This is a genomic window from Microcoleus sp. N9_A1 (genome assembly GCF_036701795.1).
Taxonomy (GTDB): domain Bacteria; phylum Cyanobacteriota; class Cyanobacteriia; order Cyanobacteriales; family Microcoleaceae; genus Microcoleus.
Window position 1 is genome coordinate 49,328 of sequence record NZ_JAUBRI010000012.1, and the last position, 57,671, is coordinate 106,998.

Consider the following 57,671-nt stretch of genomic DNA (forward strand, 5'->3'; position numbering starts at 1 on the left):
TTTCTGGTGGAACAGGCATCTTGCCTGTTGGTTCCACAACAGATGAATTTTCTGGTGGAACAGGCATCTTGCCTGTTGGTTCCACAACAGATGAATTTTCTGGTGGAACAGGCATCTTGCCTGTTCCCAAACAAGTAATTGAGAATGGTGCAAGATATCAGTTTAAACAAAAGTCGGAAGTTGAAAGATACTCTGAATATTTCCAGCAGTTAATAAAGTACGTCGCTGCTAATATCGCCCGTTTTCCAGATTCAGAAGTTTGGCGTTATTTGGCGGCTTTTATTGCGAAAAATGTTAGTTTCCCAGCTTTGTATTTGAGCGAGGTTAATCTGCTCAATATATTGATTCAGCGAGCTGATATTGTGGAATTTCATTTGAAAAATATCGGCTGTCAAATAGAATGGAATTTTTCTCAGAGAGAACCTGAAAGAACTAAAATCAGAGTTGGCTTTTTGCTTGATAAAATTAGTGATGAATCCGAGACTCGTGCTGCAATTCCGAGTTTTGAATATTTAGACAGAAGCAAATTTGAAATTATCGTGTACTATTTCCAGGTACAAGACGAGCGACTGGGGAAATATTGCGAAAATTGCGCCGACAAACTGGTGCAACTGTCAGAAGATTTGCCAACTCAAGTCCGAGAAATTCGATCGCACGATTTAGATATTCTGCTAATCTGCACCAATACTACCGACACTTCTCAACCAAGCGCGCTGCTGTGCCTGCACCGACTAGCGCGGGTGCAAATAGCTACCGGTGCATCAACCCCCGCAACCACCGGCGCCCGAAATATCGATTATTTCATTGCCGGAGATTTGACATTGCCCGCAGGTGCAGCAGCAGAGTATCGCGAAAAATTAATTACTTTAAAAGGATCGGGAGTTTGTTTAAGCTATAGTGTAGGATCATCACCGGCCACAGTTGAACCGACTCGCAGCAGTTGGGGAGCCACCGACGAATCTGTAGTGTTCATGTCCGGCGCTCCAGCTTTTACAATTATCCCAGAATTGAGAGAAACTTGGGCAAAAATTATTGCGGCGGTACCAAATTCTCTTTTAGTTTTGTATCCCTTTAGTTCCCGCAATGAAAACTATCCGACGGTGCCTTTCTACAAAGAAATTCGATCGCTCTTTGCCGAATTGGGTATTGACAAAAAGCGCGTAGTTGTGATTAAAGCGCTGCCATCTCGCGCAGATTGCATAAAATGTCTGGAATTGGCTGATATATATTTAGACTCCTATCCATACAGCAGTGCCTGCTCCTTAGCAGAACCCCTGTTGGTGGGGTTGCCTGTAGTGGTAAGAAAAGGGCAAACAAGTCGATCGCGACAATCAGCCGCCGTGCTCGAAGAACTGCTACTTCCGGAACTGGTAGCAAACAGCCAGAACTCTTATTTAGAGATCTGCACAGCACTGGGAACCCACCCAGAACTGCGCCGACACTACCGCGATCGAATCCAGCAAAAAATGGCGGCAAACCCCAAATATCTCGACAGTCGCGCTTGCTCGACCCAACTGGGAACGCTCTTTGAAAGACTATTCCGAGAGTGAAGGAAGAAGGAAGTTCAGCAACTAAGGAGTGTACGGGATTTAACGGATGGATGTTGAGGGAAGAAGGAAGATGGCAGAAGTAAAGATTTTCCCACTCTCCCACTCTCGCATCCCGCTACCATGTATGAGACCCGCGGGGAACCCCTCGCTAGGCAGAGCGTCAATAAATAGACAGCAATAGCGCTAGCCCACTGACGGTCTGCTATCATCGGGGAATCGAGGGGTTAGTGGTTGTCGCTCTTTTCCTGCCACAGCTAAATTAAAAGGGGAAGCGCAAGTCAGTTGGAGATAAAAAAATGACAGGACTTTTTCAAATAGGCGATAAATTACTGCAAGCTCAGGATATGCCATCGCTCCTGAAGCGATACCAGTTAATGCCGCAATTCTTGCGCGGTGTAATAGTAGACCAAGCGATCGCATCCTTTAGTTGCAGCGACGAAGAACGCCAATCCGCCACCCTTGACTTTCTGGCACAACACCAACTGACAGCCCCCGAAGCTAAAGAAGCTTGGCTGCGCGGCCAAAACATGACGGAAGAAGAACTTCAAGAGATGGCCGTCAGGCCCTTGCTGATCGAAAAATTTAAGCAAGCCACTTGGAGACCTAAAGTAGATAATTATTTTTTAACCCGCAAAGCTAGCCTAGACCACGTAGTCTATTCCCTGGTACGCACCAAAAATCCAGCACTGGCAAACGAACTTTACTTTCGCATCCTGGAAGGGGAACAAAGCTTTGCCGAAGTGGCCCGCGACTTTTCCGAAGGCCCGGAGTCCAAGTCCGGGGGCTTGTTGGGCCCAGTACCGCTTTCGCAGCCTCACCCGGCAATCAGCAAACTTTTGTCCGTCAGCCAGCCAAATCAACTCTGGACGCCACGTCCTCTGGCAGAATGGATGGTAATTATTCGACTAGAAAAGTTCATGCCGGCCCAGCTCGATGAATCGATGCGGCTGCACTTGATTAACGAACTCTTTGAAAGCTGGCTCGCCGAACAGATCTCGCAAATAGGCCCGCTACAGCCCCTCTCCTCCGTGTCTTCAATATCATGACTTCTTCCGCTGTTTCCCTCTCCCAAATTCAGGATTTCCTAGCTAAAACACCTCCCTTTGACCGACTCTCAGAGACGGCTCTGTCAGCCTTGGTGGCTAAATGCCAACTCCTCGGCTACCGGACGGGGCAGCCTCTGTTTGAACGGGAAAAAATGCCGACTCAGGTGGCAATTATCTATCAAGGCCAGGCCCGGCTGCTGGGCTTTGACCAGCGCTCGCAGCGTCACGTAAGTTTGCGGTTGGTGCAGTCGAAGGAAATTCTTGGCTGGGCTGGCTTGCTCAGGGGAGTTCCGTGCGAAACCGCGATCGCCTCTACAGATGTGATTGCGATCGTCATACCTGCCGAAGATTTTCTGAGTGTAGTGGAAAAACAGCCGACCTTTGGAGAAGCCTTTCGCGAACACTGTTCCTTGAGCGAAGTATTTGAACTATTGAGCCTGGAATTGCAGCGCCAAGCGGACGGCACTTCCAATCTCAAGGAACTCACCCTGCAAGCTTGGCAAGACGCGACAGTTGTCAACGTACCAAACGGCAACAAAAAAACTCAAGACATCGCCAAAGAGCTAGATGCCGACCGCATTTGGCTAGTCAGCAGCGGCGTCTTAGGCGACTTTCCCACCGGCAGCCGCTTCTCTGCGGAAAACGCAGCCAAATCGTTAAAAGTAGAAGGCCGCCTCGGCGCGCGATTGGTCGGCTTCCGGGAACCCCCAGAACCCCAACCCGAAACAGAGTCATTAAATGGCACGCCAGATACAGTAGGCCCAGGACAGAATCCGCCCGGCGGAACATCGATCACGGTTATAGAGGCCCCAGATCGCCCCCCAGAACCCGACCAACCAAAGGATGCGGCGAGATACATAGTTTTCCGCGCCAAAGGGCAGATTGAAGCCCCGCTAGCTTGCTTCCAAATGTTGAGCAAGTATTTCGGCCTTAAATTTCGTCGAGATATCATCCGCAAAGTTCTAGAAAATCAGTTAAAAACCGCTGGTTCTATCAGTCTGCAAGCCTGCGGGGCGATCGCCCAAAGCATCGGCCTCACGCCCCAATTGGCGCAAGTGCCAGCAGAAGCCATCAACCGCATCAAAGCCCCCGTAATGATTAAATGGGAAGACAGCTTCGCCATTATTTACAGCATTACCGAACAAGAATTGGTGCTGGCGACACCCGAAAAAGGGTTGATGCGGAAGCGCATACCTCAGTTCAAAGAAATCTGGGGCGAACAGGGAGAAGTCCTGCTGCTGCAAGCTCCGCAAGTCGAGCAAAAAGAGCAGTTCAGCTTCTGGTGGTTTGTGCCGGCGCTGATGGAACACAAGACAGTGTTTTTTGAAGTGTTGCTCGCTTCGTTTTTTGTACAGTTATTTGGTCTTGCCAACCCATTAATCAGCCAAGTAATTATTGATAAAGTCTTAGGTCAGCGCAGCATTGACACCTTGGATATTTTGGGGGCATTTCTATTAGGTGTTGCTCTGTTTGAAGGACTGCTCAACGGTTTGCGTACCTTTTTGTTTATAGATACCTCAAACCGCATCGATGTCAAATTGAGTGCAGAAGTCATCGACCACTTACTCCGGCTGCCCCAAAATTACTTTGACAATCGGCGCGTGGGAGATTTGGTTTACAAATTCAGCATGATGGGCCAGATTCGGGAATTCATGACGAGTACAGCTTTGACAGTTGTTCTCGATGCAGTATTCTCGGTGGTCTACGTCGCCGTTATGCTCTCCTACAGCGTGCAGCTAACGTTTGTATCTTTGGCAGTGGTACCGATACTGGGGCTGATGATTGTTCTAATCAATCCGCTGGTGCTGCGCCTGATCAAACAGAGAAATATGCGTTTTGCTGACTCTCAATCTTATCTAGTGGAAGTAGTCAGCGGGATTCAAACTGTTAAGGCTCAAAATATTGAATTGAAATCCCGATGGGAGTGGTCTAGCCGCTACGCAAAATACATTACAGCCAGTTTTAAAACAATTATCACAGGAACTACAGCCGGTACGATTAGCGCCTTTTTAAATCAGGTGGGTAACTTAGCTCAGTTGTGGGTGGGAGCTTATTTGGTACTGGGAAATGAGATTACTTTGGGTCAGTTGATTGCTTTCCGAATTATTTCCGGGAACGTGACTGGTTCGCTGCTGCGTTTTGTGAGCGTGTGGCAGAGTTTCCAAGAAGTCTCAATGTCGATCGATATGCTTAAGGATGTGGTCGATACGCCGACGGAAACCAGCGAGGAAGACCGCAACAATATCCCGCTGCCCGCAATTCAAGGGCAGGTTACCTATGAGGAGGTTTCCTTCCGATTCCTGGAGAGCGGAGCCCTGCAATTGGCGAATGTGAATTTGGAATTTCCCCCTGGCAGTTTTGTGGGAATTGTGGGGGGAAGCGGTTCTGGTAAAAGTACGGCGATGAAACTGTTGCAGCGTCTTTATCCGCCGCTGTCGGGCAGGATTTTTATTGACGGCTATGACATTGCTAAGGTGGAACTTTACTCGCTCCGCAGCCAACTTGGGGTGGTGCTGCAAGATACTTTGCTGTTTAACTGCTCGGTACAGGAAAATATTGCTCTTAGTAATCCCGATGCGAGTACGGATGAGATTGTGCGAGCTGCAAAATTAGCGGTAGCTCACGATTTTATTATGGGCTTGCCTGCTGGTTACAACACCATAGTCGGAGAGCGGGGATCGTCGCTTTCTGGGGGTCAAAGGCAGCGTTTGGCGATCGCCCGCACGATTTTGCAAAACCCGAAACTGCTGATTTTGGACGAAGCTACAAGCGCCCTCGACTACCATTCCGAACGCCAAGTTTGCAATAACTTAGCAGAAGCTTTCGCCGGCCGCACGGTGTTTTTCATTACTCACCGCCTGACGACAATCCAAAACGCCGACATAATTATTATGATGGATCAAGGTTCGGTAGTCGAGCGGGGAACTCATAAAGAATTAATGGCTCTTAAAGGGCGTTACTACTGCCTCTTCCAACAACAAGAGTCATCGAATACCTGATATCTAACAACTCACAACTGATCACTAACGCTTAACAACTGAGAACTAACAAATGGCTATGAAATCGTTAATACTTTCTGAGCAACCAGTCATTCTCGAAAAACCAGCGATTTGGTCGCACTTGTTTTTGTGGATGATCATGCTGATGACCACTTCTGCTGTAGTTTGGGCTTATTTTGCTAGCGTAGAGCAAGCTGTCCCCGCTGTCGGCCAATTAGAGCTAAAAGATGGTGCTAGAGACATCCAAGCACCTGCTACAGGGGCGGTGGTGAGACTTCACGTTGAAAATGGCGATCGTGTGGAAAAAAACCAGCCTCTGCTCACTTTCAACCCCCTAGCACCCGCTGCCGATTTAACGTCGATCCAGAAAACTAAAGAAGCACTGGAAAAAGAAAATAAATTTTACGAAGATGTTGTAAGCGGCAAAGTTCAAGGCCCTATTCCTTCTAACCTAGAATCCACCATCAAGGACAGACAGAGCCTCGTTGCACAAAATCAAGTGCTGCAAGCTCTGATAGACGAGCTGTACCTCAACAGGGGATCGAGCGGAAATTTTGATTCAGCTCAGCAAGGACTGTATGTTAATTATCGATCGGAATTTCTCTCTCGCGTAGCCGCCGCCCAAGGTCAAGTTCAGGAGTTGGACAAACAACTGAAGCAAGCTGAGAATGCTGAAAAAGCCGCCGGCGCTCAAATGACAGTAGCACAGCAACAATTGGGTTTTGCTCAGAACCAATTAAATTATTCTCAACAGCAGTTAGCTTCTTCTCAAGAGCAAGTCAAATCAGCCCTGGCTCAAAAAGATTTGGCTGACGAACAGTTAGCAAAATCCCAACAAGTCTTGAAGTCTAATCAAGCCATTCTGGGCAGACTAGGCCCTCTGGTAGAGCAAGGAGCGATCGCAGAACTGCAAAAAGAAAAGCAAGAACAAGATGTTTTTAGAGGCCAAAGCGACGTTCTTAAACAGCAAGATCAAATCAAGCAGCGCGAAGGTGAAATCAACTCCCGCAAAGGCGAAATTAACACGCGCCGAGGCGAACTCAATACCCGCCGGGGTGAAATTAACGCCCGTCAAGGTGACATAGAAAAAATTACCGCAGAAGTAGAGCGCCAGCAAGGAGAGCAAGCGCGCATTCAGGAGTCTATCGCCCGCGCCCAAGAACAGTTAAAAAACACTAAGGATGCCTGGGCCAGAGAACTGTACACCAAAATTGCTGACAACGAAAAACAAATCGCCAGCAGCGATTCTCAACTTAGCCGCTTCAAAGTGGAAAACCTGAAAAAATTGTCCGAGGTAAATGCTCAGCTAGAAAAAGCGCAGCAAAACCGCGACACTCAAGTGCTGAAGTCTCCAGTATCGGGGGTAATCTTTGATTTGAAACCTTCTAAGAAGCAGGATGCGAAGTTGGATATAGCCAAAGATCCGATTTGCCAATCCATCATTAACTCAGTAATAAAGCCTGGGGACCCCCGCCCGAAACGCTGCGAAGAAGCTTATTATGAAGCGCAGCAAACTGAGAAGCTGCTCAAGGTTTTGGACGACGAAAACGGTTTGGAAGCAGTTGTTTACCTGGAAAACAGCAATGTCGCTCTGATATTGGATGCCATGAGACAAAAGCGCGATAAATTAGAGCAGTATCACGGCAAACAATTAGATGGAGAAAAGATTGACTGCGAAAAAGGTAAAAGCTGCGTTTGTCCTGAGAAGGAAGTTAATAGAGAGAAATTGGGTTTGACAAAATACCAATGCGTGCCTGTGGATGTGAATGTTGAAGCTTTTCCGGCCTTGGAGTTTGGTACTGCTGAGGGTGAAGTGAAAGAGATTAGCAAGGATGCTGAGCCTCCTACGGAACTGCGGAAATACTACGCTTTCAAAACCAAAATTAAGCTCAAGACTCAAAAGTTTGTTTTGAACAAGGGCAAGCCAAATCAACAGGAGGTTAACTTGCAGTCGGGAATGGCCGTAAGCTCTAATATCAATATCGGCAAGCGGACTGTTTTGCAGATGTTTATCAACCGATTTACTGGCAAACTGGATACGTTCAAGACTGTTAAGTAATGATTTAGGTAGGGTAGCCAGAAACCGGGTTTTTCACCCAGATACACGCCCACAACCATCAATTTACATAAAAACCCGGTTTCTTTAGTCTCAGAGTAGGGGTAGCCAGAAACCGGGTTTTTCACCCAGATACACGCCCACAACTATCAATTTACATAAAAACCCGGTTTCTTTAGTCTCAGAGTACGGAGTATTTAAGACCTATTAATATAAAATGGTGATGGCAATCGGTGCGATCGCACTTCCATGAAAAAATATATTTTATTCACCTTCTATCTAATTCCTCTTCTCCTGTTAATCGGATTTGTAGCGAATTTTAGCATAAACGTTCCCATCGATGACGAGTGGAGGTTAGCCACCCTGTTTGAGAAAATCGCTGCAGGAAATATAACTTTTAACGATTTTTGGGCCTTGCACAGCAATCACCGCATAGTGTTCCCGAAAATAATTATTGCGGTGGTGGCTTTTGCTTCTAGATGGAATATTAATTATCAGTTGTGTCTCAGCATAGGTTTGGCTGCGATAACTTTTATCGCTATGTACAAGTTATCCTCGATGCAAGTTAAGAAGATTTGGGATGATTTGTGGCATTTAGCTAATATTTTAACTTGTATTTTGGTTTTCTCTCTAGTTCAGTACGAAAACTGGCTTTGGGGATTTCAATTAGCGTGGTTTTTGGTAAATTTGTGTTTTGTAGCTGCGGTGTACGCGCTGGTTTCAAATCACAAATTCTTGCCTAATATTAGAATTTATATTGCTGCTGTATTTTGCTTTATTGCTAGTTTTTCGCTGGCTCAAGGCTTGCTATCTTGGTTGGCTGCGATTCCGGCTGTGATGGCTTTGGAGGGAAATGCAGCGCAGAAACGCAAAAGAGCGATCGCATGGACGCTGCTGTTTGGGGCAACTTGTGCTATTTACTCAATAGATTATCATCCTAGCCGGAAAACAAGTATTATTTCATTGTTAAATAAGCCGCTTGTGGTAATTGATTATTTTTTGAGTTTGTTGGGTTCGCCAATTGTGCGACTACCGGGAATTTCTGCATTTGTAGGATTGGTAATATTTGCAATTTTTGTATTTTTTTTATGGCATTTTGGCAAGAAGATTGTATCAACTGATTTAGAATTACGACTGGACGGGCAAGATGCCCGTCCCACAACTGATTTAGAATTGCTACATCTGGCTTTACCTTGGCGGTCAATAGGGTTATTTTCGGTTTTATCGGCTCTGTTTATTACGGCTGGTAGGGCAGAATTTGGGGCAATTCAGGCGATAGAATCGTCGAGATATACGACTAATTCGATTTTCCTGTTAATTGCTATAGTTCAGCTAGGACAATTGTTTGTTAGAGAAACAAAAGCTCTGTTCAAACTTAACTATAAATTTATTTATCGGGGATTTGCAGGGCTATTAATTGCTATAATTATTATTAACTCTCAGCAGGCGATCGCCCAAACTCGCTCGGCACTCCTTTACAAGCAAGGCGCTCAAGATTGTTTGCAGTTAATTAACTATTTGGAACCCTCTGAGTTTTTCAAGAATTCGCCGGAAAGCTGTTTGAGAGTGCTGAGTAAAAAAACTTGGCTGGTGAGAGAAGGTGCTACAATTCTCGATACAATAGGTTGGAGAAAGTTCGCAAAAAATGTAGAGTTTATTACTAATTCAGAGAAAGTTTACGGCTATTTAGACAAACCTCAAACGGGCGATAAATCTTTGACTGTTAAGAAAAAAGCAGCGGGTTGGGCGGTTTTGCCAGAAAATTTGAAACAACCGAATATTGTACTGCTATCTGTCGGCGACAAACAATCTTTTTTTGCTAACGCTTATGTAAATTTGGACAGTCCCGATATTGCTAAGACTTTGAAATCCCAGTTGTACAACAATGCGAGGTGGGCGGTTGATGTGTCGGGTGCCGATTGGGCGATCGCTCCTACAGATATCAAAGCTTGGGTGTATAATCCTGTTGACAACCAGTTTGTCCAGTTGCGCGGAGGATGAGGAGTGAAAATTTCTGTGATTATACCAGCCCACAACGAAGAGGGCTGTTTGTATGGTACTGTGCGGGCGATCGCCCTGACGCTCGATTTAGAAGGCATTCCGCACGAAATTTTGATTGTGAATGACAACAGTGTCGATCGAACAATTGACATTTGCCAGGAATTATCGCGGGAATTTCCCACAGTTAGATACATCAACAATCAGCCTCCCAACGGTTTTGGATTTGCCGTGCGACGGGGATTGGCAGAATTTGAGGGAGATGCGGCAGCAATTGTGATGGCGGATGCTTCCGACGATCCGATGGATTTGGTAGCAGGATACCGCAAGTTGCAAGAAGGATATGATTGCGTTTTCGGTTCCAGATTTATCAAAGGTGGCTTTATAGTTGATTATCCAATTCACAAGTTAGCAATTAACCGCTTAGCAAACTGGTTTGTCAAAAGTATTTTCGGCTTGCGGTACAGCGATGTCACCAATGCTTTTAAGATTTACCGCAGAGAAGTGATTGAAGGCGTGCAACCGATTTTGAGCCATCATTTTAATTTGACAGTGGAACTGCCTTTAAAAGCAATTGTCCGGGGTTTTTCCTATACGGTGATTCCTCTGAAGTGGTACAATCGGACTGCTGGTATTTCTAAGCTGAAAATCAAAGAGATGGGCAGCCGGTATTTATTTATTGTCTTGTATGTCTGGCTGGAAAAACATCTCTCTCGCGGCGACTACCACCGGACTAGAAAGATAGCAAAATTAAAAGTGAATGCCTGAAAGAATTTTAATTGTGGGCGGTGCGGGTTTTATCGGCAGTTGTTTGGCAATTGGCCTGAAGAAACTGCACCCGGAATGGCAAATAATTTGTTTAGATAACCTGCGTCGCCGGGGTTCAGAATTGAATTTGTCTCGGCTTAAAAGTTCCGGGATTCAGTTTGTTTACGGGGATATTCGCACGGCGGCGGATTTAGATCCAGTTGCACTCAATGCTGACTGCATTATAGATTGTGCTGCGGAGCCTTCTGTCCTGGCTGGTTTTAGTTCGCCTCAGTATGTTTTGCAGACGAATTTGCTGGGTACTGTGAATGTTTTGGAGTTGGCGAGACAGACTGGTGCGAGTTTGTTGTTTTTGTCTACGAGTCGGGTTTATCCGATCGCCAGCGTGAAATCTGTTAAGCTGTTGGAGTTGGATGAGAGATTTGCGATCGCCCCTGAGCAAACATTACCCGGTATATCCGAGTTGGGCATATCAGAAGACTTCCCATTAAAAGGACACCGTTCGCTTTACGGAGCAACTAAATTAGCTTCCGAATTACTGATTGAGGAATACAGGGAAGCATACAATTTGCCTGCAATTATTAACCGCTGCGGGTTAATTACTGGTGCTTGGCAAATGGGTAAAGTCGATCAGGGAGTTTGCGGTTTGTGGGTGGCGGCTCACTATTTTCAAAAGTCGCTGAGTTATATCGGTTTTGGTGGCAGTGGGAAGCAGGTTAGGGATTTACTGCACGTTGAAGATTTGTTGAGGTTAGTTAATTATCAGTTAGAACATTTTACTGAATTTGACGGCGAAGTTTTTAATGTAGGCGGCGGTTTGAGCAACAGTCTTTCTTTGGTTGAGACAACTGATTTGTGCCAAAAGATTACTGGAAAATCGATTTCAATTAATCCTGTTTTGGAGGAACGCGCGGGGGATATTCCGATTTTTATTACTGATTCTTCTAGGGTGATGGAGAAAACAGGATGGCGGCCTGTTATTGGGCCGGAGGCAGCTTTGCAGGATATTTATGATTGGATTGCTGCTAATGAGGTGGTTTTAAGTTCGATTTTGTAGGATTTTTTTTACCGCAGATGCAGGGGGATCAACGCGGATCAACGCCGATGTATCTCTCTGCCTGGATATGACTGGGAATGCCTCTCATGAGGATCTGCCTCTATTGTTTTTTTTCGATGCTTTAACAAACATTTGGCCTCCCAAAAGCCGCCACAAAAAAGGCAATTTTAAGTAAAGTTTTAAAAGCCCGGGCGACGTCGGTCTGCCTTTGGTCGAAAATGGCAAAAATCTGGGTATAATTAGGTCTATTTCAAAACCGACGGTTTGTAACAGTTCTTGCAGCGATAAGTGGGTAATTGGTAATTGATGATCGATAAAATCGTAATACTCTTTGAAAGAATATTTAAAATTTGGTTGGACAACTAAGAGAGAACCCCCTGGCTTAAGCGCCTCAAAGCAAAATGAGATAATTTGGATTAGTTCTTCTTTATTGCGGAGATGTTCAAAAAAGTTAGAGATAAATATCCGGTCAAATTCTTCGCTAAAAACAGGTTTATCGCCCAAATTCAAGACATCAATATTAAGTACCTGCACATCAGGATTTGCAAATAACTTTGAATCTGGATTGAGGTCAATCAAACATTTTTTTTCAGCCCGAATTTGATTTATAAACTCGCAGTAACCGCCGCCAATATCTAAAATTGCTGATTCGGGAGGAACATGATTTTGTAAAAAATCGTCAATTAAAACTTTCCAGAGTGCCACCTTCGCTTGTATTTGTCGCGAATCAAAGCGGTTGGCGTACAACTTTTTGAGATATGTGTCAGTTTTCATAGTAAAATAGCCTAGACTGAGTATGAGTTTATCACTTTCACAGCTAACTATGAATGTTATATCTACCGAAATACCGGAAGTTTTGATCATTGAGCCGAAAATTTTCGGAGACGATCGCGGTTTCTTTTTTGAGAGTTTTAATCACAAAGCTTTTGTCGAAAAAACAGGCGTGACTGCCGAATTTGTTCAAGACAATCATTCCAAATCCTCTAAAAATGTGCTGCGCGGTTTGCACTACCAAATGCAGCAGCCTCAAGGCAAATTGCTGCGGGTAGTTGCTGGCGAAATATTTGATGTAGCGGTGGATATTAGACAAAGTTCTCCGACTTTTGGGCAGTGGGTGGGGTGTTTGGTGAGTGCAGAAAATAAACGGCAATTTTGGGTGCCGGCGGGATTTGCTCACGGTTTTTTAGTGGTTTCGGAGACGGCTGAAGTTTTGTACAAAACGACAGATTATTATGCACCGGCACACGAGCGGTGTATCCTGTGGAATGACCCCGATTTGGCGATCGACTGGCCGCTAGATGGTGCCCAACCAATCTTATCAGCTAAAGACCAGGCTGGACAAACATTGAAAACAGCTCAAGTATTTTGATCATGAAAATTTTACTCGCAGGTGGTAGCGGACAGCTAGCTCAAGAATTGCAGCCGATTTTATTATCTTCGGGAGAGGTAATTGCGGTCGATCGCACTCGCCTCGATTTATCCCAACCGGAAAGCATCCGTCAAGCAATGGCTGAAATTAAACCGAATTTAGTCGTCAATGCAGGTGCTTATACTGCGGTAGATAAAGCGGAAAGCGAACCCGAATTAGCACACGCAGTCAACGGCCTTGCCCCGGGAATTTTTGCAGAAGAATGCGATAAACTGGGAGCAAGTTTGATTCACTTTTCCACTGATTACGTATTTGACGGTAGCAGCGGTTCTGCTTATCTGGAAACAGATTCTACGAACCCGCTGGGAACTTACGGCAAGTCCAAATTAGCAGGTGAGGAAGCAATTCGGAAAGCCGGAAACCGACATATTATTATTAGAACCGCGTGGGTTTACGGCAACGGCGGCAAAGGTAATTTTGTCAAAACCATGCTGAGGTTGGGAAAGGAAAGAGAAGAAATTCGAGTAGTAGCAGATCAGATCGGAAGTCCTACTTGGACGGGCGATTTAGCGGAGGCAATTTCCCAAATTATTCCTCTGCTTGGACAAGAAAGTTTTGGAACTTACCACTATACTAACAGCGGTGTTTGTAGTTGGTACGATTTTGCGATCGCCATTTTTGAGGAAGCAGCACAACTCGGCCTTCCCCTAAAAGTTCAGCGCGTAATTCCCATCACCACCGCCGAATATCCAACACCCGCAAAACGTCCGGCTTTTTCTGTCCTCTCTACGGTAAAAATATCAGCACTTCTAGGCACGTATCCTCCCCACTGGCGGCAAGGGCTCAGACAAATGCTGGTGAGAGAATTGAAGTGAAAAATTGAAAAGGCGAGAGGGCGGGTTTTGTTCAGAAATTGTCTGTTATATGCAAGGTTTCTCGGCTAAACTCGCCCCTACGAATAAAAATTATTTGTGTTTACTAATTCATGAAAGTCAAACAAAAATCTATTTTAATTGCCGCATCAGTTCTCGGCATTCTAATACCAGCGTCATATATTTTGTACTTGATATCGCAAGCTGGACACTTGTCTAACTTTGATTATTGGTGGATGACCTGGAATTTTTATTCAGTAGACGGTTTCTCTACAAATCCTTTGAATTGGATATTTCGGGCGAACGAGCATTTTGTCTTGATTCCGGCAATTATTTATGGCTTGAATATAGCTGTCACCCAAGGTTCAAATATTGGTTTGTGTTTAGTGGCCTGGTTCTTGGCTTGGATTCAGTGCCACGTATTAATTTCTCTGCTGCCGTTAAATTTGAGGCGTTTTCCGCTGCAATTTATCTCGCTACTCCTGTGCATTTCTATTTTTAATTTTACTCCGGCGGCGGCTCACAATTGGATGCGGGGATTCAGCGGCGTCCACTGGATCATTGCTAATTTATTTGTGATTTGTTCGATATTTTGTTTGCAATCCTATGTGACACTTTTGTCAAGTAAAAGGGAGGTGGAGCCTATGGATATTCATTCCCAGGCACAGCATGGGAATGAAGAATGGAAACAAAATAAGTGGGTAATTGGCAGCATTATTTTTGGCGTTTTAGGCTGTATTAGTTACAGCACTCCTTTAGCTTTGTGGCCGATATTGTGTGCTGCTGCTGTTGTGCTGCGGTTTCCTAGGCGAATAACTTATTTGTATTTCATTGCTTCGATTGCAGTGATTGGCATTTATTTTTTAACTTATAAAACTCCATCTCATCACCCTTCTTTAACTAAAATCAACCCGCTGAAAACTCTCGAATATATTCCCACTTATCTCGGCGGAATCTTTAGCGAAAATATTATTGTTGCTTCAATTATTGGTATAATTGGTTTGATGGCAGCGACGGGTTTTGTGGGTTATTGGCTATTTGTAAAAAAACTTGTGAAGCGTAGCTATCCCATAGGGAATCGCCTGGATTGGCTGCCTTGGCTATCAATCCAACTTTACACGCTGCAAACGGCGTTAATGGCCGCAGTTAGTCGATCGGGATTTGGAGTCGAACAAGCCACCGCTTCCCGCTACGGCACACTCCCAGCCTTGTTTTGGATGAGCACAATCGTCCTCACAGTGCTTGCTGTACGTGAGTTTCAGCCGACACCGAAAATTCAAGGACGTTGGCTGACACCGCTGTTTGCAGTCGCCACAGTCGCCGTGATTTTAATGTACGGGGTGGGAGGCGAAACTGCAATGGCGATCGCCCGCAGAGCAACCTATCAACCGTTAGTAGCATTATCACTCCAATTAGGCATCACCGACGTAACGCTAATTAAAGACCGCGTAGGCAACAAACCCGCCGCTTTTATCGGGTTAATCGACGCCTTAAAAACTAATAACTTAGTGCCATTTAACCGAGACATCAAAAAACACAATTTCTGTGCAGCATTAGACACAAAAATAGATCCAAATTTACTGTCAGCGCCAAAAGATGGAGTACCCGGATTTTTTGATACAGCCACCAAACTTGCACCAACAGCAGCGAGAGTAATTGGCTGGGTAGGAGACCCAGAAAACAATGTAAAATGTATTGCCCTTCTCAACCAAGAAAATGTCGTTCGAGGTTTTGCCATGTCAGGATTTCCGCGCCCAGATTTAGTTAAATTGTTTGGCCCTTCCTACGAATTCGCAGCTTGGAGAGGATACATTCAAACATCACCAACCGATAAATTATTGACAGCTTATGCCTCCTTTAAAAACCGCAAAGGTTGGGTAGCCTTGCGAAACTCCCAAGTTATCAATAAAAACTAAAAAACCTCTCTTTCTCATCCTCTGCGCCCTCTGCGCCCTCTGCGGTTAATAAAAAAATCTCATTTACAACACAAATGAAATAGAATAGCCCTATGCCAAAACATCTCAGCTTCGTAATCCCCGTTCACAACGAAGAAGCCACCCTCAAAGTGCTGTTTGAAAAAATCCAACTTGTCATGTTTCAAACAGAAATTGACAGTTACGAAGTCATTTTCATAGATGACGGTAGCCGCGATTATTCGTGGCAAGAAATCACCGATTTAGCCAGCCAACATCCCCAACTCATTAAAGCGATTAAAATGCGCCGCAACTTTGGCAAATCCGCCGCACTTTCAGCAGGATTTCGCAATGCAGCAGGGATAATTATCTTTACTCTCGATGCTGACCTTCAGGATGATCCCGCTGAAATTCCCAAATTTTTACATCATTTAGAATCGGGATTTGATTTAGTTTCTGGTTGGCGAAAACAGCGGAACGACCCGCTTTCTAAAACTTTACCTTCCAAGCTGTTTAATGCCGTTGCGTGTTTGCTGACTGGGGTGCAAATGCACGATATGAATTGCGGTTTTAAAGCGTATCGTAGGGAAGTTTTGCAGTCGATTAAATTGTACGGGGAATTGCACCGCTACATTCCAGCTTTAGCAAACAATTTAGGGTTTAAAATTGGCGAAGTTGTTGTGGAACATCATCCGCGCAAGCACGGAAAATCGAATTACGGCTGGGAACGTTATGCGCGGGGTTTTATTGATTTGTTGACGGTGTTAGCCACGACGCAGTATTTGCACAAACCGGGTCATTTGTTTGGGGGTTTGGGGCTGTGTTTTGGGTTGGTGGGAACTGTTTCGCTGAGTTATTTGATAGTTATTTGGTTTCTGAATTGGGCGGGGATGAATTTTGGGCCGATCGGGAATCGACCTTTGTTATTTTTTGGGATTTTGTGTACAATTCTGTCGGTGCAGTTGATTTCTTTGGGGATTTTAGCTGAGTTGATGGCGCGGAATGTGGATGCTGATTATGTGGACAAGCAAATTAGCGAAATTATTGATGATTCTGGTTTTGATATTTAACCGCAGATTAAGGCTGATTAACGCCTATAAATCGGATCTTGAAATTGCTTCTACATAAGCAAAGTCTGTCTCCGCAGACTAAGATAAAAGTCATATTTGGATTTAACAAGTTTTACCCATTACCTATTATCTAATTTTAAACAGTATCCATTTGCCTTCTTGCTCTACTATTTCTCCGTCAATATTTGGATGCCAATCGCTGCGAGTCAGGATATAATCGGCATGATAGTTTCTGGCTACTTTCACTAAATCCGCACTGCTGCGGTGGATAAAAAAGTCATTTCCTCCCCAAATCATTTGCGGGTTTAAGGGAACTCCTAAAACGGTTTCCATGCGAGTTTGCCATTCTTTGATGCCTTTTTCGGTAAAGGGAAAGTTCTTGAAATTCACGACAATCGCCCTTTCGGAGAAAAACTGAAAGTTGGTAACTGAAGGTGGGATTAATACGAGTGAATCGCGGTTGCTACTTTGCGAAAATCGCGCAGCTAATTTGCTTAAGTCGTCTCGGGGAACGGCATTGATATTAACTCTTGTTTGAAATACATTTAATATAGGTTTGGGCAGAATTCCTGCTATTCCAAAAACTAATGTGGCGGTAGTTATTAAGGCTAATGTGTGAGTTAGAGTCTGTTTTATAGATGTAGCTAGGGATGTTTCTTCTAAAATGAATGGGAAGGCGAGGATTGAGAAAAGGACGGGAATGCTAATTAGGCGATCGCCCATTATTTCCCATGAATCAGTCAGCGGATATATCAAGCTGAAAATTACCGTTCCTGCTGCTAAAATCCACAACAATATATTATATGGTTTGGGAAATACGTAATTTTTTGTTTGCCAAACTGATAATCCTAAGAAAATGATGCCCCTAAAAGGCAAAGTTAGTACAGCTAACAGCAACAAGCTAACAGCTATTTGTTTGTCTCTGTAAAGTCGCTCTACCGTCAAAGCAACAGCAATAAATATAATTAATTGAGCAAAAGGTACAGTTCTAGCTAACTGTAGTTTGGCGATAAAAGCCAAAGGGTAAACTTCTACAAATATGTAGTTCAGAAACAGTGCAAAAATCGATGTTCCAACAATTGTATAAAAATTAACTTTGTCTTTTTTTGGCAAAAGATCGGAATTTTTGATGCACAGCAAGCCACCAATTATGAAACATATAAAGTTGAACCAATTCCCGACATCCCAATTTGACGGGAGGATGTGGTGGGGGTTGCGGACTTTCGCGTGAATGTAGACAAACTCGGCGTTGTCGATAGTGTGAGTGCTGGTAGTACCTGTTAATAACATCGGTACGTAAACGATACTTGCCATTGCTGCTAAAAGTGCGATCGCCAAAATTAATGTTTTAAACTTCCGCTGTCTTACAGATTCAATAAATAAAACGGGAACCATCATCAATCCCGGCAACAAACCAACTAAAAATTGCAGCAAACAGCCCAGTCCAAAAAATAAATATCCTGTCAGCCATTTCTGGCACAAACTAAAGTAAATTCCCCAGATTACGAAACCCATTGCGAAGGTACTCGGTACTGATTTAGTGGAAAATATTAGCGTGTTGCCAACATCTGTAAATGAAGCGGCTATACATAAAAAGGCCATCGCTGCTGCAGGCAGTTTGGAATTAGTATAAATATTGATAATTGCGTAGCAAGCTAAGATAAATGAACCCAAGGCTATAAATTGATAAATAAAGTGCGCTAGGGGAATGCTGGTTCCTAAGTTGGCGAGCAAATAGATGATATAATAATAGTAATATCTCGGATTAAACTTAACCATTTCCTGAACGTAATAGTCATTTTTGTACAGTTCATGATTTAACATAAATTGAATGGGCGGCACTTCGGGGAAGTTGCCTCCAATCGGGAAAAGATAGCCTGTAGCCATCAGGGAACCGATGATGACAAAAGTATACAGAGATAGATTAAAATACCAGTGGGATTTTTGATGTTTTTGCATTGACGGTTCAACTTACCTACTGACAGCCAAATTGTTAATCTCTAGTTGGCATTGGTTTGTTAAATCCTGTTTGCTGCTACTCAATACCTCAAGCAGCAGATAAATGGGATTTTTGCCCTCAACTAATAGATTTAAGCCGATCGCACTTTTTTGACTATAAGCCATCTCTGCTGAGTTTACTAATTTACCTTGCTTGTCCCACAAAGTCAAGCGCAGGGCAACTCCCGGACATTGTTTGTTAGGTAAATTGAGTTTGCCAGTAACTTTCACTTTGGCTGAGATGGAACCTAAATACAGGAAAGATGTATCGATTTTCTTGCTGTTTTTAATTGGATGAGTTACAATCTTATATAGGTTATCCGATTCTTGACTGACTGAATAATTAGCACTTGTGTAGATTGATTGATGCAAACTAATCCAATCTAACTGTGTGCCTGGTCGATCGACTATTTGCCGCTGCATCGCGTATAAAGTGCGAACGGCTGTGCCTGTATCAGTCGGCCGCATCCTCCGGTAAACGCTGACAGTCACGCCGTTTTCTAGCTTAAACTGTTCCGGTAGCAATTGGAAATCGCGGGCAATTTCCCAGTTTTGAGTAAAGGCATCGTACACAACTTTAACAACATCTTGTTCGTGCGATCGCAAAACTTGTTCGTCAGTCGGTAACACCTGCTGAAAAGGTACAGCAACCACCGCATATTGTGACTGCAACAACTCGGGTAGCGGGTAAGTATCGCGCGAGTCAATTTGCGGCCTCCCGATTGTATTTAACTTCCACCAACCCTCCGGCGGGTTTAATTTTCGGTTGGCTTGTCTGAGGATGTTAGCATTGAAATTGTTAGAAGCACCGACAATATAAATCGGTTCTTCGTTGGGTGCTAATTTTCGCAGAAACTCTACTAATTTTACAACTTCGCCGTAGTCCGATCGCACTAACGGCGGAAAATTACCCACAAACAGTCTTGACAAATCAATTTTGAGAGGAATTAACCCGACTGCGGCATTGACAACCAGGTACAAACCCGCCGCGCCCAGCATGAAATACCGGACTTTTCCCTTGAGTGTCAGCCAAGTTGTCCAGAAAAATGTGGATAGTCCTAAAAGTGCGATCGGTGTAAGATGAATTGTATAGTGCAAGTAGCCGTAACGCAACACTAACAGCCATTCAATCAGCGACAAAACCCCAAACAACGAAACAAAAATAGCCGCCGCCGGCACCAGCATTCGAGTGAGAATTCCCGCAGAAAAACCAATCAGTACCAGCAGCCAAGTTCCCAAACCGTAAAAATCCGCATAACGAGTTAAAATATCATTTACAGGCAAACTCCAAGCGACATACAAATTGCGGTAGTCAACAGTCAGAGCACTGCGAGTAAAATCTCCCGCTACCAACATTAAAATACTCAAGCTAGTTGCAGCTATCAAACCCAATTTTACACCGGATTCAAACAAGCATCTGTAGAGAAACGGCACTCTCGCGTCCTTGTCTTTTGAAGACGAAAACGCCATTTTTCTACGGTATATTAGTACAATAAACTCGATGAAAGCCTGTAAAGTCGCTGCACCAAAAAATGCGATCGCACTATAAGCAAAATGGCGCCGCAACAGAATCGCCGCCGCCAGCAAAAACCCAATCAACGGGATGTTCCACCAAGATTTCAGCTTAACATCCTGCAAATAAACCAAAATTGCCAAGGCTACAAACACACAGCCGCCAGTATCCAGATATCCCCGCAGAGTCGGTATCCAACTCATCGGAATTAATAAACTCAGCAGCACAGTTGACCAAAACACCCGGCGGGGATAAACTGGGATTAGCTTTGCAGAAATTGCCCCCAGCAACAGGCGAAACGGCAGCACATAAATCAGGGATACGCTGAGAATGTAACTCAGCCGAGACTCGCCAAATAAGAGAATAAACGGCACTAATGGCAAAGATATTAATAGGTTTTTTTCCTTAGATAGCGATTCTATAACTCCGCGCCATGCTTGATCTGGCGAGTCTCGATATAAATTTGCAGTGTTTAGTGTAGCGGTATTGTATCCCGCGTAATCCCACCAATAAAAAGTATGTTCGCTAGATACATAGATTGATGTTACTGCCACTGTGACGAGAACAACTAAAAACAAGAAAAACCCATCAATCAGAAACTTGGGAGGCAATTTAAAAGAAACAACCTCAAATAATCCCATCAGTCTAGCAACCCTAAATAACTCCTAAACTTCCTCTTTATCTCTTGCTTCGCGCCCTAGCGCTTACGCGCAGCTTCGCCTAACGCGGTTCGTTAACTTACTTTAAAACAGTATCTTGCAAAAAAACCTCCAACTTTTCTGCATATTGCCGATTCGCGATCGCACTTGGATGACTGTCATGAGGTAAATTATTATTGCTAGGTATTTTCAAATCAACCGAAATATCCGTCGTAGCAATTCCCTCCTGACTTAACTCCTGCAACATCTTAGCAGAATCGGGATTAATGCCCGCAACAACTAACTTAACACCCTTAGCCTCAGCCACACGGTTAAACTCTTCAATAATTGCCTTAGAAACCTCATGGCTTCTATACAATTTCTTTTCAAATCGATTGTAACTATCATCCAAAAAATTGCTTAATGCAGAAACCCGCATCAGTGGGAACTCGCGATATTCAGCTTTTACCATGCTGTAGGTAAAATTATTTTCTCCATTCAGCCTAGCATCAGGCTGAAACAGAACACCCAGTTTACTCCAACGAGCAAGGTCCTTTATTCTCTCCCTTACTAAAGTATTGCGGAGATCATGAAACCCCGCATAAGCAATCACCGCAATTTTGGGTTTATTTCCTTGTTTTAGTGCTTCTTTGAATTGAATCAACGACTGCAGCGTGCCGTAGCCGCTAACCCCGAAATTCACTATTTCATATTTGGGTAGTTTCTGTTGCAGCAACCAAGGATAAGTTTCGCTGTCATTCAATGACCAACCGTAGGTAAAAGAACAGCCAAATATCCAAATTTCAGGTTTTTTTGAGGATTTATTGTAAGTATTGAGTGGATGTGTTATTCTGAGACTATTATTGAGGTGAGTTGCATTATAGGAGTAATAGCCCTTAATTGTTACCTTGAATTTTCCCGGCAAATGTTTGTAGCCGAGTTCCGAGTCTTTGGTGTAATAGTTACCTTTTGGTTCGACGGCAACCTTAACATCTGTTATTTGCCAGGGTTTGTATCCCGCAACTCGCAAAACGATTTCAGCCGTGGTGGTAGATAAAAAAATTGGAAAAATTAGATATGTTATTAATCTGAAAATAGAGGTTTTCATGATTTTTTTTTCATAATTTATCGTAGGGGCGGGTTTCACCAACGATATCGGCGTAAGACCAACCATATAATAAACCCGCCCCGCCCAAGGAATAATCGGCATCTACATTATTTTTTTGGATGAGCTCGAACCTCAGGTTAATCTAGATTATCGGCTCTGTCGGGGCGGGTTTATATAAATTTTTGTGAACCTCAAATATTGTTTGTAAAACCCGCCCCCCAGGGCCATTGTAGATACTGTCTTGACCTGTCAAGGGGTAGCAGTCAAATAATTGGGGTCGAAAGGCTTTTGGGATTTTAAAATCCCAAAAGCCAAATGCACCAGTTTCCTCATCAGCGCACCAATCACCTGCATTTTGACGCCAGCCACGACCCAATAATCTCTCACTCATGGCTTTCAGCAAGGGATTGTAACGCATCGCCACTACTGCTGGCATATATAATGCTTTTCGCAGTCGGACGTTTCCGGTGCAGGACAAACGAGTTTTGCCTTTAACCGAAGTCCCAGAACTCCGTTCGCTGGGAGTTAGACCAGCATAGGCTGCTAATTGACGAGCATTATCGTAATCGGAAACCTCACCAATTTCAGCTAATAATATAGAAGCTGTTAAATCGCCAATGCCAGGAATTGAGGTCAACAAGTCACGCTGTTGTTTTAAGTGTGGGTGTTGGTCAAAATGGTCACTAATCAGTTTTTTGATTAGCTGTTGCTGCTGTTTAAGATACTCCAAATGTTCGAGGGTAAGGGCAGCAACAGTTGGCGTAGCTGTCTCCAAACGGTTTTGTTCGCTCGTCATCATTTCTGTGACTGATTCTAGCCGTCGCAACAAAGCTTGTAATTCCTTGACTTCGGGCGCGGTTGGTGTCCACAGAGCCGGTTTCATCGCCGCACAAAAACGAGCCATCAGTGCCGCATCTACGGAGTCTGTTTTAGTTCGTAGAAGTTCGCTTTTGGCAAACCCTTTAATCCGAGCTGGATTGACAATACTAACCTGAAAGCCATTCCCATAGAGGAATTCGGCTACAGCCTCCCCGTAGATGCTAGTAGCTTCCATACAAGCATGGAGCTCGACTACACTTTGTTGTTTGAGCCAGTTATGCAAACTCTCAAACCCTTGAATATTGTTAGTAAACTTTTTGGGTTTAGTCGCACGACCTTCTCTCAGTAATGAGACATGAAAGTCTCTTTTACTGATGTCTATGCCTAAGACTGTTGATGTCATTGTTTGCTCCCGATGTACTCCGATTTATGAAAGAACTGACAGGCAATTGAATACTAGCCTTGTTAATGCAGGCTTTCTCGATCGTTCGATCGAGAGCCTAAGATACCGCCTGTGTTTAGTGTGCGCCTGTCATCAGTAATGGGAGCTTATCTACGCAACAGACTTATGCAGTCTAAGGGGCGGGCCAACTTCACCGATTTCTGATGTCCTTGAAGAACACTTTCTGCTATTACAAAACCATTTGTACGAAATTTTCCTGGTTTCTTTAGATTTACTTTGCTTGTCGGTACGATCGCCCACTTGTCGGTACGATCGCCCACTTGTCGGTACGATTGAATCAATGACGTGGCGATCGACTGACTCACTCTTTTAAGACACAAGGGGCGAGTTTGACCAATAATCTATGTGAAAAACTAACAATCTCAAAAACCCGCCCCCACCCAACCACAAATCGGCATCTACATTTGTGAAATACGATCGCATCCTAAAGTTAATCTGGGCGATCGGCTGGGTGGGGGCGGGTTTATCTAGATTGTCTGCTGGTATTAAATATTATTCGCAAAACCCGCCCCTTGCAAAAAACCTTCCAACTTTTCTGCATATTGCCGATTCGCGATCGCACTTGGATGAAGGTCATGAGGTAAATTATTATTGGCAGGTACTTTTAAATCAACCGAAATATCCGCCGTAGCAATTCCCTCCTGACTTAATTCCTCCAACATCTTAGCAGAACCGGCATTAATTCCCGCCACGACTAACTTAACACCATTCACCTCCGCCACACGGTTAAACTCTTGAATAATTGCCTTAGAAACCTCGTGACTTTTGTACAATCCCTCTTCAAACTGATTGTAATTAACCTCCAAAAAATGGCTTAATGCAGAAACCCGCATCAGCGGGAACTCGTGATATTCAAGTTTTGCCATGCTGTAGGTAAAATTATTTTCTCCATTCAGCCTAGCATCAGGCTGGAATAAAATACCCAGTTTATTCCAAGCAGCCATTTGCTTTCTTCTCGCCCTTAACAAAGTATTGCGGCGGTCATGAAATCCCGCATAAGCAATCACCGCAACTTTGGGTTTATGTGCTTGTTTGAGTGCTTCTTTGAATTGAATCAACGAGTGCAGCGTGCCGTAGCCGTTAACGCCAAAATTAACTATTTCATATTTGGGTAATTTCTCTTGCAGCAACCAAGCATAAGTTTCGCTGTCATTCAATGACCAACCGTAGGTAAAAGAACAGCCAAATATCCAAATTTCTGGCTTTTTTGACGATAAATTGTAAGTATTAAGGGGATGTGTTATTCTTAAACTCTTAGTGAGATGAGTTGCATTAAATGAGTAATTACCGTTAAGTATCACCTTGAATTTACCCGGCAAATGCTTGTAGCCGAGTTCCGAGTCTTTGGTAAAAAAGTTACCTTTGGGTTCGACCGCAACATCAACATTTTCTATTTGCCAGGGTTTGTATCCCGCAACTCGCAAGACAATTTTAGCCGTGGTGGTGGATAAAAAAATTGGAAAAATTAGATATGTTATTAATCTGAAAATAGAGGTTTTAATAAAGTCTTTTTTCATAATTTATCGTAGGGGCGGGTTTCACCAACCATATCGGCGTAAGACCAACAATATAATAAACCCGCCCCCGCCCAACGAATAATCGGAATCTACATTTTTTTCCATGATCTCAAACATCAGGTTAATCTAGATTATCGGCTGTGTGGGGGCGGGTTTACGAGATTGTTTGTGAACCTCAAATATTGTTTGTAAAACCCGCCCCTACAGGCAATTGTAGGGGCGGATTTCACCAATTATCTATGTCTAAAACAAACAATCTCGTAAACCCGCTCCCGCCCAACCGATAGATTAATTCCTAATAACCAGGCTCCTCCTCATACTCAGGAGTCTTAGTTTTCTCAGGGATATTCACCCGAGGAGCCAGGTAAGGCTTCGGTGCCTCATCGTCAGCCCAAGCATCAGCCTCCACATCATCCTCGTACTCCACCACCGACTGCTTCGGGCGAGAAATCTCAGCGCGAGTGTATTGCGGCTTCTCCTCGTACTCCTCCTCTTCGTAATCGTCCTCCTCGCCGCCCCAATTATCCTCTTCGTAATCCTCGTAATCCTCGATTGGCTGCTGCTGTGCCTGCACCGCGCGCATCGGCGGCTGGCGAACCGCAGGCCGATTCCACTCTAAATCCTCATCCCAAGGAACTTCCTCCACCGCAGGCGCGGCTACCCGGCTCCGCATTTCCGGTGCAGGTATCCGCACGCCCGGGCCCAATTGATTTCCCGTAGCCACGGGTTTCGGATAATAACCTTGCTCGTCCTCTTCCCGTTCCCAAGGTGCTTGGCCCAAACCAACGCGCTCCAGCAAACCCACACTAAGCTGCCTGAGCCTTTCCTCGGAACCTTCAAACACAATCAAGCGATTCGGGCCACTGCTGACAATTTCTTCAATTCCCAACTCGTAAGTGCTGAGAACTTGGTCGGGGATTTGGGGGATTCCCAGGGAAGCGATAATTATAGAGACTAACTTACCGTCTTCGGGGTCGAACCTAAAGCCCCGCACTCTACCCAAAAGTTCGCCGGTTTCGGTAATAACTTCGCTGTTAATCAAAATGCTGTAGACTTCAACATCAACATCATCTTCGATCGCGCTCTCATCTTCCACCAACAGCACGTCGCCGATTTCGCTGACATTGTTGAGGAACATAAACCTCGGCATTCCAGCGACCGCGAATATATTATCACGCAGACCGATCGCCACAACTTCCCGCCGGTCAATGTCCACCCACAATTGACTAACCACCCCCAAGCGTTTACCTCTGTCGCGGGTGATGACTTGAGTCCCTAGAATATCGGAGCGTTGGCAGATTTGTTCGGATGTCATTCTAACTTTAATCCTGATTTATTAAGTACATATATCACTCAACACGAGCGTTAACATAAACTCCGGGACTACAACTTCAGTCCGATGACTTGAGTATAAGCTCCCCGCGCTTGAGTAACGCCAATTGTACGCTCAGCCGATTGAATCATAGGTCGCCGCAAACTCACAACAATAAACTGGGCTTGTTCAGACTGTCGTTTTATCATTCTAGCTAATCGCTCCACATTTGCCCCATCCAGAAACATATCCACTTCATCAAAAGCGTAGAACGTAGACGGGCGGTAGCGTTGCAGCGCAAAAATAAAACTCAGCGCCGTCAGCGACTTTTCGCCTCCAGACATGGAAGCCAGCCGCTGTACGGGTTTGCCCTTCGGGTGTGCCACCAAATTCAAGCCGCTGCTAAAGGGGTCTTCCTGGTCATCTAGCTGGAGATAGCCATCGCCTTCGGAAAGTTCCGCAAAGATAGTCTGAAAGTTTTCGTTAACCGCGTCGAAAGCTTCTTTAAAAGCGCGCCGCCTGAGTGTGGTAAAATTTTCGATTCTCAACAGCAGTTCAGTGCGTTCTCCTTCCAATGTCGTCAATTTTTGACTCAATTCTTGAAGGCGTTCTTGAGTGCGGTTGTACTCTTCCAAGGCTAGCATATTGACAGGTTCTAAAGCTTGAATGCGTTTCGCGATCGCCTTTACTTCCTGCTGCAATTCCGTCAAATTGGCTTTCTCGACATTTTCAGGAATCGACGGCACGGGGTCGGGCATTTCCGCCCGCTGCGTTTCCAATAGAGTGCGGATTGCGGCCAATTGTTCCCGGCGTTCTTGCTGGGTTTCGTGCAGTTTTTGCAACTGCCATTGTAACTGTTGTTTGGCTAAATGCTGTTCTCGCAATTGAGATTCCGCCCGATCGCGCTCTCCCTTCTGCACGCCCAATTTTTCCTCAATTTCCCCCAAAGCCGCCTTAGCTTCGGCAATTTGCCCGTCGAGTTCTAACTGCTGCGAAACAATGCGATCGAGTGCATCCGCACCCGCATTTTGCTGCACTTGCCATTCCTGCAATTTATCGCTGCCTTCCTTAATTTTGTCTTCCAAACGCCCGAATTGATTTTCCAAGTCTACAAGGCGTTGCTGGACGTTTCTCAGAGCCAATTCTCGCTCTTGGAGCTGCGCTTCCAGAGCGCGCAAACTCGATTGCATTTGCTGCCATTCGCTGTGACTGTTCGACTCTTCCAACTGCGCCAAAGTTTGTCGGTACTGCTGCAATTGAGTTTCCTGTGCGGGCAATTCTCGTTCCAGCAACTGCAATCTCGATCGCGAATTAGTTAATTCCTGTGTATTTTTCGCAATTTGCGATCGCACTTGTTCCTGTTGCGCTTGCAAATTCTTAATTTCTGAATCCAACTGTTCCAAGCGCAACTGATTTTCGCGCAAATTCTGTTTCGCTTCCATCAATTCTTGGCTGCGAGTTTTGACTGCAACAGACGCGCGGTCGATCGCAATTTTGCACCGTTCCAAAATCCGCTCAATTTCCTCCAATCTTTCTTGCAAAGATGCGATCGTCCTGGCTTCACTAGCAGCCTCACTAGCCTCAACCGTGCCAAAATGCAAGGTAGATCTATTAGTAGAACTTCCCCCAGTCATCGCCCCGCTAGTTTCCAAAATTTCCCCGTCCAAAGTGACAATGCGGTACTGTCCCAAATAGCGGCGGGCATCACTGAGGTTGCTAAACACAACCGTACTGCCAAAAACATAAGCAAAAATTTCCTGATACCGCGAATCGCAATCAATCAAATTAACAGCCGCATCCACAAACCCAGCCGCGCGCCGCAAATTTTCATTCACCGAATACCTGCCGCCCCTAATCTTATTCAAAGGCAAAAACGTCATCCTTCCCGCCCGTTTTTGTTTCAGCAATTCGATCGCCGCAGCAGCCACGCTGTCATCTTCCACCACCATATTTCCCATGCGCCCGCCCGCCGCAATTTCCAGCGCCAACTGATAGCGCGGCTCCACCCGGCCCAGTTGAGCCACCAAGCCACAAACTCCGCCAATTCCGCTTTGCGCGACAATTTTTGCAGTAAACGTTCCCGTCGCTTCTTGCAGTGCTTGAAACTGCACTTCGAGTTTGTCTAATTTGCGCTGTCTTTCCCGCTGTTCTTCCAACAAACGAGTTTGAGTTTCCTGTTGCAGTTGCAATTCTTGTTCGGCTTCGACTAAAATCTGATTCAGCGATTCTACTTGCAAAGATGCAATGCCTTTGGTTTCCACAAGGCGAGATTGCTGAGTTTTTTTCGCTGCCATGTCCTGTTCCAATACTTGCAGCGATTGGTTTTGTTCTTGAATTTGACTTTGCAGGCGATCGGCTCTTTCTCCGATAGTAGCTTGTTCTGTACGCTGCGGTTCCAAAGTTTGTTGAATTGTTTCGATTTGGCGGTGCAGTTCCGTTTGCTGCTGTACCCAAACTTCGGCCGTCGAGGCGATCGCATTTGCAACTTCCCGATTTTCATTTAAACTTTGCTGGGCTGCGTCCCGCTGTTCCTGAAAACTCCCCTGCTGAGACTTAACATAAGATATTTCAATCTCAATTTGCTCCAAACTTTGCTTAAATTGCCGAACTTCTTGCTCGGTTTGTGCTATATTAGCAGCCATTTGCCCAGCAGTTTTTTCCAAATCCTGTTTGCGGTTTTGCAGTTGCCGCCGTTCCGCTTCCTGAGTCGCAATCGTCGCTTGCAAAGCCAACAATTCCGACTCTCCCAAAGCTTTAACGCGGGCATTCAGTGCGTCAAGTTCAGCGGTTGCTTCTTGAATTTGGGTGCTAATTGTTTGCAGTTGTTCGGTGAGAGATGCCGAAGTGCGATCGCCCGTTTCGATTTGTTCTCGCAGCTTCCATTCTTGCTGCTGCAATTGCCGGAATTTCAGCACAATTTCCCATTGCGATTTTTCTTGAAGTTCCGCCCGCAATTTTTGATATTTTTCCGCTTTTGTGCGATCGTTCGCGAGTCTATCGCGCTGAGAAATCAGCTCTTTTTCTACAATCCGGCTGCGTTCTTCCACCTCCTTAACTTCATCCAACTTCTGCCTAGCTAAGGTGATTTTGCGATCGAACTGAGCCACGCCAGCTAATTCGTCAATGATTTCTCTGCGTTCCTTAGAATTCATTGAAATAATGCTGGTAACGTCTCCTTGCAGCACGACGTTATAGCCTTCGGGATAAATTCGCAAACGGTTGAGTTGTTCGTGAAGTTGAGTTAGCGTGCAAGGTTGACCGTTAATGTAATAAGTTGAAGTGTAAGTACCTTGGCGAGTTACCCGAAGTTTGCGCGTCACACTCCACTCATCCGATTTTGGATTTTCGATTTTCGATTTTCGATTTGTAGCGAGTAGTTGTCCGTTGTTGTCTTGAGTTGCTGCGATTTCTATCTCTTCTACGTCTTCAACAGATAACTCTTCCGATTTTGGATTTTGGATTTTGGATTTTCGATTGACAGGAAGTGATTGTCCGTTGTTGTCTTGAGTTTCTGTAATTTCGATTGCTTCTACGTCTTCTGCTTCCACAGATAACTCAGCCGATTGTGGATTAGCAGCAGATAGTTGTTCGTTACTCTCTTGAGTTTCTGAGATTTCCTCCTCATCTTCATCCCGGGCGAACCATTCGTCGCCCACATCTTCCAGTGCAAAAGTCGCAGTCACGCTAGCTTCTATAGTACCGCGTTTGTTTTGGGCGCTGTTGACCAAATCCGGCAAACGTTCGGCCCGCATTCCCTTAGAAGTCGAAAGTCCGAGACAAAACAGCAAAGCGTCGAGGATGTTGGACTTCCCAGAACCGTTGGGCCCGGAAACCACAGTAAAACCTGGCAGCACGGGAATCGACGTTGTGCCGCCAAAAGATTTAAAGTTAGTTAGTTCGATCCGCTTAATATGAACCATATGCTAGGAGTAGCTTTGGCTCTAGGGTTTTGTCACAGGGTAGCACAGGCATTGGGGCGATCGACAATATGTTAACTTTCGCTCATTGTCGATCGAACCGATATCTTACACCTTTGTCAACAACCCAGCCGGCTTTTACTTAAAAAGTTCATTGACAAAGGTACAATATCTGTGATCCGAGCGATCGCTACAAATGAACGTAAATTTTGATACAGATAACTCCATGAGACTCGATCGACATTATTTGTGCGATCAAACCTGAAAGCCTTGTCCCTAATGAATTCCAGTCAATATAATTTCCGGAATTCCTCATGTTACCCCTAGACATATAAAAACTTTCCGGTAAAATCGAACCAAAATTAATAATGTATAAAGTAACGAAGCGCATTATGGAGGGCAAACCCATTACACCAGCTCAGAACTCATCAAACCTGCCAGCTTCACCTGAAAGCGACCAACAAGTATTGCAAATTTGGGGTCGCGAGCCCCTTAAAGGACACGTCAAAATCAGCGGCGCCAAAAACTCGGCCTTAGTAGTCATGGCAGGAGCCCTGCTATGCCCAGAGGATTGCCGTCTCCGCAACGTTCCCGGTCTAGTCGATGTCGCCCGCATGGGGCAAATTCTCTCGGCTGTAGGAGTCAAATTACAGCAGAACGGGGACGTTTTAGACATCAACGCCAGCAACCTCATAGACGCTCAAGCCCCCTACGAATTAGTCAGCCAACTGCGGGCGAGCTTCTTCATCATCGGGCCGCTGGTAGCGCGTTTGGGATTTGCCAAAGTGCCCTTGCCCGGTGGGTGCGCCATCGGTGCCCGACCCGTTGAACTCCACGTTCGCGGTCTGCAAGCCCTCGGTGCCGAAGTCCACATCGACCACGGCACGGTTCACGCTTACGTCAAAGGGCCGAACCGCCGCCTGAAAGGAGCCAAAATTTATTTGGACTACCCCAGCGTTGGCGCAACTGAAACTTTGATGATGGCGGCGACTCTGGCTGAAGGAGAAACCGTGATTGAAAATGCGGCTCAAGAGCCGGAAGTCGCAGATTTGGCGAATTTCTGCCGCGCTATGGGAGCAAAAATTCAAGGCGCCGGCACGAATACGATCGTCATTTCGGGAGTTCCCAAGCTGCACGCGGTAGACTATTCAATTATTCCCGATCGCATTGAAGCCGGAACATTTTTAGTAGCAGGAGCCATCACTCACTCGGAAATCAGTTTGTCGCCGGTAATTCCCGACCACCTGACCGCAGTCATTGCCAAATTGAAGACAATTGGGGCGAAAATTATTGCAGAATCCCCCGACATTTTGCGGATAGTTCCCGGTCAAACTCACTCGGCCACAGACATCGAAACTCTGCCTTACCCTGGTTTCCCCACAGATATGCAAGCTCAGTTTATGGCTTTGCTGACGCTGAGCGAAGGAGACAGCTTGATCAAAGAAACCGTGTTTGAGAATCGCTTGCGCCACGTAGCAGAGCTCAACCGCATGGGCGCCGACATTCGTCTTAAAGGCAATGTAGCGATTGTGCGCGGAGTGTCGCGGCTGTCGGGTGCGCCGGTAGTGGCAACAGATTTGCGGGCTTCGGCGGCGTTAGTGTTAGCGGGACTTGCAGCCGAGGGTGTCACAACCATCAGCAGCTTGCAGCACTTAGACCGCGGCTACGAGCAGTTAGAGGTGAAACTGCAAAAATTGGGAGCTAAGTTGCGACGGGTCAAAGAGGGTACAGACCCGGCGACTGCTGAGGCTCCTGTCAATCCCGTGCGATCGGGTTTAAACTGTTAATTAGTCAGTTGACCGTTGACTGTTGACTGTTGACGGTTAACTGTTGACGGTTGACGGTTGACTCTTAACTGTTGACTAAGGAATAATCACTACAATGTCGAACATACCGCTTATCGGTTTGAAAGCAGACCAGTTTCGCCACCCGCTAGACTTGGAAGCTACCAGCGCTCTCAAACAACTGCCCGGCCTGGATTTGATCGTCCGGCAGTTGCTGGGACAACTTGGCGAACAGTTTTTCATGCTCGAAAATCTGGCTTCCAGCGTCCAAGTCGGCGAAAATCAACTGCCCCACCTGCATCAATTGCTGGTGGATGCCTGCAAAACTCTGGATTTGGAACCGCCGCAGCTTTATGTCCGCCAGCATCCGATGCCGAATGCTTACACCTTTGCGATGCGGGGAAAACAGCCGTTTGTGGTGATGCACACTTCCCTGATTGATTTGCTCACAGACGAGGAAGTTAAGGCAGTAATTGCTCACGAGTTGGGGCATTTGAAGTGCGAGCACGGAGTTTACCTGACTCTGGCTAATTTAATTGTATTGGCCGCCGGTCAATTTTCGCCTGTGGGAACCGTGATCGCGCAAGGTTTGCAGGCGCAAATGTTGGAATGGTTGCGGTGTGCGGAATTTACGTGCGATCGCGCCGCCTTGCTCGCCACCCAAGACCCAAAAGTGGTAGCATCCGTGTTGATGAAGCTGGCCGGAGGTTCGCCGACTTTAGCTCCGAAACTGAATGTAGATGCGTTTTTGGCGCAGGCGCGGGCCTACGACGACCTCAGCAGCACTCAACTGGGAGATCTGCTCAAACAAGCTCAAACGGCTCAGTTGTCCCATCCTGTACCAGTATTGCGGGCCAGAGAGATCGATCGCTGGGCAAGTTCAAAAGATTATGAATCTTTGCTTGACAAAAATCGATCGGTGTGTTATGATGGTGAAACCCAAAAGGGCGGGTGGCGAAATTGGTAGACGCATCAGACTCAAAATCTGACACCGAAAGGTATGAGAGTTCGATTCTCTCCCCGCCCACTGCTAAAAAAGCTTAATAAATCTAGGGTTCCAGATGATTAGTCTGGAACCCTAATTTATATGGCATGGGGAATTGCGAATTGGCAATTGCTAATTGGTAACTAATTACAACAGTCAACAGTCAATAGATTTTATGGGTGAAATCGCCGCTTTAGGCGCTGCATTTGTCTGGGCTCTATCTTCGACAATCTGGCAGCGAGTAGGACAGCAACTCCCCGCAGTGGTGCTAAACTTGCTCAAAGGCGCGATCGCCCTTTTCATGCTCCTTGCGACTCTACTAATTTTAGGTAAACCCTTACCCGCAATCAACCCTAATATTTTAGCAATGCTGCTCATCAGCGGCGGCCTAGGAATTGGCATCGGAGACACCGCTTTCTTTATCGTATTAAAATATTTAGGCGCGAGGCGAACGCTGCTTTTAGAAACCCTATCTCCCCCTTTAACAGCTTTATTGGGGTTAATATTTTTGCAAGAAAAGTTATCGCCCATTGCTTGTACAGGCATTCTTTTAACTATCTGCGGCGTAGCGTGGGTAATTGCCGAACGAACAGCCGAAACAACCTTACCATCAAAACATCTTTGGCAAGGATTAGGTATTAGTTTATTAGGACAAACAAGCCACGCCGCGGGAGCAGTTTTATCCCGCGCCGCCTTCACTCAAATAGATATTGATCCCCTGTGGACAGCAGCCTTGCGTTTGAGCGGCGGCATGGCAGTCATGCTATGCTTTTTGAACCCAACAAACCTTGACACTTTTAACCAATTAAAAGCGCCAAAAATATTAGGTGCAATAATTATGGCAGCTTTTTTAGGAACCTATCTCGGAATTTTCCTGCAACAGACTGCGCTGAAATATGCACCCGCAGGAATAGCTCAAGCACTTATTTCTACCAGTCCCCTATTTATACTGCCTTTAGCGGTGTTAGCGGGCGAAAAAGTGAGCATTCGGGCTGTTTTGGGGGTAGTTGGTGCGATCAGCGGAATCGCCTTATTATTGGGTTTGAAGTGATTAGATTTGATATCAATTCCGGTGCCACCGGAATGATTGTTGACTGTTGACTGTTGACGGGCGGGTCGAAAAACTGAATGGTTGAGTGTTAACTGTTGACTCGATTAGGCACGGCGCCGTCTCGAAAGCAGTGGGTAATATTAATTCCGATGCTACCGGATTTGATATCACAACTCCGACAAGTGGAAACAAAACTCTACGGAGATATTGAGAAGCCAATTGCAAACGCTCACCAGAAGGAAGAGGAAGTGATTTATGCTTCTCATAAGTAGTCGTGCAAAATTAATTACACAATATTTCGCGTGAAAGCCTTACCTAGCAAGAAGTCTTTATGTAATTAATTTTGTGTAGTTACTTACTTGGGTAAAATAATTGGCAGAAGTACATTGCCGAATGTCCAGAAGTCCCCACAGTTGACCAAGGCGAAACCATAGAAGAAGCGATCGCCAATCTTAAACAAGCTACAAAACTCTATCTCGAAGAATATCCATTATTAGAGCCCCGACTTCTTTAAGAAGCCGGGGCTCTAGCTACTCTTACAAATTGCAACTCATATCCCCAGATAATTGACTGAAACGCGCATTTTCCCGATAGTCTACCGGACAGTCAATCACGCAAGGAACATCTTGAGCCAGGGCTTCTTTGAGGATGGGAATTAAATCGGTTGCAGCTTCCACACGATAGCCTTTTAAACCCATACTTTCGGCAAATTTCACAAAATCTGGATTGCCAAATTTGACGAAATCGGAATGACCAAAATAATCTTGCTGCTTCCATTCAATTAACCCGTAACCGCCGTCATTAAAGATCAGCGTCACAAAATTAGTACCGACTCGCAAAGCAGTTTCTAACTCTTGACAGTTCATCATAAAACCGCCGTCGCCGGTGGCTGCTACTACTTTGCGATCGGGATAAACGAGTTTTGCAGCTACCGCACCCGGAATCGCAATTCCCATCGCCGCAAATCCGTTGGAAATCAAACAGGTATTCGGGCGATCGCAATGATAGTGCCGCGCGATCCACATTTTGTGAGCTCCCACATCAGATATAAGAATATCTTCCGGGCCCAGGACTTGCCGCAAATCGTAAATGAGTTTTTGTGGCTTGATCGGGAAACCATCGTCGGCTGCATATTGTTCGTACCCAGCGCGAATATCCGCCCGCAATTGCTTAGCAAAAGGGTCTACTTTCTCCATGCGATCGGCACGCTGCAAAATTTCATTGAGGGAATCAGAAATATCCCCCACAACTTCTATAAGAGGAATATAACTGCTGTCAATTTCTGCAGGCAGAGATCCAATGTGAATAATCGGGATTTTTCCTTCTGGATTCCACTTCTTCGGGGAATATTCAATCAAATCGTAGCCAACAGCAATCACTAAATCCGTTTCTTCAAAAGCACAACTAATATAATCCCGTTTTTGCAATCCCGTCGTCCACAGTGCCAAAGGATGAGTGTAAGGAATTACACCTTTGCCCATGAAAGTATTAGCTACGGGAATATTCAATCGAGTAGCAAATTGTGTCAAAGCATCGCTGCCATTAGCGCGGATCGCGCCGTTTCCTACTAAAAGTAGAGGACTTTTTGCCTTGGAAATTGCCACAGCGGCTTTATTCAAGCTTTGGTAAGCACCAAAAGTTTTTTCGCGGTTGTCTTTGGTGAGCGGCATTCCTTCAGCAGGCATTGCTGCAATGTTTTCAGGTAAGTCAATGTGAACTGCTCCCGGCTTTTCACTTTGAGCTACTTTAAAGGCTTTGCGGACAATTTCTGCCGTCGTGCTGGGGCGGACAATTTGAGCATTCCACTTAGTAACTGGTGCAAACATAGCGACCAAATCTAAATATTGGTGCGATTCTATGTGCATTCTGTCTGTGCCGACTTGTCCGGTAATTGCTATTAAAGGAGCGCCATCTAAGTTGGCATCAGCAACTCCTGTCATTAAGTTAGTTGCGCCAGGGCCCAAGGTGGACAAGCAAACGCCGGCTTTGCCTGTGAGACGACCGTAAACGTCTGCCATGAAAGCGGCGCCTTGTTCGTGGCGAGTAGTAATAAATTTAATTGAAGAGTTTCTCAGGGCTTCTAAAATTTCTAAATTTTCTTCTCCGGGAAGTCCGAAGACGTATTCGACGCCTTCATTTTCTAAACATTTTACCAATAGTTGAGCTGTGTTCATTTCCGTTTTTCTCCTCGGTTAATGGGGGTTGTGGGTCTTTTTAAACCGATCGCAAAAATACTAAATGGGACTTTTTAACCCCAGGTAAAAGCAGATAAACGCAGACTTATGTAGATTTGTGCGATCGGTTGATAGAGTGGGAGCTTATTTCACCCACACTGTTTTTATGTTAACAAATTCGTGCATTCCTTGGATGCTCAATTCGCGTCCGTAACCGGAGCGTTTGATGCCGCCGAAGGGTAATCTCGGGTCGGATTTTACTAAACCGTTGATGAATACCGCGCCGGCCTCTAGTTCGGAAATAAAGCGATCGCTCTCTGAGTTTACTGTAGTCCAAGCTGACGCACCCAAGCCAAAAGATGTGCTGTTTGCGAGGGCGATCGCCTCATCAATGCCTGCAACTCGGAATACTAAAGCTACGGGCCCGAAAAATTCTTCTTGACGGGCAGAGGCATTCGGCGGAATATCTGCCAGAATAGTTGGCAAGTAGAAATTGCCGGCATTCTCTGACAATGGGCGGCCACCTGTCAGAAGTTTTGCTCCCGATTGGACGCAAGTTTGCACTTGATTGTCCAAGTCTTTGAGGATTGCGGGAGTAGCTAAAGGGCCGATATCGGTTTCGGGCAACATCGGATCGCCTACTTTTAATTGCTCGAATTTTTCGACAAATCCTGTGATGAATTCGTCGGCAATCTCTTCTGCTAAAATAAAGCGTTTGGCCGCGATGCAAGATTGACCGTTATTCAGCATCCGGGATGTCACAGCAGTTGACAAAGCTGCTGTTAAATCGGCGCTGGACATCACAATAAATGGGTCGCTTCCTCCCAATTCCAGCACTACTTTTTTCAAATTTTTGCCCGCATTTGCTGCCAAACTTTCACCCGCTGGTTCGCTACCGGTGAGAGTTGCTGCTTTTATACGATCGTCCGCAACGATATCAGCTACTTTGTCGGCGCCGACTAACAAAGTTTGAAAAACTCCTTCGGGAAAGCCAGCAAGCGTGAAAATTTCTTCGATTTTCAAAGCGCACTGAGGCACGTTGGAAGCGTGTTTGAGCAAGCCGACATTGCCCGCCATCAGTGCGGGCGCCGCAAACCGAAAAACTTGCCAAAATGGGAAATTCCACGGCATGACGGCTAAAATAGGGCCCAGCGGTTGGTAGCGGACAAAGCTGCTGCTAGCGTCAGTGGTTGCCGGTACGTCTGCCATAAATTGAGCGGCATTTTTGGCGTAATACCGACAAACTAAGGCGCATTTTTCCACTTCGCCGATCGCAGATTTGAGCGTTTTGCCCATTTCCAGGGTCATCATTTCAGCATAAATTTCGCGATCGCGTTCCAAGATGTCTGCAGCTTTCTGCATCCAGATGGCTCTCTGCTCAAACGGCAGTTGGCGGTATTTTTTAAAAGCTTGCTGTGCTAATTCCAGCTTAGCTTCAATGGCCTCATCGGCGATCGGCTCGAAAGTTTTCAGCGTTTCTCCCGTTGCCGGGTTGATAGTAGCAATAGCCATGGTTTCATCTCCTGTGTGAAAAACACAAAACTCCCTGCTAATTTTCAGCCTCGGCAGGGAGTTGTATCAAGGTATTACAAAATAGGAATTTACCAGCCACGTTTTCTTTCAGGTCTTGCCAATTTGCAAGTGCCGCGATTTGTTTAAATTTCTCTACTTTTAATTATAGTTCAGAGTCTCGATCGCAAATCTTAAGAAAATTTGTCTTTCTGAAATCACGCACAAATCTCGCTTAACAGGCTAGACGGCCTGTTCCACAAAAGTTAAATCTTCTTGTGGGGCGTCCCGCCCGCCCCTGACAGCTTTATTCACAATTAATCGTGCAAGATGGATGAAATATCTTGTCGGGTGTCCCGCCCGCCTTGCATTCTCAACAACAGGTCCGACGGCCTGTTCCACTACACATTTCTCAATTCCTCTCCCTCAAACAGACTGTTCCTGGACGTAATCCTGGACGTAAGACTGATAGTAATACCTGCTGCCCTTATCGTTATTCGCCACCATTCCCAACAGCGGAATTCCCGCCATTTTTAAATCCTCAAAAGCCAACAACAGCGCCTCCCGCTCAGTTTGATGCAGGCCTACTACCAGCATCAATCCGTTAGTGTGAGCCGCCAACAAATTCGCATCAGCCAACCCCAAAAGCGGCGCAGTATCGTAAATAACCAAGTCAAAATGACTTGCCAAAGCAGCCATTAAATGCTGCATTTTTCGGGAAGAAAGCACCTTTGTCGGATCGGGAGGAACCGGGCCTGATGTTAACACAAACAAATTTTCATCGCGGGGCGATCGCACAATCACCTGTTGCACATCCACATCCTCAGCAATCACATTGTGCAAGCCTTGCCAATTCGGTAAACCCAGCATTTCGTGTACCTGCGGGCGCCGCAAATCCGCATCCACCAATAGCACTTGCTGGCCCATTGCAGCAGCCGCCCGCGCCAGATTGACTGCTACAGTAGACTTGCCGTCAGCTACTTGACAAGAAGTAATTACACAAGAATTGATTGGAGTATCAAGGTTTAGTAAACGAATATTCGCATTGAGCGAGCGAAAAGCTTCTTGAAAAGCATCCGTCGGCATCGGCGAAATTGCCACATCCACCGGGCTTGTCTCAGCAGGAGGAAGTCTCAAAATTTTATCGCTAGCAGGAATCACCCCCAACAAAGGCAGGCGAATCGACTGTTTGACATCCTCTGGAGTTTGGAACACCGTTTTATTGTTAAACCGTTCCGCCAACTGCGCCGCCAGCATACCAAACAGCAAACCAGCCAATCCCCCCAAAGCCAAATTCAAAGGCATAATCGGAGCAACAGCCATCAACTCGCCATTTTTGTAGCGCGGAATTTCCGGCTTAGCAATAACTTCCCAAGCCACCTCTTTTTTGCCCACAGCTTCAAGCTGCAAAGCTTGCTGTTTTGCCAGCAAACCATTCAGCGTATTGTTAGTCAAATCCAACTCGCGCTGCAAATCAGAATAGCGCCGCAAAATCACCGGGAATTTTTGAGAGTATTGATTCAACTGCTTAGCAGCTTGTTCCAAAACTTGATTCCGCACGCCCAGCACCTGAATTAAATTAGCAGTACCGATAAACTGCTCGATTAACTTAATCCGCACCGGATCTTGAAAAGCCAGCACTTGTGAACTTACCTTAGCCAAATCAGTTCCCAGAACCTCTTGGGCTTCTTTCTTCAACAAAGGAATCAGGTTCTTGCGCTGTTCTCGCAACAATTGCATTTGCGGAGTTTGGTCTGTAAACGTAGCCGAGTTAATCGCAATTTGCCCTTCTAATTGTTGCAATTGAGTCAGCATCGCTTGATAGCGGGGAGCTTGACTCAGAGCCGAAGCCATCAGCGCTTGCTGCTGGTTTAGTCCGAGCTGATTTTGCAGATTGGAATAGAGCAATCTCTGCTGGTTGAACTGCGTTTGCGCGTCCAATCTTTGCGCTTGAAGTTGGCTGATTTGCTGCGAAAGCTGTTGGGTTTGAATTTGCGGATCTATGAAATTGTACTGCTGCCGCAATTTTTGAATTTCTGTTTGCAGAGCTTGTTGGCGCTTTTGCTGATTGGGAATTTGCGATTTCACAAAATCCAGAGTCTGACTAATTTGAGTTCTGGTATCTTGCGCGCTATAGTTGCGGTAGCCTAGCGCAACTTTTTCCAAAACAAACTGAATTTTTTTCGGATCATAATCCCGATATCTCACTTCGATAATCTTGGTATTTTTGAAGCGATTAATTGATAACCTAGTTTCCTGAGAAAACGGCAAATTATCGGCTTTTTGGTTCAAAAGGTAATTGTAATTTATTTCGGGATACTTAGCCTGCAACTGTTTAATAATCGGCGACATTACTTGCGGGCTTTGCAAAACTTGAATTTGGGATTCGTAGTCAAAACCGGCATTTTCTGTCGTCGCGGGGGCTGCTGGTTGCAGTTTCAGATCCCCGGAGTATATTTTTGCTAAAGTATTTTGCGTAACTGCTGGTTCTACTAATAATTGAAAGCGCCCTTCGTACTCGCTTTTTTGATTCAGCGTCCAGGCGAAAACCCCGGTAGTCACTGCCGCGGCTACGCCGATGACTAAGATGGAGCGACTGCGGCAAACTTCCCAAAAACTTAACTCTTCTTCCTGTGTTTTGTCTCTGCCTAAAAATTGATCTTCTTCATAAAGGACAGAAGATATTTTTTGCAGATCAGCGGCTTTTTTATGGTTATTAAACAGTGCTAATTGAGCTCTTTTGCCTGGTTTCATTGGATTTCTACAACTTATTAGTTTAAACGTCTGTATTGGTGGCGGAGTTTTAGGAAACTGGTTGATTCCTAGATATTGCATTGCCAAACCGCAATTTTTTCTATAAAGCGGGTTTCTGAGGTCTTAATGCCAGTCTATTCAAATCACCGAAAAATATTGAACAACCGAAATATTCCTAACAGCGGGCTGAGAGGAGCGAGAGTCCCACCTACATTATCCGAGAACGTAGCGCGGCCCGATCGCTTTACCATAATTACATCATTATTTTGCAGTTTGGGATTAGTTTCTTGATTTGCTGTTGCGGAAAAATTAACCTTAACAGTTAGCTGCGAAACAGTGCCGTTAGGATTGAGGCGAATTAAATCCACCGAATCCATTTCGGCCCGCGCTTTATTAAAACCTCCTGCTGCTACCAGCGCTTGATTTAAAGTAGTGTTTGGCAGCACCGCAATCGCTCCCGGTTTCACGACTTCTCCCACAATGTTCACCTTAATCGTATCCGGTGAAAAATTAGAATTAGCAACTTGTTCGTCTTGGGTTTCATCAAGATTTTCGGCTTTGGGAACGATTACCGTATCTCCCTGTTGCAGCGCTAAATCTTGGGATACATCTCCCCCTTCCAAAAGTTGCCACAAATTCACATTAATAATTTGTTCTGTACCCGCCCGCGTCAGTCGGCGAACTTGTATTTGTCTGATATCAGCTACCGGCGTAATGCCGCCCGCCATTTTAATTGCCCTCGTTACAGTTTGCGGCAAAACAGTTTCCCCGCCGTTGGTTTCCCTGGCAGCAAACAAACCAGAATTTTCACCCATTTCATTCTCTTGTACCCTACTTTGAGCCTCTTTTGCCAAAGTATAAGTACCGGGGCGAGTTACTTCGCCCACCACAGCAATATTAATTGGTTGAGTGCTTTGTCCGGTAATGTTAGCTACTGCTAAAGTCGGTGCTTCTTGGATGTTGAGGCTAGTTACAGTGGGAATAAATATAGTATCGCCGTCGCGCAAAGTCAGATCTGCCTGCAAATCGCCGTTTTGCAATAATTCCCACAAATCCACACTAATAATTTGTTCCGGTGCGTTGCGCTGGGGGCGGCGGATTTTGATTTGTCGCACGTCTGCTGACTGCGTAATTCCGCCGGCCATTCGCAGAGCCCTCGATATCGTTGGCATTTGAGTTCCCATTTGCTCTGCTGTGCCTCCGGGGCCTGCTGTTGAGGATATTGTATAGGCTCCGGGGCGGTTAATTTCGCCCGCGATCGCAATTTGCAAAGGACGTGCCGCTAGCAGTTTGAGGGTAATCCAAGGACGTTTAAGGTATTTGCCGTATTTGTCTTTAACAGCATTAGAAGCTTGTTCTAAGGTCATCCCGTACACGGAAACGCTGCCAATTAACGGCAAACTCAGGGAACCGTCTGCCTGTACTTGGTGTTGACCGTTGGGGCCGCTGTATTCCGGGACGTTGAAGATGTCTATTTGAATACGATCGCCCGCTCCCAAAGTGTAAACTTCCGATCGTACACTTGAAGGCGCACTTGCGGGAAATCCCGGCGCTGCGGGTACTTGTACAGGAACAGGAGAACCCGTATCACCAGGAGGAGGAGGAGGAGGCATAAACTGGGCCGCCGCAGGAGATGAACCCACCGCCGCGAGCACTGACACTGTTAAACTTTGGGCAATTAAACTTTTGACAGCATTGCTTACCCAATAACCCAGCTTGCAGCTTTTGCTGGAAACGTCTCCCTCAGCCCCTCTCTTTGCAGAAAAGGGGAGAACTTCTTCCCTTGGACTCTCCGCGAAGGGGAAACAAGGGTGAGATTTTTTCTCAAGTTGCACCTTGCGCGAATAACTTTTCACCACCATCGCTTTTTGCCCCTATCCTCATCCAACCCCGCCAACATCAAATGTAACCCAACTGCTCTAACTTGGTCAGAACTTTTTTAACACTCTCTTCCACACTTTCTCGCTCTGTGTAACAAATAATCTCAGGATTAAGCGGTTCTTCATAAGGATCGTCAATTCCCGTAAAACCCTTAATTTCTCCTGCTCTCGCCTTAGCGTATAGTCCCTTGACATCGCGACCTTCGCACACTTCTAACGGCGCTGTGATATATACTTCAACAAAATTGGGCTCCATTGCTCTAATTTCGTCGCGAATTGCTCTGTAGGGGCTAATAGCTGCGGTCATTGCGACTACTCCATTGCGGCTCAGCAGGTGAGCTACAAATCCAATCCGCCGAATATTAGTATCTCGGTCTTCTTGGCTAAATCCCAAACCTTTTGACAAGTTGGTGCGAACGACATCTCCATCCAATATTTCAACTTTGCAACCTCTTGCCTTCAATTCGGGTTCGAGAGCTTTGGTGATAGTTGTCTTGCCGGAACCGCTCAGCCCGGTGAACCACAAAATAAAACCTTTTTCCATTTTCAGCCGTTAATTAGTAACTGGGAAAGTATTAAGACGTAAAACTTTATAGATGCTGTTCCCTTTTTTCTATTATCGTTATTCGCGGTGTCATATTGCCAATATTGGCGCACCAAAAATGAGAAATCAAAATTTGCGATCGCTCCTGCAGTCATTTAGTAACAAAATTGTGCGCTCGCTGCATACATAATTCCCGATTTATTATTTGTCAAGTCTTTACACAGTAAAATTTAATTCGCGATCGCCAACGCCGAACATCTATCTGTAGTGCACTCATCACCTTACTGAGCCTTTCGCAATCTAAAATCTAAAATCTAAAATGGTATTGCCCATGTCTTCGGTCTTAAAAGCAGATGTTTTGGTAGTCGGTGGCGGCACCGGCGGCACAGCAGCAGCCGTGCAAGCAGCCCGCCGAGGTGCCAAAACTATTTTAGTAAGCGAATTCCCCTGGCTGGGAGGAATGCTGACTGCAGCAGGCGTTTCTGCCCCCGATGGCAATGAATTAGCAGCTTTTCAAACCGGTTTGTGGGGCGCCTTTTTACGGGAACTCCAGCAGGGACAGCCGGGAGGTTTGGATTGGGGCTGGGTCAGTTTTTTTACTTACGATCCCCGCATCGGTGCTGAAATTTTCGCTGATTGGGTTAAATGTTTGCCGAATTTGCAGTGGATTTCTGGACAAACAGCTCAAGATGTGCTATGTGAGGGCGATCGCATTTCTGGCGTTCGGTTTGCAGATTTTACGGTTTCGGCAAAAATCACTTTGGATGCAACGGAATTGGGAGATTTGCTGGCTTTAGCGGAGGTTGGGTACCGCTGGGGTTGGGAATTCCAAGCCGAGTGGGGAGAACCCAGCGCGCCGATCGCCCCTAACGATCTCACACAACGGTATTCGGTGCAATCTCCGACTTGGGTGGCAATCATGCAGGATTTTGGCTTAGGTGCGGTTGCACCAAAAATTCCCGCGCCGCCTGTTGACAATCCCGATCAATTTACTGGTGCTTGGGACGGTTACACCCCCGAAAAATTTCTCAATTACGGCCGACTTCCGGGCGGATTGTTGATGATTAATTGGCCGATTCGAGGTAATGATTATGGTGAAGGGGTTGATCGACTAATTGCATCTGAAACATCTCGACAAGAATTCCTCCAAGAAAGTCTCTGGCACAGCCAAAGTTTCGCCCGCTGCATTCAAATGCAACTCGGCCACCGCTACGGCTTAGCACAGAACATTTTCCCCATTTCCCAGAGCGAAAATCAACAAAATTCTCCCATTCTTCCTTCCTTCGCCTTACATCCTTACTACCGAGAAAGCCGCCGTTTGCGAGGAATAAGTACAGTCAGAGAACAAGATATTTTGCCGATTGTCGGCGGTAGAGTTGCGAAATTGCCGATCAATTGTGAGGGAATTTGCGAGACAATTGCGATCGGCAACTATGCTAATGACCACCACTACCCCAGTGGCGACATTCCTCTGCAGCCAAAATCAATCCGTTGGGGCGGCCGCTGGACTGGCACTTTGTTTACAATTCCCTACAGTGCGCTAATTCCTGCGAGTACAGACGGATTGCTAGTCTGCGAAAAAAATATTTCCGTCTCTCACATCGCCAACGGTGCAACTCGCTTGCAGCCTGTTGTGATGAATATCGGACAGGCGGCGGGGATGGCGGCGGCTTTGTGCGCGGAATCTGGATGTCAGCCGCGCGATTTGCCGGTGAGGGTTTTGCAAGAAGCTTTGCTGCAAGATTCCGAGGCGAGGGCGGCAGTTATTCCTTTATTTAATTTGACACGGGATCGATCGGATTGGCTCGATTGGCAACGCTATTATCTCGATCGACCTGAAGCATATCCCGCCAGCGGCGAATGTCAGGAGTCAGTAGAGAAACAAAGCATTAAAACAGCAAATACCCCGACCCAATTTTCGGGCATTTTCCACCGCATCGGCGAACAAGACTGGACACTAACCCTGACAAGCCCAGCATCTGCGGCCGGTCAAACTTGGCAACTCGTCACTTTGGACTCGGAAACCGACAGATTTTTACAGAATTGCGAAACCGAAAAGCCTCTGACAGTATGGGGCAGGCTGAATTTTGCCGGTACTTGGCTGCTGGCAGAATCCGTAGAATTGAAGAGGTGAGGTTTTTTGCAAAGATCCGAAAATTGCACAGAAATCTATCCTGATCGATCGGGGCAAGTCTGTATCAGGTAATAGACACTGACACGGATACTACCCATGCACACCTACACTGCAATTGCTTTACTAAGCCTGTTGGGCATTACCTTGAGTGCCAGCGCCCAGAGTGCTTTTGAATGCCTAGTCGAACTGCTGGCAATTGCCACCGCTGATTATATTGTCTTGGCGCCAACTCAACAAGAAAAAGGCGATCGTTCTCCTGAAAGAGGCAGCGGACGCAGACAGTTCATTCAGCCTCATCTTTACACCCATCACATACCAGCATTTTAATGGCATGGGACGAAAGGGAGTTCCACCAATGAGTCGGTTTCGGCCGCCAGTGTCGATCGGATTTTCTGGGATTCTAGGAAAGTCAGGTTCGTCTGGCAACTGCACTTCTTGTTGACAGTCATTAGAATACTTATTCTGTGTAAAAAATGATCATCTCAAGCTTCAACCGCTATTTATCGAGAGATTTACTCTTTCGATAAATAGTGGTTTTGTATGTTCAAGGCTTTAGATACATTTCACCCTGTCAAGTTAGGCAACTAAAATTTACTGTGGGTGACACAATTTGAAAAGTTAAATAATTCTCACATCATGTTTTTTGAATAGTCTGGCAATTTCTGGGAAATCAATCCTGATGAGCAAGGGAAAAGTCCGTATCTCTAAATAGACACTGACACGGATACTACCCATGAAAAACTACACAGCAATTGCTTTATTGAGCCTGTTGGGCCTTAGCTTGAGTGCTACCGCCGCTCTATCCCTTGAATCCCCAGTCGAACAGCTAGAAACTGCCACCGCTCAATATATGTTGTCAGCGCAAACTCAACAAAGAGGAGAGCTCCCTCGCCCCAGAAGTCCACGGCGTAATTTTATGGAGCCCCGCACTGACATTCAGCCACTACAACAATTTTAATCGCATTGCCAGAAACCTAGTTCCGCAACTGACTTATTTCGAGGCTGGTTTCGATGCCGCCCGTGTCGAGTGAGCAAACTAATTTTCTGGGACTCTAATTTTTCTGGTTCGTCAGGCAACTGCACTTTTTGTTGACAGTTATTTGACAGTTATTACGAGATTTTTTTGTATTACTATTAGCGCATATTAACTTGGAGCTGCCATCTACCTAAAGATAGACTCTCGTAGGTGGCGGTTTTGTATTGAAATGTTTCAATGAAATAGGAATTACCCGCAGGACTCCGATGGTGGGGTTTTTCAACCGATATCCCAGGGCATCAACCCCGTATTTTAGTCGATCGAACCTGGTGTCGCCGTCCAGGAGTATTTAAGCACTGTTGCGATCGGAGCCGCCTCAAATTCCTCCGATCGCAACAGTTATTTACGTTCTCCCCCCCACAGGTAGGGTTTAATTTTCAACGGCTGCACTATAATAAACTTGCGATAACTAACTTATATATAGGTAAACCGTGAGCGCAAAGGGTGCAGCAATCTACTTAAATTCGCCACCAATAAGAACCACTTATGCGGTGTGGATAGCCTTTAAGCCCATGCCCCTGTTACCTCAGGGAAATTAACTAACCTGAATATTAGGGTAGCTGGCAAGCTTTCCGGCGACAGTCGGCTATGCTTGATTCGGCGCTCTCGCAATAATTTAATGGAGGATCGCAAGATGCCTCCTAGTTTGGCTATTTCGGGGATAGTGATGAAAAATGACTCTTTGGATCTGGTCAAAAGCCTCAGCCCTAGTGCAATGGATCAGATCATGCTATATCTGGCGTTTAGCGCCATGAGAACCAGTGGGCACAGGCACGGGGCGTTTCTAGACGCGGCCGCAACGGCGGCTAAGTGTGCCATTTATATGACTTATATGGAGCAGGACAACAACCTGCGGATGACCGGACACTTGCATCACATTGAGCCTAAACGGGTGAAGGTGATTGTTGAAGAAGTCCGGGAAGCTCTGACTCAGGGAAAATTGCTGAAAATGTTGGGTTCGCAAGAACCTAGGTATTTGATTCAGTTTCCTTATGTCTGGCTGGAACAGTATGCTTGGATGCCGGGACGCCCTCGCATTCCGGGAAACAATTTGACTGTAGATGAAAAAAAATATCTCGAAGGCAAGGTTCCTCCGAATCCGCCAGACGCTCAACTGATCAATTCTTTTCAGTTTATGGAGTTGATCGAGTTTCTGCACAGGCGATCGCAAGAAGATATGTCTCCAGACAGGCGAATGCCTTTGAGCGAAGCTCTAGCAGAACACATTAAGCGACGCTTGATTTATTCTGGGACAGTTACTCGTATTGATTCCCCTTGGGGAATGCCGTTTTATGCCCTCACTCGCGCTACTTACTCTCCCGCAGAGCAGGAAGAGCGGACATTTACTATGGTTGAGGATACGGCTAGATATTTCCGGCTGATGAAGGATTGGGCGGAAAAACAACCAAAGGTGATGCGAATTATGGAGACTTTGGATATTCCGCCGGAACGGCTCGACCAAGCCCTTGAGGAATTAGATGAAATTATTCGCAATTGGGCCGATCGCTATCACAAGCGGGGCGAACCGACGATGATTGTACAAATGGTGTTTGGGCCGCAAGACGACGCTTAGTTTGATTAGTTATTAATCATTAGTCATGAGTTGATTGCTTGAGACTAATGACTAATGATTAATAGCTAATAGCCCTGGACGGGGCAACCGGCCTTTGTTCCAAAAATACTGCGTTAATCGTTTGAATTATCGTAAAAAACCCGGTTGATTGGGTAGCGAATGCGTCCAGGATGAACTAAGCTAAAAAAGCTCTCCATGTCGCCGCTAAAATAATCGCTGCGATCGCTCCTATGAGTGTATTAAAAAAATTTACCACCTCGTTCGTCAGCCACTCAAACTTTGATTGCACCGTCGCCCCAATCACACTCTCGATGTTCGTGGCAATAAAAGCTGCAACAACACAAAAAAGAATTCCTGCCAAGTCAATTAATCCGACGGCCCAACTTAAAAGCGCAATCAAAATTGAGCCGACAATACCCGCGATCGTTCCTTCCAAACTTACGGCCCCTTCGGTACCCCTAGGTACAGGCTGCAAGCTAGTAATCAAAAAAGTCCGCTTCCCGTAAGCTTTGCCGATTTCGCTAGCGCAGGTATCGGAAAGTTTGGTGCAAAAACTCGCCGCGTAACCCAGCAATAACAGGGAAATAGCATCTTGTGGTACAGACATCTTGCCTGTATTGCCTAAAATAGATAATGCCAAAACTCCCACAGCGCAAAGAGTAGCGGTTAAAGCCGAACCCCAGACATTTTCTGGGCCTCGGGCGCCTGAACGCTTTTCGGCTATGCCTTCTGCTTCTTTTTGGGGTTGGCCGATGCGGGTAACTCCCGATCCGACAAGAAAGTAAAACATCACCACAGCATAGCCTTGCCATCCCAAACAGCCCCAGATGAGGACGCCCAATATCCAGCCGTGAAATTGGCCAGCGGGAGTGAGCAATTTTTTTGGGGCAATGGTGGCGATCGCGAGTAAAAATGTATTGAGGGCGATCGCCATCAACCAAGGATTAGACCAAGATAAATAATTAAAGAACAATTCTGAATTTTGCATTTAGTACCTCCATGAGCCAAGTCTTATTTCATCTTGCCTTCCCCGTGACCGATATTGCCCAAACCAAAGCGTTCTACGTAGACGGGCTCGGCTGCGAACTAGGTCGCGAATCGCCAAATTCTGCGATTATGGGTTTGTGTGGCCATCAAATTGTCGCCCACGTCAGCCGCGAAGCTTTGACGCCTCAGCGAGGCATCTATCCCAGGCATTTTGGGTTAATTTTTACTTCCGAAGCAGACTGGGAAGCGTTGTTAGAGAAAGCCCAGCAAAACAACTTAAATTTCTATCAAGAACCGAGACGGCGATTTGTCGGTTTGCCTACAGAACACCGTACTTTCTTCTTAGAAGACCCTTTCCACAATATACTTGAGTTCAAGTATTATTGTGAAACTGAAGCAATTTTTGGTCGCAGCGAATACGCTGAAGTTGGCGATGCAGTTGACAGTTGACAGTTGACAGTTGACAGTTGACAGTTGACAGCTAGTAGGGTGCGTCAGCAGAGAGTTATTTGGTATGTCATTGAGCATCTGTATGCTGACGAACCGTACAAATGATAGTCGCCACAAGTTAATAAGAATTTTTCAATGGTTCTGAAAGTGCTTCTGCGACCGCTTTTAAACTGCTGGAATGCCTCGCCATCATGGCATGGGCGAAAACAGACAATTTTACTTCTTTGGCAGCAGATATTTGGGAACTAGAAGCGGGTACGATGATGAAATCCCAATCTGTCCAAATCGAAGTAAAATTGAGCTTTTCCAACAAGGCAGCATCTCGATTTAAATCTTCTAGAAAAGCACTGCCCGGACGCATTTGAACGCAGCCTTTTCCCCAGAGAGTGTAAGCCATCCAAGTACCACTGTGAGGAGAAGATATCGCAATAAAGCGCTGCACTCGGTTAATGCCACCTAACCTTTGTAGGTAGTAGCGAGTTACTAAACCGCCCATGCTCAATCCTACTATATCTAAATGCTGTTCTGGCGCAAAGGTTTTGTCTATATAATCTGCTATTTGTTGGGCTAATTCGTCTATGCTGGCGTTGCCCCAATGGGGCGAGAGATTGAGGGTGTAGACTGACCATCCCAGTTGGGTGAGGTAGGCAGACATTTTGTAAAAAATTCCCGATTTTCGGAAGATTCCGTGAATGAGCAAGACTGGGTTGCGGCTGAAATTGCTATTCATTTTTAAGTGGGAATTTTATTTTTAATAGGTGCTTTTAGTTCTTCAACTAATGCGTTAATACTTGGGGTTTCTGTCACCATTTGGCGGTGCAGCAAAACGTTTACTTTAACTTCTTTACCTACTGGCATTTGGGAGCTGTTCGCTGGTACAATCATTATGTCAAATGGCGTCCACATTGATGTAAAGTTTATGCGTTTGAGCATTGTCACATCTTGATTCAAATCGCGCAGCAGGCCACTATCGGGGCGCATATCCAGGTATCCTGGTAGGCGTAGGGAATAGGCGGTGAGGGTGCCGTTGTGAGGAGAAGATAGGGTGATGAAACGCTGTACGCGGTTGATTCCTCCGAGTCGCTGGACGTAGTAGCGACTGACGATGCCGCCCATGCTGTAGCCTACTATGTCTAAAGGCTGTTCTGGATCGAAGGTTTCAGAGATGTAGTCTGCAAGTTGCTTGGCTAGTAAGTCGAGGCTGAGGCTGCCGTCGTTGGGGGTGAGGTTGAGGCTGTGGACTGACCATCCAAGTTGGGTGAGGCGGGCGGACATTGTGTTGAAAATAATCTTTGTGTCCCAGATGCCGTGTATGAGGATGACGGGATTGCGATCGAGCGAACTGTTCATTTGAAAATAAAATTTCTGGCTGATTACAGCATAAATCACTCCCCTAGGGAGTTTTACCCCTACTAGGACAGCTAGCGAATCGGATCGAGGTACGATCGACAATTAGTGGGAATGGCTAACAAATTCTGAGATACTTGTAAATAAGTGCAAAGCTGTGATGGTATTTATACCTAAAATTTGCTTGGATGAGGTAGCTTAAATACAGCAAAATGTAAATTTTGATTAAGAAATGTAGACAAAAGTTGCCTTACCTCGTAGTCTAACCTTGTTGACAAGCTTGTACAAATTTCTCTAAAAGAACAAAAGGAGTAAGTCTAATGTTTGGTTTTATCAAAAATTTCTTCGGCGGTATTTTCGGCTTTTTTGGCAGACTGTTGGGCTTGAAAAAGTCTGAATATTTCCTAGATTTGGGCGAATCGGGAGCTAAGGAACCAGCAAAAGTTGCGCCTGCGAAGGCTGAGCCTGTTGCGATCGCACCGGCAAAGGTTGAGCCTGTTAAGTCTGAGAAGTCTGAGAAGTCTGAGAAGTCTGAGAAGTCTGAGAAGTCTGAACCTGTTAAGAAGGCTAAGGTAGAGAAAAAGTCTAAGAAAGAAAAGGAACCAGTCGCTAGCGTTCCTGCTAATACTCAGGAACCCGTGAAGGTACCTGCAGCGGCAGCAACTAACGGGAAAGTGCAGAGTCAAGCTGAACCAATTCGGACTTTTGCTCCTAATAATTTAATGCCGACACCAACTGGAAGTCGTCGGAGCCCTGGCCCCAGCATGAACAATTTCCGGGAAATGGCTCGTCAGGTGAAAACGAAATAGGAAATTGGGAATTGATAATAGGGAATTGGGCATTGGATAACTCCAAATGCTGGCGTTAAAAATTTAAAAAATGGCATTACTCATTTTTAATTTTAACTCTTTATTCTATTCCCTATTTTTTTCCTTTCTGAGGAAGGCTAATGCGCTGTATAGCTGAAAAGCTGAGTCCCAAGGAGTTTCGGATTTGCGATCGACTTCTATATGAGATTCGATCTTGCTCAACATATTAGTGTAATCGAGCACTGTCTCGGCAAAGGGCGTAAATTCTGACCAAACTGTAATGTCAAGCTGGCGATCGAATATTTCCAGTAAGTGATTCCAGTTAATTCTGGTGGTACTTTGAGGAATTTGTTGAGAGTTTTTGACTCTCGATATTTTGTTTTTCTGGTTCGGTAAAGTGGGGAGATCGGCTGAAGCTTTGGTGAAGTCAACTCCTTGTTGAAATTCGTAACTTTGGTCGCAAATTCGCAGAATGCAGTTTCTGCTGGGAATGTGCAAGTCACAGATTTGAGCGTAATCTTGCCTGATTTCTCTGTGGCGAAATTGCTCCTTTCTTCGGTTGGGTGAGTAGTCCATGACTTCGATGAACATCGGCAACAAGCCTTCTACTCTTTGGGTGACTTCTGACCAGCTAAATTCGATCGCACCGAGTCGTGAGAGTTTATCTTTGCAAACAACGGCTGGGGAAGAGAGAGACTGGAAGTGTTGCACTCGGAAGATTTGGATTTTTTGAATATCGCTTAGGGTTGCCCAAAATACGGGAATGCCGGCGTTGAGGAGTTCTTGACCATAAATTCGGAGTTCGGCGATGGGGCCAGTTTTGTAGAGTCTCCAGCCGCGGCTTTGGATTTGCATCCGCGTTGTGTAGGCGTCGATTTTAAATATTCTGCTGATATGTTGAATGGCTGCGGCTTTGTTTTCGGGACTCACGGGTTCGAGGATGAGGAGTCCGGGTTCGAGGTTGCTGGGGTCGTTTTTGGCGGTTTCTATGGCTTGTTGGCGGAGGTTTTGTTGTGCGGTTTCAATCCGTTGAATAGCTTGGCGGGTCTGGGAGACGATTTTGGCGTTGGTGATGTCGCGGAGTATTTGTTTGTAGGTTGTTTGGGCTTTTTCGAGGTTGTTGGTGAGTTCGTAGTAGCGGGCGATATAGTATTGTACCCACGGATTTTCGGGGGATTCTTTTTGTAGTTGTTTGATGAGTTGGGCAGCTTGTTTGTAGTCTTTACCCTCTAGGGCGGCGGCTATTTGGTTGATGTCTGTCATGGCGATTGCGGGAATGGCGTTGTTTCTATCTTGGCTGATGTTTGGTTGGTTCCGCCAGTGGTTAACAATTTTTGCTGTTGTGTTAGTTTGGGATTTTGGGCTGTTGGGAAAAATTAATATTTGGATTTTTAACCGCAGATGAACGCGGATGTGTATAGATGTATGTTGACTGGATGTAAAAAAAATATAAGTTAAAGTTGATTGGAATTAACGCTTAATGTGTAAGTACGTTTGCTTGTGCGATCGCCTCCTTTAACAATTATTTTATAAGTGCCGTTACTAGGCAATTTTACAGTGAGTTGAGACTCTCGGCGATTCTGGGAGTTACCTGTTTTTTCGGCAATATTTTTGCCGCTGGTGTCGAACAGTGTTATGTTGTGGTCGAATGCTCTGCTTTTGAGGTCGATCGTAATAGGTTGACCAGCCCGTCCTTGGAAGGCGTGTTCGCGGGATTCGCCTTCTTTTAAGGTTTCTCGGCGCTCTAGGAGGGAGAGAGAGAGGTGACTTTTGGGCGATCGACATTGCTCAAATCTAAGCGGTAATTTGTGGTTGTTGCACCAGGGCCATTTCCGTTTCTGACTGCGATGATAAAGGCTGTTTTGTTGTTGGGGTCTCGGACTATTTTGTCAATAAATTGGGATTGTATTTGTTTTGCTGTTAGAGGTTTAGGTTGGTTGAAGTTGGGTTTTGAGGTACAGAAAAGCACGGCTCCGTCTAGATAGCGGGCGGCGTAGAACCAGTAGTTTTGACCGTTAGCTGTAAACTCGTTTCTGCTAAAGATAGTGAATCTTTCAAGTTGCGGTAGTTGCTGATTGCGCTGGCAATTTTTATCGATGTAGATTTCGTTGGCTGATGGCTGTCGCTGGGCGAAAACTGCTGGTACGGTTGTGGTTACAATTGCTGAGATGAGGGTGAGGGTGAGGGTGAAGGGCGATCTGCTTTTCATAAATACTTGTTTCTCTTTATTGTTGTCAGGTCTTGTACGCTGTACTTCCTATTTTACAATAGTCCGGACAGTTTTTATATGGCCCAATGGCTTATGCTCGCTTGACTTTGACCCACTGTGGATAATTAAATCAATGTCACCTCCACCCCTGACTTACATTTAATTCGACTTTTTTATGCTCCTTGCCCCGCGTAAGCTTGTAGTATCGTTCCAAAAACTGTCCGGAGTATTGATTTTATCTCTATTTTAAATACTGTTCTAGTTCCGCAGTGCGCTGTTTCGTCATGCGCTCCAAACATTCATTAAGGAAACCTCCATAACCGGTACCGCCACGACTTTTATAAACTTCAAATTCACAGGTTTTATCTCTTAACTTAATCCACCCTAATTGTGCTTCGGAAAGTAGCGCCCGCTCGTCGCCACTTAATTGGGAAATCAGTTGTTTGTAAACCTCGTTCAGCCGTTTATCCGAGGCTTCGTACCTCAACCGAATACAAGCTCTGACTTGCACATCTCCTTGCGGGCGATCGCAATTAATCTGTTGAGCAATGGGAAAGCTCGGAGATTGTGCAGAAACTGATGTTGTACCAAAAATTGCCAAAAGCGCGTGAAGCGAAGCTATCCCGTAGGGAATCGGCCAAAAGGGCGATCGAGCTTTCCTCAACTCTATTTTCATTGCCCATCAACCCACCTATCCGATCAATTCTTTGTTATTTGTTGATATTAGCACTTCTCAAATGCCGCGCCAACTAAAGACAAAGCAACAATCGGTGCTGTCACCGCCCTCAGAATTCTACTACCCAAAGAAACAGCTTCAAAACCAAATTCGATCGCCCTTTCCGCCTCACCCTCAGTCCATCCACCCTCCGGCCCAACAGCAATCACAATCGATAATTCTCCCCCAGCCGGGGGCGGGCACGGGGGCACCGCCCCTACAAAATGGGGTTCTAATTCTTGCTCCCCCCTTACCAAGGGGGGCTGGGGGGGTTCTAAACCAATCAAACAATCCCACAAATGCCGATTGTCCCCGCGAGCCACACAAATAAATCGATATTTTTGACCGCAATCTTTGATAGCAATATCAAACGAAACAGGCTCTAAAATCGTCGGCACAATTTGACGTTCCGACTGTTCTGCCGCCTCCGCAGCAATCCTTCTCCAGCGATCGACCTTTTGAGCACTTGGTTTGAGCAAAGTTCGATCGCTCGTTACCGGAACAATACTTGCCACACCCAACTCCGTCGCCTGTCTCACAACCTCGTCAAAGCCGTTTCCTTTGGGCAATGCCGCCATCAAAGTTATTTCCACTGGTAGCTCCATGTTTACAGCAATCTCCTCTGCTATCGAGGCAAATAACCCGGTTTCCCGTGCTTCTAGGACTGCTAACCACCAATGTCCCCGTCCGTCCATTGCAATAAATTGATCGCCCGCTTGCAAACGTAGCACTCGATTTAAATAATGCTGCTGTTCTCTAGTTAAGTCGATTTGGCGATCGCAAATTTGAGGGGCAGTAATTGCTAATCTTTGTAATTGAGGCATTGAATTTGGGATTGTTCGTTTTCTATTAGAGATTTTTTTTATTTAACCGCAGAGAACGCAGAGAACGCAGAGGAAGAGAGAATGAGAGGAGATAGGCAGGCGGGGTTTCAACCGCTCATAAATAATAAAGGCAAAGCATTTACAACCAGATTTATGTTAAAAATCCAAGTTTTTTTCTGCAAATGCTCTGCCTTTATATTATTTTTGCGTGAGTTTTATTTGATGCTAGCAAAAATCGAAAATTGCAAATCGGCTTATGCTTCCTCCTTAATCTTTTTTAAATAAGTGGAAATCGCTTCTGTAGCTAGCTGTGTAATCGGCTTGCCCTGACGGGCAGCTTCTTCCTTGAGCTCGTTGTAGATTTCATCGCGGACGCTAATTCGACGGCGGACTTTGCCACCGCTAGCAGTGGCAGTCTCGTTTCCGTCATCGTTACTAGACGTAACTTCTAATTCATTAATCTCAGTTGTCATCGAGTCAGCAGATTGGTAGTTGGTTACAAATTGACGGATAGATTCTAACCCGACGCGATCGCAAAAATCGCCAAAACTCTCACTCTTTTGCCGTTTTTGCTTGAAATAAACAAAAATCGGCTCCAGAAAAGCTTCAAAATTATTGACGTGCAGCTTTTCCTCAATGGGTTTTGCCAGCCGCGTTTGGTCGGGAGAACCGCCCAGCCAAATCTGGTAGGATTCCGGAGAACTCCCGACAAACCCCAATTCTGCCATATAAGGGCGGGCGCATCCATTTGGGCAACCGGTCATCCGCACCACAAAATGCTCGTCTTCTAAACCAACTTTGGTCAAAAGTGCCCGAATTCGCTCTAAAATGCTTGGCATCACGCGCTCGGACTCGGTAATCGCCAGCCCGCAAGTCGGCATTGCCGGACAGGCCATCGCATAGCGTACTAAGGGGTCGATCGCAGTTTCTCGCTGAATGCCGCATCGATCGAGTATTCCCTGAATTTCCTGTTTGAGATCCGGCGAAATATCGTAAATCAGCACGTTTTGGTGTGGCGTCGCCAGTATCGGCAAGTTGTACTTCTGCACAATTTCCCGCAAAGCTGTTTTTAGCTGAAATGAGCCTTCATCCTTAATCCGGCCATTATCCACAGAAATGCCGACAAACAACTTGCCGTCTCCCTGTTCGTGCCAGCCCAAGAAATCCAAATACTGCCACTCAGGCAGCGGTTTAAAGGCTTCTAGCGGCTTGCCAAAATATTCTGCTACTTTTTCGCGGAACCACTGTACACCTTTGTCGTTAATCAGGTACTTCAGCCGCGCGTGCCGTCTGTCTGTGCGATCGCCGTAATCTCTTTGGGTTGCTACAATTGCCTTGACCAAATAGTAAACATCATCCTTGGCAACATAGCAAATCTCATCCGCAACCCGCGCAAAAGTCTCTTCTTTGTTGTGAGTGCGACCCAAACCGCCGCCAGCAAACACGTCAAAACCTTGCAACTCGCCAGCTTCATTGGTAATTACCACCAAGCTCAAATCCTGAGAGTACAAGTCAACCGAATTATCTCCCGGCACGGTAACGGAACACTTGAACTTCCGCGGCATATAATGCTCGCCGTAAATCGGCTCTTCTTTGTCGTCGCTAAAGATTGTGCCGTTGCCGTTTTGCTGTCTCGCCGCCTTCACTGCGGGGTCTTCCTCGGCCGAAACAGCTTTTTCGCCATCCAGCCAAATTTCGTAATAAGCACCGGTTTGCGGCGTTAGCAAATCGGCGACATTGTTGGCGTATTGCAGCGCATACTCATATTCGGGGCGATTTTTGTACGGTGCTGGAGGTGCCATGACGTTGCGGTTCAAGTCGCCGCAAGCTCCCAAGGTTGACCCCATATTTTTAATAATTGAGGAAAACACTGCTTTAAGATTTTTTTTCAACACGCCGTGCAGTTGGAAACCTTGGCGAGTTGTGACGCGAAGGGTGTGGTTGCCGTATTCTTCAGATAGCTTGTCTAAGGCTAGGTATAATTGCGGCGGAGTGAACCCGCCGGGATTGCGGGTGCGGAGCATGAACTGATAGTCTTTTTCTTGTCCTTTAACTCGATTGTCGCGGTTGTCTTGCTGGTACGAGCCGTGAAATTTGAGAATCTGAATCCCGTCTTCGGTGAAGTGGGTTGTGTCTTGTAACAGTTCAGTCGCAACGGGTTCTCGTAAATAGTTGCTGCGTTCTTTGAGACCTTCTGACTTAGAGGGCTTGCGCGCAACAGGGGTTGAAGTGGAAGATGTGATCATGGGAATGTATAGTGCCAGTTATAATTAGATACAGCCGATCGTATATTTCTTGACAATTTGACACTTGACAAATTTGCACTTGACAAATATCCTCAGAAATGCTGTGTCGGATCTGTTGAGAACTCGGTTAACAAGTAAGCTAACAAGTAAGTTAATAACGGTAATCCGGTAGGAATTCTGATGTTGTTCAATTGTAACACGATCGAGCCGGGGCTGAAAAATTGTAATTAAGAGTTTATACTTTCGATCGCTTAAGTGTACGAAACTTTAGAAATAATTAACCTCAACCTTTGAAACTATGTCACTGTATGACGAAGACACATTTGTGGTTTTAGAAACAAACCAGTCAGAGCAGTTTTTGACTGCGGCGGAACTGTTAGAAAAGCTGAAAGCAGTGTTAGCCGAGGAACACGAAGATTTGCCGCAGGACTTGCATAAAATATCTGGCGTGGAAGCTCAAGCCAAGTATTTAATTGATACTTATTGTGAATTAGATGTCGGGCCTGGAAAGTTTTTGCAGTGGTACGCAGTCCGTCTAGAAAAGTAATTTTGTCTCAGCAATTTTCACAGGCGAATATTTCACTTCTCGGACGCACTGCGACTCTGAGAAACCGGGTTTTTGGAGGTTTCTGCGCGCTAAAACGAAGTAGATTCGTGAAAAACCCGGTTTCTGCCAA

At 45.7% G+C, this 57,671-nt stretch carries 44 protein-coding genes and 1 tRNA gene; 23 read left to right on the forward strand and 22 right to left on the reverse strand.

What is annotated here, in order from left to right:
* The 7 genes from QUA58_RS08065 to QUA58_RS08095 all read left to right on the forward strand — a co-directional run.
* The coding region (locus QUA58_RS08065) for an O-linked N-acetylglucosamine transferase, SPINDLY family protein (RefSeq protein WP_445301867.1) at positions 1-1,550 on the forward strand (1,550 nt) is incomplete at its 5' end.
* A 296-nt stretch (positions 1,551-1,846) separates the two neighbouring features.
* Complete coding sequence (locus QUA58_RS08070) at positions 1,847-2,596, forward strand: peptidylprolyl isomerase (RefSeq protein ID WP_333251002.1); 750 nt, start codon at positions 1,847-1,849, stop codon at positions 2,594-2,596.
* Complete coding sequence (locus QUA58_RS08075) at positions 2,593-5,595, forward strand: peptidase domain-containing ABC transporter (RefSeq protein ID WP_333393585.1); 3,003 nt, start codon at positions 2,593-2,595, stop codon at positions 5,593-5,595. Before QUA58_RS08070 ends, QUA58_RS08075 begins: the two co-directional genes overlap by 4 nt.
* A gap of 58 nt (positions 5,596-5,653) precedes the next feature.
* Positions 5,654-7,654, forward strand: coding sequence for a chromosome partitioning protein ParA (locus QUA58_RS08080; RefSeq protein ID WP_333309695.1), 2,001 nt, complete (start codon positions 5,654-5,656; stop codon positions 7,652-7,654).
* Between the two features lie 246 nt (positions 7,655-7,900).
* A complete protein-coding gene (locus tag QUA58_RS08085) occupies positions 7,901-9,652 on the forward strand; it encodes a hypothetical protein (RefSeq protein WP_333393589.1) in 1,752 nt (583 codons plus the stop codon).
* 3 nt (positions 9,653-9,655) lie between these two features.
* A complete protein-coding gene (locus tag QUA58_RS08090) occupies positions 9,656-10,417 on the forward strand; it encodes a glycosyltransferase family 2 protein (protein ID WP_333393591.1) in 762 nt (253 codons plus the stop codon).
* Positions 10,410-11,474, forward strand: coding sequence for an NAD-dependent epimerase/dehydratase family protein (locus tag QUA58_RS08095; protein WP_333393593.1), 1,065 nt, complete (start codon positions 10,410-10,412; stop codon positions 11,472-11,474). Before QUA58_RS08090 ends, QUA58_RS08095 begins: the two co-directional genes overlap by 8 nt.
* Positions 11,475-11,558: 84 nt before the next feature.
* Here QUA58_RS08095 and QUA58_RS08100 read toward each other — a convergent pair whose 3' ends face one another.
* Positions 11,559-12,248 (reverse strand): methyltransferase domain-containing protein, encoded by a 690-nt coding sequence (locus QUA58_RS08100; RefSeq protein ID WP_333393594.1) that lies wholly within the window; start codon positions 12,246-12,248, stop codon positions 11,559-11,561.
* Positions 12,249-12,297: 49 nt separating this feature from the next.
* Here QUA58_RS08100 and rfbC point away from each other — a divergent pair, with 49 nt between their 5' ends.
* The 4 genes from rfbC (at position 12,298) to QUA58_RS08120 (ending at position 16,698) form a co-directional block, all read left to right on the forward strand.
* Complete coding sequence (gene rfbC / locus QUA58_RS08105) at positions 12,298-12,843, forward strand: dTDP-4-dehydrorhamnose 3,5-epimerase (protein WP_333393596.1); 546 nt, start codon at positions 12,298-12,300, stop codon at positions 12,841-12,843.
* A 2-nt stretch (positions 12,844-12,845) separates the two neighbouring features.
* Positions 12,846-13,718 (forward strand): dTDP-4-dehydrorhamnose reductase, encoded by an 873-nt coding sequence (rfbD, locus tag QUA58_RS08110; protein ID WP_333250981.1) that lies wholly within the window; start codon positions 12,846-12,848, stop codon positions 13,716-13,718.
* Positions 13,719-13,828: 110 nt separating this feature from the next.
* Entirely contained in the window at positions 13,829-15,631 is a 1,803-nt protein-coding gene (locus tag QUA58_RS08115; RefSeq protein ID WP_333250980.1) for a hypothetical protein, read from the forward strand.
* 92 nt (positions 15,632-15,723) lie between these two features.
* Positions 15,724-16,698 (forward strand): glycosyltransferase family 2 protein, encoded by a 975-nt coding sequence (locus QUA58_RS08120; protein ID WP_333393597.1) that lies wholly within the window; start codon positions 15,724-15,726, stop codon positions 16,696-16,698.
* A gap of 126 nt (positions 16,699-16,824) precedes the next feature.
* Here QUA58_RS08120 and QUA58_RS08125 read toward each other — a convergent pair whose 3' ends face one another.
* The 8 genes from QUA58_RS08125 to smc form a co-directional block, all read right to left on the reverse strand.
* Complete coding sequence (locus QUA58_RS08125) at positions 16,825-18,657, reverse strand: DUF6798 domain-containing protein (RefSeq protein ID WP_333393599.1); 1,833 nt, start codon at positions 18,655-18,657, stop codon at positions 16,825-16,827.
* Between the two features lie 12 nt (positions 18,658-18,669).
* Complete coding sequence (locus QUA58_RS08130; RefSeq protein WP_333393601.1) at positions 18,670-20,850, reverse strand: hypothetical protein; 2,181 nt, start codon at positions 20,848-20,850, stop codon at positions 18,670-18,672.
* Between the two features lie 97 nt (positions 20,851-20,947).
* The gene (locus tag QUA58_RS08135) at positions 20,948-21,955 is read right to left on the reverse strand and encodes an SGNH/GDSL hydrolase family protein (RefSeq protein ID WP_333250972.1); all 1,008 of its coding nucleotides are present in this window, start codon (positions 21,953-21,955) and stop codon (positions 20,948-20,950) included.
* A 142-nt stretch (positions 21,956-22,097) separates the two neighbouring features.
* A complete protein-coding gene (locus QUA58_RS08140) occupies positions 22,098-23,177 on the reverse strand; it encodes a transposase (protein WP_333250970.1) in 1,080 nt (359 codons plus the stop codon).
* 146 nt (positions 23,178-23,323) lie between these two features.
* Positions 23,324-23,557 (reverse strand): hypothetical protein, encoded by a 234-nt coding sequence (locus QUA58_RS08145; protein WP_333250969.1) that lies wholly within the window; start codon positions 23,555-23,557, stop codon positions 23,324-23,326.
* Positions 23,558-23,722: 165 nt separating this feature from the next.
* Entirely contained in the window at positions 23,723-24,754 is a 1,032-nt protein-coding gene (locus QUA58_RS08150) for an SGNH/GDSL hydrolase family protein (RefSeq protein WP_333250967.1), read from the reverse strand.
* Positions 24,755-25,049: 295 nt separating this feature from the next.
* A complete protein-coding gene (locus tag QUA58_RS08155; protein ID WP_333250965.1) occupies positions 25,050-26,069 on the reverse strand; it encodes a PRC-barrel domain-containing protein in 1,020 nt (339 codons plus the stop codon).
* A 68-nt stretch (positions 26,070-26,137) separates the two neighbouring features.
* A complete protein-coding gene (gene smc, locus QUA58_RS08160; protein ID WP_333393602.1) occupies positions 26,138-29,986 on the reverse strand; it encodes a chromosome segregation protein SMC in 3,849 nt (1,282 codons plus the stop codon).
* Positions 29,987-30,351: 365 nt separating this feature from the next.
* Here smc and murA point away from each other — a divergent pair, with 365 nt between their 5' ends.
* The 5 genes from murA to QUA58_RS08185 all read left to right on the forward strand — a co-directional run bounded on the left by murA (position 30,352) and on the right by QUA58_RS08185 (position 34,075).
* A complete protein-coding gene (gene murA / locus QUA58_RS08165; protein WP_333393603.1) occupies positions 30,352-31,770 on the forward strand; it encodes a UDP-N-acetylglucosamine 1-carboxyvinyltransferase in 1,419 nt (472 codons plus the stop codon).
* 94 nt (positions 31,771-31,864) lie between these two features.
* The gene (locus tag QUA58_RS08170; RefSeq protein WP_333393604.1) at positions 31,865-32,734 is read left to right on the forward strand and encodes a M48 family metallopeptidase; all 870 of its coding nucleotides are present in this window, start codon (positions 31,865-31,867) and stop codon (positions 32,732-32,734) included.
* Positions 32,713-32,794, forward strand: a tRNA-Leu gene (locus QUA58_RS08175). The genes QUA58_RS08170 and QUA58_RS08175 overlap by 22 nt, the downstream gene beginning before the upstream one ends.
* A 133-nt stretch (positions 32,795-32,927) precedes the next feature.
* Positions 32,928-33,803 carry a DMT family transporter gene (locus QUA58_RS08180; protein WP_333393605.1) on the forward strand — a complete coding sequence of 292 codons (876 nt, stop codon included), beginning with the start codon at positions 32,928-32,930 and terminating at the stop codon, positions 33,801-33,803.
* Positions 33,804-33,898: 95 nt separating this feature from the next.
* The gene (locus tag QUA58_RS08185) at positions 33,899-34,075 is read left to right on the forward strand and encodes a hypothetical protein (protein ID WP_333393606.1); all 177 of its coding nucleotides are present in this window, start codon (positions 33,899-33,901) and stop codon (positions 34,073-34,075) included.
* 264 nt (positions 34,076-34,339) lie between these two features.
* On the opposite strand, the gene QUA58_RS08190 is transcribed toward QUA58_RS08185, so the two are convergent.
* The 5 genes from QUA58_RS08190 to cysC form a co-directional block, all read right to left on the reverse strand.
* Positions 34,340-35,977 (reverse strand): acetolactate synthase large subunit, encoded by a 1,638-nt coding sequence (locus QUA58_RS08190; protein ID WP_333393607.1) that lies wholly within the window; start codon positions 35,975-35,977, stop codon positions 34,340-34,342.
* A 144-nt stretch (positions 35,978-36,121) separates the two neighbouring features.
* Entirely contained in the window at positions 36,122-37,489 is a 1,368-nt protein-coding gene (locus tag QUA58_RS08195; protein ID WP_333393609.1) for an NAD-dependent succinate-semialdehyde dehydrogenase, read from the reverse strand.
* Between the two features lie 423 nt (positions 37,490-37,912).
* Positions 37,913-40,240 (reverse strand): polysaccharide biosynthesis tyrosine autokinase, encoded by a 2,328-nt coding sequence (locus QUA58_RS08200; protein ID WP_333250940.1) that lies wholly within the window; start codon positions 40,238-40,240, stop codon positions 37,913-37,915.
* A 143-nt stretch (positions 40,241-40,383) separates the two neighbouring features.
* Entirely contained in the window at positions 40,384-42,102 is a 1,719-nt protein-coding gene (locus QUA58_RS08205; protein ID WP_333250937.1) for an SLBB domain-containing protein, read from the reverse strand.
* Between the two features lie 37 nt (positions 42,103-42,139).
* Positions 42,140-42,664: an adenylyl-sulfate kinase gene (cysC, locus tag QUA58_RS08210; protein WP_333250935.1), complete on the reverse strand. Its 525-nt coding sequence runs from the start codon at positions 42,662-42,664 to the stop codon at positions 42,140-42,142.
* 331 nt (positions 42,665-42,995) lie between these two features.
* On the opposite strand from cysC, the gene QUA58_RS08215 reads away from it, so the two are divergent.
* The 3 genes from QUA58_RS08215 (at position 42,996) to hetR (ending at position 47,407) form a co-directional block, all read left to right on the forward strand.
* Complete coding sequence (locus QUA58_RS08215) at positions 42,996-44,798, forward strand: FAD-dependent oxidoreductase (RefSeq protein WP_333250933.1); 1,803 nt, start codon at positions 42,996-42,998, stop codon at positions 44,796-44,798.
* A 96-nt stretch (positions 44,799-44,894) separates the two neighbouring features.
* Positions 44,895-45,125 (forward strand): heterocyst-inhibiting protein PatX, encoded by a 231-nt coding sequence (gene patX / locus QUA58_RS08220; protein ID WP_333250930.1) that lies wholly within the window; start codon positions 44,895-44,897, stop codon positions 45,123-45,125.
* 1,376 nt (positions 45,126-46,501) lie between these two features.
* Positions 46,502-47,407, forward strand: a complete 906-nt coding sequence (gene hetR, locus QUA58_RS08225; RefSeq protein ID WP_333251106.1) for a heterocyst differentiation master regulator HetR — start codon at positions 46,502-46,504, stop codon at positions 47,405-47,407.
* A 175-nt stretch (positions 47,408-47,582) separates the two neighbouring features.
* On the opposite strand, the gene QUA58_RS08230 is transcribed toward hetR, so the two are convergent.
* Positions 47,583-48,395, reverse strand: a complete 813-nt coding sequence (locus tag QUA58_RS08230) for a TIGR00297 family protein (protein ID WP_333393610.1) — start codon at positions 48,393-48,395, stop codon at positions 47,583-47,585.
* Between the two features lie 11 nt (positions 48,396-48,406).
* Here QUA58_RS08230 and QUA58_RS08235 point away from each other — a divergent pair, with 11 nt between their 5' ends.
* A complete protein-coding gene (locus tag QUA58_RS08235; RefSeq protein ID WP_333393612.1) occupies positions 48,407-48,844 on the forward strand; it encodes a VOC family protein in 438 nt (145 codons plus the stop codon).
* A 118-nt stretch (positions 48,845-48,962) separates the two neighbouring features.
* Here QUA58_RS08235 and QUA58_RS08240 read toward each other — a convergent pair whose 3' ends face one another.
* Both QUA58_RS08240 and QUA58_RS08245 read right to left on the reverse strand, forming a co-directional pair.
* Positions 48,963-49,574: an alpha/beta fold hydrolase gene (locus tag QUA58_RS08240; protein WP_333250920.1), complete on the reverse strand. Its 612-nt coding sequence runs from the start codon at positions 49,572-49,574 to the stop codon at positions 48,963-48,965.
* A 2-nt stretch (positions 49,575-49,576) separates the two neighbouring features.
* Positions 49,577-50,194 carry a triacylglycerol lipase gene (locus QUA58_RS08245; RefSeq protein WP_333250917.1) on the reverse strand — a complete coding sequence of 206 codons (618 nt, stop codon included), beginning with the start codon at positions 50,192-50,194 and terminating at the stop codon, positions 49,577-49,579.
* Between the two features lie 317 nt (positions 50,195-50,511).
* Here QUA58_RS08245 and QUA58_RS08250 point away from each other — a divergent pair, with 317 nt between their 5' ends.
* A complete protein-coding gene (locus tag QUA58_RS08250) occupies positions 50,512-51,000 on the forward strand; it encodes a hypothetical protein (protein WP_333250915.1) in 489 nt (162 codons plus the stop codon).
* Between the two features lie 105 nt (positions 51,001-51,105).
* Here the strand turns inward: QUA58_RS08250 and QUA58_RS08255 are convergent, their stop codons facing one another.
* The gene (locus QUA58_RS08255; RefSeq protein ID WP_333250913.1) at positions 51,106-52,263 is read right to left on the reverse strand and encodes a tetratricopeptide repeat protein; all 1,158 of its coding nucleotides are present in this window, start codon (positions 52,261-52,263) and stop codon (positions 51,106-51,108) included.
* 13 nt (positions 52,264-52,276) lie between these two features.
* Between QUA58_RS08255 and QUA58_RS08260 the strand changes: the two genes are divergently transcribed.
* Entirely contained in the window at positions 52,277-52,405 is a 129-nt protein-coding gene (locus QUA58_RS08260) for a hypothetical protein (protein WP_333158072.1), read from the forward strand.
* A gap of 339 nt (positions 52,406-52,744) precedes the next feature.
* Here QUA58_RS08260 and QUA58_RS08265 read toward each other — a convergent pair whose 3' ends face one another.
* The 4 genes from QUA58_RS08265 to sir all read right to left on the reverse strand — a co-directional run bounded on the left by QUA58_RS08265 (position 52,745) and on the right by sir (position 56,994).
* Complete coding sequence (locus QUA58_RS08265) at positions 52,745-53,209, reverse strand: hypothetical protein (protein ID WP_333158074.1); 465 nt, start codon at positions 53,207-53,209, stop codon at positions 52,745-52,747.
* Positions 53,210-53,450: 241 nt separating this feature from the next.
* Positions 53,451-53,885 carry a lysozyme inhibitor LprI family protein gene (locus QUA58_RS08270; RefSeq protein WP_333393614.1) on the reverse strand — a complete coding sequence of 145 codons (435 nt, stop codon included), beginning with the start codon at positions 53,883-53,885 and terminating at the stop codon, positions 53,451-53,453.
* A 47-nt stretch (positions 53,886-53,932) separates the two neighbouring features.
* Positions 53,933-54,748 (reverse strand): RsmE family RNA methyltransferase, encoded by an 816-nt coding sequence (locus QUA58_RS08275; protein WP_333393615.1) that lies wholly within the window; start codon positions 54,746-54,748, stop codon positions 53,933-53,935.
* 254 nt (positions 54,749-55,002) lie between these two features.
* Positions 55,003-56,994, reverse strand: a complete 1,992-nt coding sequence (sir, locus tag QUA58_RS08280) for a sulfite reductase, ferredoxin dependent (RefSeq protein ID WP_333393617.1) — start codon at positions 56,992-56,994, stop codon at positions 55,003-55,005.
* Between the two features lie 298 nt (positions 56,995-57,292).
* Between sir and QUA58_RS08285 the strand changes: the two genes are divergently transcribed.
* Complete coding sequence (locus tag QUA58_RS08285; RefSeq protein ID WP_333250902.1) at positions 57,293-57,541, forward strand: chlororespiratory reduction protein 7; 249 nt, start codon at positions 57,293-57,295, stop codon at positions 57,539-57,541.
* The last annotated feature ends 130 nt before the right edge of the window (positions 57,542-57,671 follow it).

Coding starts and splice junctions, on each gene's coding strand:
- QUA58_RS08070 (WP_333251002.1), top strand. CDS start 1,847: ATGACAGGACTTTTTCAAATAGGCGATAAATTACTGCAAGCTCAGGAT.
- QUA58_RS08075 (WP_333393585.1), top strand. CDS start 2,593: ATGACTTCTTCCGCTGTTTCCCTCTCCCAAATTCAGGATTTCCTAGCT.
- QUA58_RS08080 (WP_333309695.1), top strand. CDS start 5,654: ATGAAATCGTTAATACTTTCTGAGCAACCAGTCATTCTCGAAAAACCA.
- QUA58_RS08085 (WP_333393589.1), top strand. CDS start 7,901: ATGAAAAAATATATTTTATTCACCTTCTATCTAATTCCTCTTCTCCTG.
- QUA58_RS08095 (WP_333393593.1), top strand. CDS start 10,410: ATGCCTGAAAGAATTTTAATTGTGGGCGGTGCGGGTTTTATCGGCAGT.
- QUA58_RS08100 (WP_333393594.1), bottom strand. CDS start 12,248: ATGAAAACTGACACATATCTCAAAAAGTTGTACGCCAACCGCTTTGAT.
- rfbC (WP_333393596.1), top strand. CDS start 12,298: ATGAATGTTATATCTACCGAAATACCGGAAGTTTTGATCATTGAGCCG.
- rfbD (WP_333250981.1), top strand. CDS start 12,846: ATGAAAATTTTACTCGCAGGTGGTAGCGGACAGCTAGCTCAAGAATTG.
- QUA58_RS08115 (WP_333250980.1), top strand. CDS start 13,829: ATGAAAGTCAAACAAAAATCTATTTTAATTGCCGCATCAGTTCTCGGC.
- QUA58_RS08120 (WP_333393597.1), top strand. CDS start 15,724: ATGCCAAAACATCTCAGCTTCGTAATCCCCGTTCACAACGAAGAAGCC.
- QUA58_RS08125 (WP_333393599.1), bottom strand. CDS start 18,657: ATGCAAAAACATCAAAAATCCCACTGGTATTTTAATCTATCTCTGTAT.
- QUA58_RS08130 (WP_333393601.1), bottom strand. CDS start 20,850: ATGGGATTATTTGAGGTTGTTTCTTTTAAATTGCCTCCCAAGTTTCTG.
- QUA58_RS08135 (WP_333250972.1), bottom strand. CDS start 21,955: ATGAAAACCTCTATTTTCAGATTAATAACATATCTAATTTTTCCAATT.
- QUA58_RS08140 (WP_333250970.1), bottom strand. CDS start 23,177: ATGACATCAACAGTCTTAGGCATAGACATCAGTAAAAGAGACTTTCAT.
- QUA58_RS08150 (WP_333250967.1), bottom strand. CDS start 24,754: ATGAAAAAAGACTTTATTAAAACCTCTATTTTCAGATTAATAACATAT.
- QUA58_RS08155 (WP_333250965.1), bottom strand. CDS start 26,069: ATGACATCCGAACAAATCTGCCAACGCTCCGATATTCTAGGGACTCAA.
- smc (WP_333393602.1), bottom strand. CDS start 29,986: ATGGTTCATATTAAGCGGATCGAACTAACTAACTTTAAATCTTTTGGC.
- murA (WP_333393603.1), top strand. CDS start 30,352: ATGTATAAAGTAACGAAGCGCATTATGGAGGGCAAACCCATTACACCA.
- QUA58_RS08170 (WP_333393604.1), top strand. CDS start 31,865: ATGTCGAACATACCGCTTATCGGTTTGAAAGCAGACCAGTTTCGCCAC.
- QUA58_RS08180 (WP_333393605.1), top strand. CDS start 32,928: ATGGGTGAAATCGCCGCTTTAGGCGCTGCATTTGTCTGGGCTCTATCT.
- QUA58_RS08190 (WP_333393607.1), bottom strand. CDS start 35,977: ATGAACACAGCTCAACTATTGGTAAAATGTTTAGAAAATGAAGGCGTC.
- QUA58_RS08195 (WP_333393609.1), bottom strand. CDS start 37,489: ATGGCTATTGCTACTATCAACCCGGCAACGGGAGAAACGCTGAAAACT.
- QUA58_RS08200 (WP_333250940.1), bottom strand. CDS start 40,240: ATGAAACCAGGCAAAAGAGCTCAATTAGCACTGTTTAATAACCATAAA.
- QUA58_RS08205 (WP_333250937.1), bottom strand. CDS start 42,102: ATGGTGGTGAAAAGTTATTCGCGCAAGGTGCAACTTGAGAAAAAATCT.
- cysC (WP_333250935.1), bottom strand. CDS start 42,664: ATGGAAAAAGGTTTTATTTTGTGGTTCACCGGGCTGAGCGGTTCCGGC.
- QUA58_RS08215 (WP_333250933.1), top strand. CDS start 42,996: ATGTCTTCGGTCTTAAAAGCAGATGTTTTGGTAGTCGGTGGCGGCACC.
- patX (WP_333250930.1), top strand. CDS start 44,895: ATGCACACCTACACTGCAATTGCTTTACTAAGCCTGTTGGGCATTACC.
- hetR (WP_333251106.1), top strand. CDS start 46,502: ATGAAAAATGACTCTTTGGATCTGGTCAAAAGCCTCAGCCCTAGTGCA.
- QUA58_RS08230 (WP_333393610.1), bottom strand. CDS start 48,395: ATGCAAAATTCAGAATTGTTCTTTAATTATTTATCTTGGTCTAATCCT.
- QUA58_RS08235 (WP_333393612.1), top strand. CDS start 48,407: ATGAGCCAAGTCTTATTTCATCTTGCCTTCCCCGTGACCGATATTGCC.
- QUA58_RS08240 (WP_333250920.1), bottom strand. CDS start 49,574: ATGAATAGCAATTTCAGCCGCAACCCAGTCTTGCTCATTCACGGAATC.
- QUA58_RS08245 (WP_333250917.1), bottom strand. CDS start 50,194: ATGAACAGTTCGCTCGATCGCAATCCCGTCATCCTCATACACGGCATC.
- QUA58_RS08250 (WP_333250915.1), top strand. CDS start 50,512: ATGTTTGGTTTTATCAAAAATTTCTTCGGCGGTATTTTCGGCTTTTTT.
- QUA58_RS08255 (WP_333250913.1), bottom strand. CDS start 52,263: ATGACAGACATCAACCAAATAGCCGCCGCCCTAGAGGGTAAAGACTAC.
- QUA58_RS08260 (WP_333158072.1), top strand. CDS start 52,277: ATGGCGTTGTTTCTATCTTGGCTGATGTTTGGTTGGTTCCGCCAGTGG.
- QUA58_RS08265 (WP_333158074.1), bottom strand. CDS start 53,209: ATGAAAAGCAGATCGCCCTTCACCCTCACCCTCACCCTCATCTCAGCA.
- QUA58_RS08270 (WP_333393614.1), bottom strand. CDS start 53,885: ATGAAAATAGAGTTGAGGAAAGCTCGATCGCCCTTTTGGCCGATTCCC.
- QUA58_RS08275 (WP_333393615.1), bottom strand. CDS start 54,748: ATGCCTCAATTACAAAGATTAGCAATTACTGCCCCTCAAATTTGCGAT.
- sir (WP_333393617.1), bottom strand. CDS start 56,994: ATGATCACATCTTCCACTTCAACCCCTGTTGCGCGCAAGCCCTCTAAG.
- QUA58_RS08285 (WP_333250902.1), top strand. CDS start 57,293: ATGTCACTGTATGACGAAGACACATTTGTGGTTTTAGAAACAAACCAG.